The 55,546-nt window shown below is 63.7% G+C and carries 54 protein-coding genes, 1 tRNA gene and 5 pseudogenes (2 of these 60 running past the window's edge); 21 read left to right on the top strand and 39 right to left on the bottom strand.

Annotated features, from left to right (window positions below; genetic code table 11):
- Positions 1-782 carry the 5' portion of an alkyl/aryl-sulfatase gene (locus H681_RS06550; RefSeq protein ID WP_015476057.1) on the bottom strand. 1,192 nt of this gene lie to the left of the window's left edge, so 782 of the gene's 1,974 nt are visible here — the first part of the coding sequence; its start codon is at positions 780-782; its stop codon lies beyond the left edge, outside the window.
- Positions 783-879: 97 nt separating this feature from the next.
- Between H681_RS06550 and H681_RS06545 the strand changes: the two genes are divergently transcribed.
- Positions 880-1,791: a LysR family transcriptional regulator gene (locus tag H681_RS06545; protein ID WP_015476056.1), complete on the top strand. Its 912-nt coding sequence runs from the start codon at positions 880-882 to the stop codon at positions 1,789-1,791.
- 10 nt (positions 1,792-1,801) lie between these two features.
- On the opposite strand, the gene H681_RS26610 is transcribed toward H681_RS06545, so the two are convergent.
- Both H681_RS26610 and H681_RS06540 read right to left on the bottom strand, forming a co-directional pair.
- Positions 1,802-1,978: a hypothetical protein gene (locus tag H681_RS26610; protein ID WP_167650134.1), complete on the bottom strand. Its 177-nt coding sequence runs from the start codon at positions 1,976-1,978 to the stop codon at positions 1,802-1,804.
- A gap of 123 nt (positions 1,979-2,101) precedes the next feature.
- Positions 2,102-2,359 carry a DUF1145 domain-containing protein gene (locus tag H681_RS06540; protein WP_015476055.1) on the bottom strand — a complete coding sequence of 86 codons (258 nt, stop codon included), beginning with the start codon at positions 2,357-2,359 and terminating at the stop codon, positions 2,102-2,104.
- A 290-nt stretch (positions 2,360-2,649) separates the two neighbouring features.
- Here H681_RS06540 and H681_RS06535 point away from each other — a divergent pair, with 290 nt between their 5' ends.
- From H681_RS06535 to H681_RS06510, 6 genes are all read left to right on the top strand, one after another.
- On the top strand, positions 2,650-3,726 hold the full coding sequence (locus H681_RS06535) for a DUF2157 domain-containing protein (protein ID WP_015476054.1): 1,077 nt from the start codon (positions 2,650-2,652) through the stop codon (positions 3,724-3,726).
- On the top strand, positions 3,723-4,556 hold the full coding sequence (locus H681_RS06530; protein WP_015476053.1) for a DUF4824 family protein: 834 nt from the start codon (positions 3,723-3,725) through the stop codon (positions 4,554-4,556). The genes H681_RS06535 and H681_RS06530 overlap by 4 nt, the downstream gene beginning before the upstream one ends.
- Before the next feature lie 98 nt (positions 4,557-4,654).
- Positions 4,655-4,870 carry a cysteine-rich CWC family protein gene (locus H681_RS06525; RefSeq protein ID WP_015476052.1) on the top strand — a complete coding sequence of 72 codons (216 nt, stop codon included), beginning with the start codon at positions 4,655-4,657 and terminating at the stop codon, positions 4,868-4,870.
- Positions 4,870-5,565 (top strand): pseudouridine synthase, encoded by a 696-nt coding sequence (locus H681_RS06520; protein WP_015476051.1) that lies wholly within the window; start codon positions 4,870-4,872, stop codon positions 5,563-5,565. The genes H681_RS06525 and H681_RS06520 overlap by 1 nt, the downstream gene beginning before the upstream one ends.
- Positions 5,566-5,786: 221 nt before the next feature.
- On the top strand, positions 5,787-6,839 hold the full coding sequence (locus H681_RS06515; protein WP_015476050.1) for a L,D-transpeptidase: 1,053 nt from the start codon (positions 5,787-5,789) through the stop codon (positions 6,837-6,839).
- A 381-nt stretch (positions 6,840-7,220) separates the two neighbouring features.
- The gene (locus tag H681_RS06510) at positions 7,221-7,967 is read left to right on the top strand and encodes a murein L,D-transpeptidase catalytic domain family protein (RefSeq protein ID WP_015476049.1); all 747 of its coding nucleotides are present in this window, start codon (positions 7,221-7,223) and stop codon (positions 7,965-7,967) included.
- A gap of 197 nt (positions 7,968-8,164) precedes the next feature.
- On the opposite strand, the gene H681_RS06505 is transcribed toward H681_RS06510, so the two are convergent.
- On the bottom strand, positions 8,165-11,038 hold the full coding sequence (locus H681_RS06505) for an HD domain-containing phosphohydrolase (RefSeq protein WP_041712467.1): 2,874 nt from the start codon (positions 11,036-11,038) through the stop codon (positions 8,165-8,167).
- A gap of 2 nt (positions 11,039-11,040) precedes the next feature.
- Entirely contained in the window at positions 11,041-11,871 is an 831-nt protein-coding gene (locus tag H681_RS06500) for a substrate-binding periplasmic protein (RefSeq protein ID WP_015476047.1), read from the bottom strand.
- Positions 11,872-12,371: 500 nt separating this feature from the next.
- Between H681_RS06500 and H681_RS06495 the strand changes: the two genes are divergently transcribed.
- Both H681_RS06495 and H681_RS06490 read left to right on the top strand, forming a co-directional pair.
- Positions 12,372-13,265, top strand: a complete 894-nt coding sequence (locus H681_RS06495; protein ID WP_015476046.1) for an alpha/beta fold hydrolase — start codon at positions 12,372-12,374, stop codon at positions 13,263-13,265.
- 151 nt (positions 13,266-13,416) lie between these two features.
- Positions 13,417-13,490: transfer RNA gene (locus H681_RS06490), tRNA-Gly, on the top strand.
- Between the two features lie 110 nt (positions 13,491-13,600).
- On the opposite strand, the gene H681_RS06485 is transcribed toward H681_RS06490, so the two are convergent.
- The 8 genes and pseudogenes from H681_RS06485 to H681_RS06460 all read right to left on the bottom strand — a co-directional run bounded on the left by H681_RS06485 (position 13,601) and on the right by H681_RS06460 (position 20,986).
- The gene (locus H681_RS06485; RefSeq protein WP_157883308.1) at positions 13,601-15,430 is read right to left on the bottom strand and encodes an NACHT domain-containing protein; all 1,830 of its coding nucleotides are present in this window, start codon (positions 15,428-15,430) and stop codon (positions 13,601-13,603) included.
- A gap of 35 nt (positions 15,431-15,465) precedes the next feature.
- Positions 15,466-15,816 (bottom strand): annotated as a pseudogene (locus tag H681_RS25690) (tyrosine-type recombinase/integrase); the annotation flags it as partial.
- Positions 15,809-15,982 (bottom strand): hypothetical protein, encoded by a 174-nt coding sequence (locus H681_RS26340; protein ID WP_157883307.1) that lies wholly within the window; start codon positions 15,980-15,982, stop codon positions 15,809-15,811. The pseudogene H681_RS25690 and the gene H681_RS26340, both read right to left, overlap by 8 nt.
- 64 nt (positions 15,983-16,046) lie before the next feature.
- Entirely contained in the window at positions 16,047-18,161 is a 2,115-nt protein-coding gene (locus tag H681_RS06480; RefSeq protein ID WP_015476043.1) for a TonB-dependent receptor family protein, read from the bottom strand.
- Between the two features lie 28 nt (positions 18,162-18,189).
- Positions 18,190-18,633, bottom strand: a complete 444-nt coding sequence (locus H681_RS06475) for a CopD family copper resistance protein (RefSeq protein WP_015476042.1) — start codon at positions 18,631-18,633, stop codon at positions 18,190-18,192.
- On the bottom strand, positions 18,630-19,319 hold the full coding sequence (locus tag H681_RS06470) for an ATP-binding cassette domain-containing protein (protein ID WP_015476041.1): 690 nt from the start codon (positions 19,317-19,319) through the stop codon (positions 18,630-18,632). The genes H681_RS06475 and H681_RS06470 overlap by 4 nt, the downstream gene beginning before the upstream one ends.
- A complete protein-coding gene (locus tag H681_RS06465) occupies positions 19,312-20,064 on the bottom strand; it encodes an ABC transporter permease (RefSeq protein ID WP_015476040.1) in 753 nt (250 codons plus the stop codon). Before H681_RS06465 ends, H681_RS06470 begins: the two co-directional genes overlap by 8 nt.
- Positions 20,065-20,074: 10 nt before the next feature.
- The gene (locus H681_RS06460) at positions 20,075-20,986 is read right to left on the bottom strand and encodes an ABC transporter substrate-binding protein (RefSeq protein WP_080636206.1); all 912 of its coding nucleotides are present in this window, start codon (positions 20,984-20,986) and stop codon (positions 20,075-20,077) included.
- Between the two features lie 226 nt (positions 20,987-21,212).
- Here H681_RS06460 and H681_RS06455 point away from each other — a divergent pair, with 226 nt between their 5' ends.
- From H681_RS06455 to H681_RS06435, 5 genes and pseudogenes are all read left to right on the top strand, one after another.
- The gene (locus tag H681_RS06455; protein ID WP_236620509.1) at positions 21,213-21,836 is read left to right on the top strand and encodes a Crp/Fnr family transcriptional regulator; all 624 of its coding nucleotides are present in this window, start codon (positions 21,213-21,215) and stop codon (positions 21,834-21,836) included.
- Positions 21,837-22,342: 506 nt separating this feature from the next.
- Positions 22,343-22,865: pseudogene (locus tag H681_RS06450) on the top strand (PAAR domain-containing protein).
- Positions 22,862-23,563 carry a VRR-NUC domain-containing protein gene (locus H681_RS06445; RefSeq protein WP_015476037.1) on the top strand — a complete coding sequence of 234 codons (702 nt, stop codon included), beginning with the start codon at positions 22,862-22,864 and terminating at the stop codon, positions 23,561-23,563. The pseudogene H681_RS06450 and the gene H681_RS06445 overlap by 4 nt, the downstream one beginning before the upstream one ends.
- Before the next feature lie 15 nt (positions 23,564-23,578).
- Positions 23,579-24,664, top strand: coding sequence for a DUF3396 domain-containing protein (locus H681_RS06440; protein ID WP_015476036.1), 1,086 nt, complete (start codon positions 23,579-23,581; stop codon positions 24,662-24,664).
- A 36-nt stretch (positions 24,665-24,700) separates the two neighbouring features.
- On the top strand, positions 24,701-25,006 hold the full coding sequence (locus H681_RS06435; protein ID WP_015476035.1) for a hypothetical protein: 306 nt from the start codon (positions 24,701-24,703) through the stop codon (positions 25,004-25,006).
- On the opposite strand, the gene H681_RS06430 is transcribed toward H681_RS06435, so the two are convergent.
- Positions 25,007-25,297 (bottom strand): hypothetical protein, encoded by a 291-nt coding sequence (locus H681_RS06430; protein WP_041711782.1) that lies wholly within the window; start codon positions 25,295-25,297, stop codon positions 25,007-25,009.
- Complete coding sequence (locus H681_RS06425) at positions 25,263-25,730, bottom strand: hypothetical protein (protein WP_157883305.1); 468 nt, start codon at positions 25,728-25,730, stop codon at positions 25,263-25,265. Before H681_RS06425 ends, H681_RS06430 begins: the two co-directional genes overlap by 35 nt.
- 191 nt (positions 25,731-25,921) lie before the next feature.
- Here H681_RS06425 and H681_RS06420 point away from each other — a divergent pair.
- Positions 25,922-26,689 (top strand): annotated as a pseudogene (locus tag H681_RS06420) (IS5 family transposase); the annotation flags it as partial.
- 234 nt (positions 26,690-26,923) lie between these two features.
- Here the strand turns inward: H681_RS06420 and H681_RS06415 are convergent.
- The 17 genes and pseudogenes from H681_RS06415 to H681_RS06340 form a co-directional block, all read right to left on the bottom strand.
- Positions 26,924-27,907 carry a LysR family transcriptional regulator gene (locus tag H681_RS06415; protein WP_015476032.1) on the bottom strand — a complete coding sequence of 328 codons (984 nt, stop codon included), beginning with the start codon at positions 27,905-27,907 and terminating at the stop codon, positions 26,924-26,926.
- A gap of 146 nt (positions 27,908-28,053) precedes the next feature.
- A complete protein-coding gene (locus tag H681_RS06410) occupies positions 28,054-28,350 on the bottom strand; it encodes a putative quinol monooxygenase (RefSeq protein ID WP_015476031.1) in 297 nt (98 codons plus the stop codon).
- Positions 28,351-28,455: 105 nt separating this feature from the next.
- On the bottom strand, positions 28,456-29,097 hold the full coding sequence (locus tag H681_RS06405) for a hydrolase (protein ID WP_015476030.1): 642 nt from the start codon (positions 29,095-29,097) through the stop codon (positions 28,456-28,458).
- A gap of 215 nt (positions 29,098-29,312) precedes the next feature.
- Entirely contained in the window at positions 29,313-30,269 is a 957-nt protein-coding gene (locus H681_RS06400; RefSeq protein ID WP_015476029.1) for a quinone oxidoreductase family protein, read from the bottom strand.
- A 34-nt stretch (positions 30,270-30,303) separates the two neighbouring features.
- On the bottom strand, positions 30,304-31,773 hold the full coding sequence (locus tag H681_RS06395; RefSeq protein ID WP_015476028.1) for an aldehyde dehydrogenase family protein: 1,470 nt from the start codon (positions 31,771-31,773) through the stop codon (positions 30,304-30,306).
- Positions 31,774-31,858: 85 nt separating this feature from the next.
- Positions 31,859-32,947, bottom strand: coding sequence for an MBL fold metallo-hydrolase (locus H681_RS06390; RefSeq protein WP_015476027.1), 1,089 nt, complete (start codon positions 32,945-32,947; stop codon positions 31,859-31,861).
- A gap of 30 nt (positions 32,948-32,977) precedes the next feature.
- Positions 32,978-34,096, bottom strand: a complete 1,119-nt coding sequence (locus tag H681_RS06385) for an NAD(P)-dependent alcohol dehydrogenase (RefSeq protein WP_041711778.1) — start codon at positions 34,094-34,096, stop codon at positions 32,978-32,980.
- A 158-nt stretch (positions 34,097-34,254) separates the two neighbouring features.
- Positions 34,255-34,716 (bottom strand): DoxX family protein, encoded by a 462-nt coding sequence (locus H681_RS06380; protein WP_201765467.1) that lies wholly within the window; start codon positions 34,714-34,716, stop codon positions 34,255-34,257.
- Between the two features lie 8 nt (positions 34,717-34,724).
- A complete protein-coding gene (locus H681_RS06375) occupies positions 34,725-35,291 on the bottom strand; it encodes an NADPH-dependent FMN reductase (RefSeq protein ID WP_015476023.1) in 567 nt (188 codons plus the stop codon).
- Between the two features lie 484 nt (positions 35,292-35,775).
- A complete protein-coding gene (locus H681_RS06370; protein WP_051070425.1) occupies positions 35,776-36,726 on the bottom strand; it encodes an HlyD family efflux transporter periplasmic adaptor subunit in 951 nt (316 codons plus the stop codon).
- Between the two features lies 1 nt (position 36,727).
- On the bottom strand, positions 36,728-36,934 hold the full coding sequence (locus tag H681_RS06365) for a DUF1656 domain-containing protein (protein WP_015476021.1): 207 nt from the start codon (positions 36,932-36,934) through the stop codon (positions 36,728-36,730).
- Positions 36,924-39,080: an FUSC family protein gene (locus H681_RS06360; protein ID WP_041711776.1), complete on the bottom strand. Its 2,157-nt coding sequence runs from the start codon at positions 39,078-39,080 to the stop codon at positions 36,924-36,926. Before H681_RS06360 ends, H681_RS06365 begins: the two co-directional genes overlap by 11 nt.
- A 228-nt stretch (positions 39,081-39,308) precedes the next feature.
- A pseudogene (locus tag H681_RS06355) lies at positions 39,309-39,455 on the bottom strand (pirin family protein); the annotation flags it as partial.
- A 130-nt stretch (positions 39,456-39,585) separates the two neighbouring features.
- Positions 39,586-39,741 carry a hypothetical protein gene (locus H681_RS25685; RefSeq protein WP_015476018.1) on the bottom strand — a complete coding sequence of 52 codons (156 nt, stop codon included), beginning with the start codon at positions 39,739-39,741 and terminating at the stop codon, positions 39,586-39,588.
- Positions 39,738-40,253, bottom strand: a pseudogene (locus H681_RS26855) (tyrosine-type recombinase/integrase); the annotation flags it as partial. The gene H681_RS25685 and the pseudogene H681_RS26855, both read right to left, overlap by 4 nt.
- Positions 40,234-41,265: a fatty acid desaturase family protein gene (locus H681_RS06345; protein ID WP_015476016.1), complete on the bottom strand. Its 1,032-nt coding sequence runs from the start codon at positions 41,263-41,265 to the stop codon at positions 40,234-40,236. The gene H681_RS06345 and the pseudogene H681_RS26855, both read right to left, overlap by 20 nt.
- Before the next feature lie 16 nt (positions 41,266-41,281).
- Positions 41,282-42,109: a PaaX family transcriptional regulator C-terminal domain-containing protein gene (locus tag H681_RS06340; RefSeq protein ID WP_041711774.1), complete on the bottom strand. Its 828-nt coding sequence runs from the start codon at positions 42,107-42,109 to the stop codon at positions 41,282-41,284.
- Between the two features lie 280 nt (positions 42,110-42,389).
- Between H681_RS06340 and H681_RS06335 the strand changes: the two genes are divergently transcribed.
- Positions 42,390-42,821, top strand: a complete 432-nt coding sequence (locus H681_RS06335; RefSeq protein WP_015476014.1) for an anti-virulence regulator CigR family protein — start codon at positions 42,390-42,392, stop codon at positions 42,819-42,821.
- 313 nt (positions 42,822-43,134) lie between these two features.
- On the opposite strand, the gene H681_RS06330 is transcribed toward H681_RS06335, so the two are convergent.
- Together H681_RS06330 and H681_RS06325 are read right to left on the bottom strand one after the other, a co-directional pair.
- On the bottom strand, positions 43,135-43,623 hold the full coding sequence (locus H681_RS06330) for a hypothetical protein (protein ID WP_015476013.1): 489 nt from the start codon (positions 43,621-43,623) through the stop codon (positions 43,135-43,137).
- A 300-nt stretch (positions 43,624-43,923) separates the two neighbouring features.
- Positions 43,924-44,466: a helix-turn-helix transcriptional regulator gene (locus H681_RS06325; protein WP_015476012.1), complete on the bottom strand. Its 543-nt coding sequence runs from the start codon at positions 44,464-44,466 to the stop codon at positions 43,924-43,926.
- A 268-nt stretch (positions 44,467-44,734) separates the two neighbouring features.
- Between H681_RS06325 and H681_RS06320 the strand changes: the two genes are divergently transcribed.
- The 4 genes from H681_RS06320 to H681_RS06305 all read left to right on the top strand — a co-directional run bounded on the left by H681_RS06320 (position 44,735) and on the right by H681_RS06305 (position 48,376).
- The gene (locus H681_RS06320) at positions 44,735-47,236 is read left to right on the top strand and encodes a heavy metal translocating P-type ATPase (protein WP_015476011.1); all 2,502 of its coding nucleotides are present in this window, start codon (positions 44,735-44,737) and stop codon (positions 47,234-47,236) included.
- Between the two features lie 16 nt (positions 47,237-47,252).
- Positions 47,253-47,723: a Cu(I)-responsive transcriptional regulator gene (cueR, locus tag H681_RS06315; RefSeq protein ID WP_015476010.1), complete on the top strand. Its 471-nt coding sequence runs from the start codon at positions 47,253-47,255 to the stop codon at positions 47,721-47,723.
- A gap of 25 nt (positions 47,724-47,748) precedes the next feature.
- Positions 47,749-48,087, top strand: a complete 339-nt coding sequence (fdx, locus tag H681_RS06310) for an ISC system 2Fe-2S type ferredoxin (RefSeq protein WP_015476009.1) — start codon at positions 47,749-47,751, stop codon at positions 48,085-48,087.
- A gap of 94 nt (positions 48,088-48,181) precedes the next feature.
- Positions 48,182-48,376: a heavy-metal-associated domain-containing protein gene (locus H681_RS06305; RefSeq protein ID WP_015476008.1), complete on the top strand. Its 195-nt coding sequence runs from the start codon at positions 48,182-48,184 to the stop codon at positions 48,374-48,376.
- Positions 48,377-48,651: 275 nt separating this feature from the next.
- Here the strand turns inward: H681_RS06305 and H681_RS06300 are convergent, their stop codons facing one another.
- Complete coding sequence (locus tag H681_RS06300; protein ID WP_015476007.1) at positions 48,652-49,521, bottom strand: LysR family transcriptional regulator; 870 nt, start codon at positions 49,519-49,521, stop codon at positions 48,652-48,654.
- 121 nt (positions 49,522-49,642) lie between these two features.
- On the opposite strand from H681_RS06300, the gene H681_RS06295 reads away from it, so the two are divergent.
- Entirely contained in the window at positions 49,643-50,248 is a 606-nt protein-coding gene (locus H681_RS06295; RefSeq protein ID WP_015476006.1) for a LysE family translocator, read from the top strand.
- A 143-nt stretch (positions 50,249-50,391) separates the two neighbouring features.
- Here the strand turns inward: H681_RS06295 and H681_RS06290 are convergent, their stop codons facing one another.
- The 4 genes in view from H681_RS06290 to H681_RS06275 are tightly spaced (each overlapping or abutting the next) and all read right to left on the bottom strand, a layout consistent with a single transcriptional unit that may run on beyond the window.
- Positions 50,392-51,912: a hypothetical protein gene (locus H681_RS06290; RefSeq protein WP_015476005.1), complete on the bottom strand. Its 1,521-nt coding sequence runs from the start codon at positions 51,910-51,912 to the stop codon at positions 50,392-50,394.
- Positions 51,890-53,305 carry a cytochrome c/ABC transporter substrate-binding protein gene (locus H681_RS25495; RefSeq protein WP_015476004.1) on the bottom strand — a complete coding sequence of 472 codons (1,416 nt, stop codon included), beginning with the start codon at positions 53,303-53,305 and terminating at the stop codon, positions 51,890-51,892. Before H681_RS25495 ends, H681_RS06290 begins: the two co-directional genes overlap by 23 nt.
- Positions 53,302-53,868 (bottom strand): SCO family protein, encoded by a 567-nt coding sequence (locus H681_RS06280; protein ID WP_015476003.1) that lies wholly within the window; start codon positions 53,866-53,868, stop codon positions 53,302-53,304. The genes H681_RS25495 and H681_RS06280 overlap by 4 nt, the downstream gene beginning before the upstream one ends.
- Positions 53,865-55,546: the 3' portion of a YncE family protein gene (locus H681_RS06275; RefSeq protein ID WP_157883303.1), read on the bottom strand. 148 nt of this gene lie beyond the right edge of the window; the window shows 1,682 of its 1,830 coding nt (coding positions 149-1,830); the start codon falls outside the window, past its right edge — the gene reads right to left on this strand; it ends in the stop codon at positions 53,865-53,867. The genes H681_RS06280 and H681_RS06275 overlap by 4 nt, the downstream gene beginning before the upstream one ends.

Here is a 55,546-nt window from a genome sequence, read left to right as displayed (position 1 = left end):
TCGCCCTCGATGACCTTGGTCGGTGCGAGGATGCTCAACGGCCCGCGCGCCACGCCCTTGCCGATGGCCATGTCGACCTGGCCCTGCTCGCCCTTGGGCAGCAGGGTGCCGTACTGGTAGGTGGCGCGACGGATCATGGCGTTGCCGGCCAGCACGTTCTCCTTGATGGCCGCCTCCATGAAGCCTTTGGGCGCGATGATCTGCACCTCGCCCTTGTCGACCTGCTCCGGGGTCACCAGCCCCTTCACCCCGCCGAAATGGTCGACGTGGGCGTGGGTATAGATGACCGCGCGGATCGGCTTCTGTCCCAGCTCCTGGCTGACCAGCGCATAGGCCGCCTTGGCGGTGGCCGGGGTGGTCAGGGTGTCGATGACGATCCAGCCGCTCTTGCCCTCGACGAAGGTGATGTTGGCCAGGTCGAAGCCGCGCACCTGGTAGATGCCGTCGGTGACCTTGTACAGGCCGTACTTCAGGTTCAGCACGGCCTGGCGCTGCAGGCTCGGGTTGACGCTGCCGATATCCTTGCCGCTATTGAGGAAGTCATAGCTGCCCAGTTGCCAGGCGACGCTGCCGTCCTCGTTCTTGATCACCAGGTTGTCCGGGCGCTTGAGCAGCCCCTTCTCCACGCGATCGAAATCGGCGCGGTCGGAAAACGGCAGCGTCTCGCGCACCTTCTGCTGGGCGGCGAGGGTGAACTCGGTGGGCGGCTTGGGTAGCTCGGCGGCGGCGAGCAGGCCCGGACAAAGGCTGGCCAGCAGGATGGCGGCGGAAAGGCGGGACATCGATGAACTCCGGTATTTGTTGTTGTGCTCGCACTATGCCGGTCGTTTCTATCATAATTCCAATGCATTCCAACCAAACAATCAATGCAGAAACCGCATGAACGACCTTCGCCAGCTACGCCATTTCGTCGCTCTCGCCGAACACGGCCATTTCGCCCGTGCCGCCGATGCGGTGAACCTCAGCCAACCCGCCCTGTCCCGCAGCATCCAGGCGCTGGAGGGGCGGTTGAACTGCCAGCTGGTGGACCGCAACCCACGCGGCGTCACCCTCACCGCCCACGGCCGGTTGGTGCTGGAGCATGCCCGCCGCCTGCTGGCCGGCGACCGCGCCCTGAAGAACGCCGTGCTGCAACTGGCGGACCTGGAAACCGGCGAACTGCGCCTGGGCGCCGGCCCCTTCCCCGCCGCGCGGCTGATGCCGCAGGTGCTCGCGCGCTACAGCAGCGCGCACCCGCGAGTGTCGATCCTGCTTTCCATCGAGAACTGGATCGAGCTGCACCAGCGTCTGCTGGACGATGAGCTGGAGCTCTTCATCGCCGACTACCGCGAGCTGGAAGGCGACAGCCGCCTCGACATCCTGCCGCTGCGTGTACATCGCAGCGTACTGTTCTGCCGGCCGGGGCATCCCCTGATCGACACGCGGCCCTCGGTCGAACGCCTGCTCGACTACCCGCTGGCCGGCCCGCGCCTGCCGCGCGACGCTCAGGAGCGCCTGGCCCGGAACCTCGGGCGTGAGCAACCGCTGAGCGTGCAATGCGATGACGTACTGATGCTCAAGGAGCTGGTGAAAGGCAGCGACGTACTCTGCCTCGCCACCTGGGACGTGGTGGCCGAAGACGTACAGGCCGGGCGCTTGGCCGTGCTGCCCTGGCCCAACCGCGACGATGCTTCCGCGCGCGGCTCCGCCTATGCCCTGGTGCGTCATGCCAGCCGCAGCCTATCGCCTGCGGCCAACCAGTTCGTCGCGTTGTTGCTGGAGGAGGACGCGGCGTTTCGCGCCGCGCCCTGACCGCCACGGCTCAGCGGCTCCAGCCCTTGTAGCGATCGTGATCGCGGTCGTGGTAGTCCCGGCGGTAATCACGGTGCGGGCGGTCATTCCAGTCGCGGTCATGCCAGCCGCGATCGTGGTCGTGCTCATGGATCACGCAACCGGTCAATGGAAGGATGAGCAGTACAGCAGCGAAGATGCGACGCATGGCGCCTCCTGAAACGAGCCGGCGGCCCTCGCCGGAATGCGGGGCGATACTTCTTCCGGTCTCGCAGGATCAGACACTTCGGTCAGGCGCCGGTGCGGTGCTGCAAGGTAAAGCTTCGGTAAATCAGCCGTTTACAGTTTCCAGGCGGCGCTGGCGGCGGCTCTGCAGGTGCAGCACGCCGAACAGCAAAACCTGCAACTGCTCGCCCAGCGAACGACCGCGCGCCAGCAGCAATACCTCGCCGACATGCGCCAGCAGCATCACGCCGGACACCCACAGCAACGGGCGATGCAACTCGCCGAAGGGGTAGGCGAGATTGAGGACGGCGGCGAGCCAGAACATGGCCAGCGCGCCCTTGGCGAAACTCAGCAATTCGGACATGACGATCTTTCCCTGGATTAAGGTCGGAGCAGTCTGCCGTCCGGCTCGTCCTGAATGCTCCTGTCTTTCGACTGGCGGTGCATTTCGCCGAGGCAGCATGCCCTGTTCGCGAGCAAGCTCGCTCCTACAGGTATGCACGGGTGCGTCCTTCGTAGGAGCGAGCTTGCTCGCGAACCCGGTACCACACCGAACCCGCCGGCTGACCTTACCCACCGAACTGCCCCAACTCATGGAAGCCCGGCCCGGTTGAAGCTAGAGTCCGACCAACACCCCCGCCGCAAGGAGCGGCCATGCCCGAACTCAGCCACCAGCAGGCGCAGCGCCGCGTCGACGACATCCTTGCCTTCGAGCGGGAGCTGCAACGCCTGAACGACGAGGGCGCCCTCGCCCTCGATGCCGCGCAACGCGAACGCCTGCGCGACCACCAGCACCGCCTGCTCGCCGACTACCGCGCACGTTTCGACATCGACCGCGACAGCCAGGACCATCGGCTGTCGCTGGGCATGCGCATCGCGTCCTTCCTCGGCGCGCTGGCCCTGGCGGCCAGCCTGTTCTTCCTCTTCTACCAGTTCTGGGGGCTGTTCGCGGAAACCGCCCAGGTACTCATCCTCATCGCCGCGTCCCTTGGCAGCCTGCTGCTCACCCTCGTCCTGCAGCGCCGCGACGCCTCCGGCTATTTCGCCAGGCTCGGCGCCATGCTGGCCTTCGCCTGCCTGGTGCTGAACGTGGTGATGGTCGGGCAGATCTTCAACATCACGCCCTCGGACAAGGCCCTGCTGCCCTGGGCCGCCTACGCCCTGCTGCTGGCCTACACCTGCAACGCCCGCCTGCTGCTGGCCGCCGCGCTGATCTGCGTGATGGGCTACGTCGCCGCGCGGGTCGGCACCTGGAGCGGCGTGTACTGGCTGGACGTGGGCGAGCGCCCGGAAAACTTCTTCCCCGCCGCCCTGCTGATCTTCCTCGTACCATCATTCATCGGCCAGGGACGCTTCGACGGCTTCGCCGCGATCTACCGGGTGTTCGGCCTGCTCGGGCTGTTCCTGCCGATGCTGGTGCTGGCCAACTGGGGCGGCGGCAGCTACCTGGCGCTGGGTTCCGGCACGGTGGAAAACCTCTACCAGGTGCTCGGCTTCGTCGCCTCGGGGCTGGTCATCTGGCTCGGCGCACGCCGCGAATGGCCGGAGGTGGTGAATACCGGGCTGACCTTCTTCGTGGTGTTCCTCTACACCAAGTTCTTCGACTGGTGGTGGGAGGTGATGCCCAAGTATCTGTTCTTCCTCGTGCTCGGCCTGTGCGCGGTGCTGATCCTGCTGGTACTGCGCCGCCTGCGCAGCGCCCACGGCCTGCTGGGAGGGAACCGTCCATGAACTGGACCCGCACCCATGCGCTGCTCGGCGGCGTCGGGCTGATCCTGCTGGTCAACGCCGTGGCGCTCGGCGGCGTGGCCTGGAACCGCTCGGGCGAGCCGGACAGCCGGCTCCCCCTCACCCAGCGCGAGCTGGATCGCAACAGTTCCTGGCACAACGAGAACAGCGGCCTGAGCCTGCGCCTGCGCTGGCGCACGCCCACCCGGGATGAGGGCACGCGGCACAACCGTGGCTGGCTGCCGGCCATCGACGCGCAGAAGATGGCCAGGCTGGGCTTCGCCATGCCCGCGCAGGTGGACGACGACAGCGCTCCGCGCTTCAGCCGCCAGCAATCGCGCGATGCCCTGCTGGTGCTGGAACTGGACGGCCCGCTGTACCAGCGCGAAGTGCAGCTGACGCGCAAGCGCCTCGACGAGGCTCGCCAAGCCGCCGACGCCGCCCCGCAGAATGCCCGCCTCGCCGATGAGCGAGACTTCATCCGCCGCGAACTGGACAGCGAGGAGAAGACCGACACGCGCCTGTTGCTCAAGGACGTCGGGCTGGACCTCAAGGCCCTGCGCGCCCAGTACCCCGATCGCCAGCGCTACCTGATCGTCCACGGCCGCGTGCGCCCCGTCTCCAACTACTACCAGCACATCTGGACGCTCGGCGGCACCGCCAGCGCCATCGGCACCGACAGCATCAACGTGCCGTACCAATGGCGCGAGCGCCTGGACCGGATCACCACGCAACCCCACCGGGCGGCGGACGGCCGCGCCCAGCCGTTCATTGCCGAAGTCGCCTTCGGCCGGCGCCTGGAACCCTGGATCGAGCGCATCGACATGCCCTGACCGACGCCCGCCGCGCCGATCCGAATCCGCTTGCGCGATACGGGGCGGCGCTGCACCCTGTGCGCCCGCCTCACCGCCATTGCTCGCCCTGACCGGCCATGAACGACGTCACCCCCGATCCCAGCCGCTGCCCACTCTGCGGCCAGTCCAACCGTTGCAGCCAGGCCGACCCGGCACTGGAAGGCCAGGACTGCTGGTGCTTCAGCACGCCCATCGAGCGCACCGCGCTGGAGCGCATCCCGCCCGAATCCGTCGACCGCGCCTGCCTCTGCCCTCGCTGCGCCGCCGGGCTGAAGGGCGACGAGAACGTCTGATGCGCCTGGACCGCTTCATCGCCAACCTGCCCCACCTGAACCGCCAGCAGGCCCGTCAACTGCTCGCCGAAGGCCGCCTGCGCGTGGATGGCCAGGTGGTGCGCGAGGGTCGCCACGAGGTGCGCGAGTTCTCCCGCGTGGAACTGGACGACGACCTGCTACAGGCCGGCAAGCCGGCGCGCTACGTCATGATGCACAAGCCCGCCGGCTGTGTCAGCGCCACCCGCGACGCCGAGCACCGCACCGTGCTCGACCTGCTGGACGAGCCGGACAAGCACGAACTGCACATCGGCGGCCGCCTGGACTACAACACCACCGGCCTGCTGCTGATCACCAACGACGGCCAGTGGTCGCGACGCATGACCCTGCCGGGGCGCAAGCTGCCCAAGGTCTATTACGTCGAGACCCAGGACCCGATCGAAGCGCACTACGCGCAGGCCTTCGAGCAAGGCCTGTACTTCGCCTTCGAAGACCTCACCACCCTGCCCGCTCAGCTGGAAATCCTCGACACCCGCGCCGCGCGCCTGACCCTGCACGAAGGCCGCTACCACCAGGTCAAGCGCATGTTCGGCCACTTCCAGAACAAGGTGACCCGCCTGCACCGCGAGAGCATGGGCAGCCTCGTGCTCGATCCGGCATTGCAACCCGGCCAGTATCGCGCGCTGACGGCGCAGGAGATCACGGAGCTGGGGTGATCGGGTACTTGCAGGAGCGAGCTTGCTCGCGAACCTCCAGGCATTGGAGCTGCCGGCTGATTCTGTTCGCGAGCAAGTTCGCTCCTACATGAAAAGCACTTCGCGCCGAGGCCTGCCCCACACTCTGCCAATTCCCCCCGCGCACCGTTCAGCCCGGCGGTTTGCAGCCGTCGCTGCGGCTTGGCTAAGCTCCAGTCAAATCCGCGTCCCAAGGAAAGGTGATGAAGAAACTGTCGGTCGCCCTGCTGCTCGCCCTGAGCGCCAGTGTCGCCATCGCAACCCCGAGCAAGCCCTCGCCGCTGTCCGACCTGCAGGCAGCGCTGAAGACGCTCAAGCCCGGCCAGTACCTCTGGTACCCGGAGATTTCCCCGGCCGGCCCGGTAACGCTGGTGGTCAGCCTCACCGAGCAACGCGCCTACGTGTACCGCAACGGCATCGCCATCGGCGTGGCCACGGTCAGCACCGGCAAGAAGGGCAAGGAAACCCCCACCGGCGTGTTCTCCATCCTGCAGAAGAAAGTCGAGTACCACTCCGACCTCTACAACAGCGCGCCCATGCCCTACATGCAGCGCCTGACCTGGGACGGCATCGCCCTGCACGCCGGCAATCTCCCCGGCTACCCGGCCTCCCACGGCTGCATCCGCCTGCCGATGGCCTTCGCCAAGAAGCTCTACGAAGTCACCGGCTTCAGCTCCACCACCGTGATCATCTCCGACGCCAAGAGCTCGCCCGTGGAGGTCTATCACCCCGGCCTGCTCGCCCCCATCGTCAGTGAGGGACGCCCCGCCGGCCCGCACGACGACAGTGGCATGGTGGTGCCGTTCTGGAGCGATCCGGGGGTGGAGAAAGGCCCGCTCTCCGTGCTGATCAGCCGCGCCGACCGCCGCGCCTATGTCTACCGCGGCGGCCTGCAGATCGGTACCGCCCCGGTGGCCTTCGAGCATCCCGAGGAAAAAACCGGCGTCGCCGCCTTCTCGCTGATGGAGAAGCCGACCCAGAGCGAAATCGACAGCCAGAGCCCCAACCTGCGCTGGACCACCGTGCAGGTCAGCGACCCGCAGAAAGGCCTGACACCCGCCGAGCAACTGGGCAAGTTCAGCATGGACCGCGAGTTCCTGCGCAGCCTGCTGACGAGCATGGATGTCGGCAGCACCCTGATCATCACCGACCTGCCGTCCACGCGCGCCATGCGCAGCAACCCGGACTTCACGGTGATCACTACCAACGACCGGCAGGCGGAACAGAAGCCGGTCAAGAACCAGCCGGTCAACTGACGTCATGGCGCGGCGCACCACCTGCCCCGCGCCGTTCCGGATTCCCCCCTATCGCCCATCGGCGGCACCCGCGCGCCCACCTGCGCCCTGCGGCAATCGGGCAACCCTGGCCATGTGCCGGCGTCCGGATCAACGGCACTCATCGCCCTGCCGCGCCGGCCGAAAGACTTCGAAACAGCGTGTGCACAGGCGATGACGCCAGGAAAGATTCGCAGCCTGGCGTTCCTGCGCCAGACAAGGTTCCGCAGCGCCAAACCTGCGTATTTACCGACGGGCGGGTTCGAAAATGCTTAAAAAACAACCACACCACTGGTCAAAAATCGCGCACAATGCGGCGTTTCCCAGAAAAAACCATATCGATTCAACGGGAATGTTGTATTCATGCTGACTTTTTCGAAGTTACGGGGGATCTTCCGGATCACTGTCGCCAGCACCGCGCTCTTCGCGTTCGGTAGCTGGCAACCTGCGTCCGCCGCCCGCCTGCCGACGGCCGAGGAACTGCACCGCCTCGCCCCCGCCACCACTACCGAAACGCTGCGCCTGGCGCTCAACGCCCTGCAGTGCGCCAGCACCCAGTTGGGCGGCGACAACCAGTTGCTGACCGTCATCGACTACTCCAAGCCCTCGCGCGACAAGCGCCTGTGGGTCTTCGATCTCAAGCAGCGCAAGCTGCTGTTCGAGGAATGGGTCGCCCACGGCAAGAAAAGTGGCGCTGACTTGGCCACCTCGTTCTCCAACCGTCCCGAGAGCAACCAGTCCTCCATCGGTCTCTACCAGACCGGCCAGACCTACAGCGGCAAGCACGGCCGCTCGCTGCGCCTGCTGGGGCTGGAACCGGGCTTCAACGACAACAGCGAAGAGCGCGCCATCGTCATGCATGCCGCCGCCTACGCCGATCCCAAGGTCGTCCCCGGCCTCGGCCGTCTCGGCCGCAGCCTGGGCTGCCCGGCGGTGCGCCCGCAGGTGGCGCAGAAGCTGATCGACACGGTGAAGAACGGCAGCTACGTGTTCGCCTACTACCCCCAGCAGGAATGGCTGAAGAACTCGCAGTTCCTCGCCGGCCAAAGCTGCACCGTGGCGAAGACCCCGCGCAACACCCGTTACGCGCAGAACCTCGCCAACCGCTGAGGGGCACGTGCGGAACACCGTCGCGCGCGGCGCCGGCTCTTCGTAAGAGCGAGCTGGCTCGCGAACAACCCCCGCTGCGAGGCTGTTCGCTAGATCAAAGGCCACTCACCCCAGCCCTCTCCCGCTTCTCACGCGGGAGAAGGCTGGGGTGATTCCCCCTACAAGAGCAGCAGCCCGGCGGAATACAGGGACCCGCGTTACGCCTTCACTCCCTCCAGCACATCCAGCATCGCCCGCACGTCCACCGCATCCATCTGCTCGGGCCGCAGGAAGCGCTCGCCGTACTCCAGGTACACCCCCTGGATCAGGAACACCCGGAACAGCTCCCCGTCGATATGCTGGTCGCGGGCCATGAAAGCCAGGATCTTCAGCGACTCCGACAGGGTCTTCGGCGCCTTGTAGGGGCGGTCGGCGGCGGTCAGCGCCTCGAAGATATCGGCGATCGCCATGACCCGTTCGGGAATGCTCATCTGCTCCCGCGACAGTTTGCGCGGGTAGCCGGTGCCATCCATCTTCTCATGGTGGTTGGCGGCAATGGTCGGCACCCGGCGCAGGTGACGCGGCAGCGGCAGGGTCGTCAGCATCATCAGCGTCTGGACGATGTGCTCGTTGATCTTGAAGCGCTCTTCCTCGTTGAGCGTGCCGCGCCGTACGCCCAGGTTGTACAGCTCGCCGTGGTTGCTCGCGCAGGGCGGCAGGCGCATGTCGAAGCCCCAGACGTTGCGCGGGTCGTCCTTGTCCACCGGCGGCTTGCGCTCGCCCCAGGGCACGCGGTGCTCGGGTTTGTCCGCGAGCAGGAACTCTTCCACCGGCAAGGTCGGTTCCGGGCGGCCTTCCAGGCGCTCCAGTTCATCGCGGGAAATGCCCAGGCGGTCGTCGAAGTAACGTAGCCAGCGGCGCTCGCCGATGCGTTTCAGGCGCTCGATGTCCTCGTCCTTCATGAACTCGCCGCCGATGTTGGCCTGGGCGACGAAGGCGTAGTCCTCGCGCAAGGCCTCATGCAGCGCGTCCCGCCGCGCCGCCAGCAGGCCGATATCGTTGCCCGCGGCCATGCCGCGCCAGTAATCGAGCTCGATGTCGCGCCAGACCACCTCGAAACGCGTGCGGACCTCGTGCAGGCGGTTGTACAGCGTCTCCAGCTTGGTGGCCTTGTCCACCACGTACTCGGGGCTGGTGATCTTGCCGCAATCGTGCAGCCAGGCGGCGATCTGGAACTCGTAGCGCTCCACATCGCTCATGGTGAAGCTGGCGTACTCGCCGTCGCGGGCGTCGATCACCTTCTGCAGCAGCAGGTCCGCCAGTTGCGGCACGCGTTCGCAGTGGCCGCCGGTGTAGGGGCTCTTGGCGTCGATCGCGTCGGCCAGCAGCTTGATGATGGCGTCCAGCAAACGCTGCTGGGCCTCGATCAACTGACGGGTCTCGATGGCCACCGCGGCGGCGCCGGAAAGCTCCTCGACGAACTGCTTGAACGGTTTGCGCGGTTGGCGGCTGGCGGCGCCCTCCTCGGCCAGTTGCAGGACGAGAATGCCCAGCAGGTCGTCGCTGCGATTGCGCAGCGACACCTCCAGGTACTGCCCGCGGTTGGCCAGCGCCTGATCCACCCGCTCGGCCAGTTGCGCCTCGGTGAAACCCTCGATGAGCATCGACTGCGGGTACTGCTTTCCGTTGACCGCGCAGGCCAGGCGCAGTCGGCAGTCCTGGTCCTCCAGCAGGTACACGGCGCCACCCATGACGCCGGTGGCCTCCACCAGGCGCGAGAGCACGCCGTCGAGCATGCTCTCCAGGCGCGTTTCGCGGCTCAGCGTCAGGGTGATGGCCTGGAAGTTGTGGATGGTGCGCGACATGCTGCCCATCACGCTGCTCAGGTCACGCACTTCGGCGATCTTCGACTCCACCCCCACCGGCCGGGCGAAATCGAACGCCGCCAAGGCGCCCACCTGGTCGGCCAGCGCCGTCAGCGGACGGGCGATGCGCCGCCCCAGGTACCAGCCGATCAGCAGCAGCACCAGCAGCAACGCCCCGCTCCACAGCGCCTGGTTGAACAACAGTTGACGGGCGCCGGCCAGCAGCTCGACGGCCGGGATGGCGATCAGCACACGCACCTCGCTGCTGGTGAAGTTCGACAGCGGCACCCAGATGCCGTACCAACTCTGCCCCCCGACGTCATAGGCCTGGGGCGTGCCTGCCGGTATCGAGGCGACGTTGAGCCGGGTCAGGCTGGGCACGCCCAGCTCATCCAGGGTCGCCAGGCGCAGCTCGTCGCCACGATGGATCATCAGCTTCGAGAGATCCGGATAGGCAATCACCGTGCCCTTGCCATCCACCACCGCCAGCTCCGTGTGGGCCGTCTGGCGCAGGTCACCCATCTCGCCGCCGAGGTCGTTGACCGAGGCGTCCATGCCGATCACCGCCGCGCCATCGACGCTGCGGTGCGCCAGGGTCAGGCCGATCTCGCGGGTGGTGAAGAACACATAGGGCTGGGTCAGCACCGTCTTGCCGGTGTTGAGCGACTCGAGGTACCACGGGCGCTGCCGTGGATCGAACCGGTAGTCCGGCCGCTCCTGCACCCGCAGCAGCCGCAGTTCGCTGTCGTAGAAGCGCCACTCGCCCCGCAGCGTGCTCTGGTCGTCCAGGGTCAGGCTCTGCACCAGGTACTTCGACTGATCCGGCGCCTGCAGGCTGCGGCGTACCTCGGGCACGCGCAGCGCGCGGATCAGCATGAACTCGCCGTTCGGGTATCCGATGTACACCGCGCTCAAGGTGCGGTTGGCGCGCAGGTTCTCGACCAGCATCGGCAAGCGATCCAGGCGCGCCGGCAGGTTGTCGGTCTGCGAAATGGGATCGTGGGTCATCAGCCGCAACGCGCTTTCCGCCGGATCGATCAACCGGCGGATGCGCTCGTTGATGGTCGCCCCCAACTGGCTGGCCGACTCGCCCGCCGCCGCCACCAGCGCCCCTTCCACGCCCCGGTAGCCCTGTATCAGCAACGCCCCCGCCAGCGCCAGCATGCTGAGGATGATGGCCCCGGCCACCAGCAACTGCAGCGGAATGCCTCGTTTGAATGCGTTCATCATCACCAGCCTCTGTCCGTTGAGCCGTAGCGATATCCGCTATCGAGAAGTTCTGTCGCCATGACCGACGACGTGTTGCGTCGAATGATCCTGGCCAGGCTGCCGTCCAGCCACAGCGTCTCGATCAACCGCAGCCATTCGGCGCTCTGCGCCGGGGTGAAGCGCTTGCGCGAGAGCATCAGGTGGTGCGGCGTGGCTGGACCGCTCATGACATCCACCACCCGGAACCGCGCGCGCTCCCGACGATCGGTGACGGCGCCCTCCAGGTTCAGCTCATGGCCGATCACCCCTTCCACATTACCGTTGAGCAGAGCGGTGAAGCGTGTGGCGTCATCGTGGAACTCGACCACCCGTCCCTCGCCCTTGAGGGTGCGCAGCATGGCGTCGATGGAGGGGCCGTGGCGGTAGCCGGCGATCACGCCGATCCGCGCGCCGGGCATGTCGTGGAAATCGTCCAGTGACGACAGCTGGCCCAGCTCGGCCGGCACGATCAGCTTGTTGCGCAGGTAAACGTACGGCAGCAGGTAAGTGAAGGTGCGCCGCTGCGGCGTGGCGACCCCGCTGGTGCCCATCTCCAGGTCGCCACTTTCCAGCATCCGCCAGATATCCTCGCGCGGCCGTACCGTCGCCTCGAACTGGCAGCCGCTGCGCCGCGCCAGCTCGGCGATCAGGTCAAAATCGATGCCACCATCATCGTGGAAGAACACCAGATTGCGGGTATAGGCGACACGGATCGGCGCTTCGCAGCCATAGCGATCGGCGGCCATAGCTACCGCACACAGCCAGGCAGCCGGCAAGACCTGCAGAGTGCGCAGCATGGGGTTGAGTGCCATTGACCCGCTCCGTCCGCGGTGTCGGCCTTAAGAGGAGCACGCCAAATTCGCTCATCTGCGGCAGGAAGAAGTGACTAACACAAAGAGTGTAATCGGCCTTCTCCAAAGCGCCGGTCTATCGCGCGGAGAAATGTCACTTCGTCGGAATACCTCCCGACAGCTCCGAACAATCACCCACAGGCGGTTGCACGCCGCGACCTCGCCTGCTTAACTCTGGCCCAAGCGTGACCAGCGAGTCACGCACTACGTCCAAGAACGCTTCATCGCGGCAGCCGTTCCCCACGCCGCCCCTTCCCTGCCTGGTCAAGAGCCGTCATTCCGCGCTGGAAACAGTGCCGGAACGACACCTTTTGGCGCCGTAATCGATTGAAAATTAAGAAAATATTAACTTTCGCCGTGTGACACGAAGCTGTCACGTCAAGGCGCTTTCCTCTGCCTGGGTACTTTCTTCGCATCCGATCGTGGGTGCGTCCTATGACCTGCGTCTGGAGGAAAACGACATGAGGCCGGAAACCGCCGTCGTCGAGATTCAGCAACACCGGGTACACACGGAGTTCCACGCCAACAGGGAAGCGCGCCAGACCATCATCCTGGTCAACGGCTCGCTGGCGACCACCGCCTCCTTCGCGCAAACGGTGAAATACCTGCAGCCACACTTCAACGTGGTCTGCTACGACCAGCCGTACGCCGGCCAGTCCAAGCCCCACAACGACTGCCGCGAGCCGATCACCAAGGAGTACGAGGCAGCCCTGCTGCTGGAACTGATCGAGCACTACCAGGCCGACGTGGTGATGTCCTTCTCCTGGGGCGGCGTTGCCACGCTGCTGGCCCTGGCCCAGCGCCCGGCACGCATCCAGAAGGCGGTCATCAACTCCTTCTCGCCGCTGCTCAACGCCGCCATGCTCGACTACCTGCACCGCGGGCTGGATTACCTCTCCGCCTGCGACCGTCCCAACGTCGGCAACCTAGTCAACGACACCATCGGCCGCTACCTGCCGCAGTTGTTCAAGCGCTACAACTTCCGCCACGTCAGCAGCCTCGACGAGCACGAATACCAGCAGATGCACTTCCACATCTGCCAAGTGCTCCAGCTCAGCGCGGAAAGCTACATGGAGAACTTCTCGGCCATCGACATCCCGTTGTTGTTCCTCAACGGCGAGCTGGACATCTACACCACCCCGGCCGAAGCGCGTCTGTTCCAGCAACTGATCCGCGATTGCGAGTTTCGCACCATCCGCAACGCCGGCCACTTCATCGACGTGGAACACAAGCAGGCCTGGCAGGAAACCCGGGACCACCTCCTCGCCTTCCTCCAACCCCAGCGCAAGCCCATGCTCACCCCGTCGTACCTGCCCAACAACCAGGGCGTACCGATCGCCGCCATGGTGGGCTGATGCACCCAGCGCAGGACACCGGGGGCCGGACACCACCCACCGTCCCCGGTTTTTCATTGCGCGCGGCACCCCATCCAGTCCGCGCCGCCAGTGCACTTCGCCGACCAAGGCTTCACTAAGCCTCCGCCTTCTGGTAAAAAGGCACCCCCAAGCGGGCGTCGTATAATGGCATTACCTGAGCTTCCCAAGCTCATGACGAGGGTTCGATTCCCTTCGCCCGCTCCAGAATCCCCTGCCAAGCCCCTGAAATGCCTAGCGTTTCGGGGGTTTTGCGTTTTTGGGGGGCGGGAAGGTGTCGAAAAAGTGTCGACGGCCCACCTAACCAGCCAGGGCGATCAGGTTTTAGCCGAGTTCTTTCTGTCAAATATCAAGGGCTTCTTGGCCATCTTCTGTGCAAGCGTCTCAGCTGCACTCAGCCTTCCTTCAAAATCCCGTAGAAGGTTTTTTGCATCCTCTCTAATAACTTCCCCACCCCACAAAGTAATAACAGAAGCTATACCGATCTCCAACTCAAACTCACTAATCTGTGCAATGTGGTGGCCATCCTCCCGCATTTGTTTGATATCTTCAACAGAAAGATCATTCTCCGACGTCTTAAAAATAGAATCGGACAGCACTCCCCCAATCTTAGCGGAGTACATATTATCGGGAAGAGTCCAATTCCCAAAAGACGAAACATAATAGCCCTCATCAGGGCCTACCCGACGATAAAATACACGAAGCGCTCTAAGCCAATCAGGCAAAATCTCGTAACACTCCCTCCCCGATTTAAAGGAAATGAGTTGCTTCAGCAGAGCTATAGGCTCACCCAGATTTTTCAAATCATAAAACTTAGCAAAACGAGCAGAATCAATAACCCTTAAGAAATTTAGGCATTCTTGCCACTGATTCCATTCTTCGGACGCTTCACAATAGAACCGCTCAGCAAACCCATCATCCGACTCTTTGACGAAAGCAGCAGCATAGTACTCAGCGATACTCTTATGCAAAAAAGTAACTTGATCAAAACCTTCTTCAAGCATAAGACATGAGACTTTTACTAAGTCCTTCCTGAAACCATCCTCAGAGCAAGCAGAACCGCTCGTGCATTCCAAAGCATAATTAAACGCTTCACTAAACTCACGAGGCTTAAGAGTCCTGCCATTCCCAAACTGAATACACATGAAGCAAAACGCCTCAAAAAGACTTCTTAGCTTATTCTCGGAAAGCCCTGAATAATGCTGACGAAAGAAAGCCGGCTTCAATTTGTCATGCCGTGTAAAAACAGTATAGAAAAGCTTATCAAAAAACTCCGGAAGCTCCGATGGTATTTGACTCTCCGACTGGTAAACCATAACAACCAGAGTCAACATCAAAGGTGTATTGATTAGCTCGGAAACCTTAGCCGGGCTATCTTTAATGGCCTCTACAATATCAAAAACCCTATCAGACTTAAGGCCCAACTTCCGAAGAAACGGACCATAGTCCGTCTCTCTCAAACTTGAGATATTAACTATCTCAAACGAGCTCAATTTTTGGATCTCATTCCCCGGCCTGGACGAAACGATAATCTGCAACTCCGGAAACCGAACAACAAGCCGATCAATCTCTAACGTGGTCGATTTGATCACATCAGAATCTAGCTCATCAAAGCCATCAAGCAGTAAGACCATCCGACCCGACGAAGCCAAGTAGGAAAAAACCTCCTCATCGACCTTTAAGTCATAGTCAGTCAACGTCTGCGCCAAACCCTGCTCGAGAGATGTTGACTTTGACAACTTTCTCAACTCATAAAACAGCGGAATCCTAGCATTATCTTCCCGTAAAATTTCTTGAACTGCCAAATGCCTCAAAAGAACAGACTTACCTTGACCAATAATCCCCTGAACAACCTTACAACCACCACCAAGATCAGAAATTGAATTTACAGAAACCACACCTCTTGAATCAAACTGCATTTTACTCGCATAGTAAAACTCGCTAAGCGAAATACTCTTCTCCGGACTCCATATAGTTCGCACAGTATCCAGGTCAGACAGGCTCCGCAAAAGCTTGGAGGGGAAACTTTTTGCGTTCCACTTAGAGAGCGACTTCCGAACTCCTTCCTTCGCCCCTCCGTACAAATCCTTAATAATTGGAGCAGCTGCTTTTGTGATTAACGCTGCAGTAGCTATAGTCGCACTCACGATTACCGTCCCTGAGAAGTTAATTTCGGAACACTTTAACCCGAAATTGGATTAAATTTAACAGCTTCACTTAAGTGATCTGCCGAAACATGAGCATAACGCATCGTCATGGAGAGCGAGGCGTGCCCCAGGATATGTTGCAAGGTCACGATGTGCCCGCCGTTCATGATGAAGTGACTGGCAAAGGTATGGCGTAGGACGTGGCTGGCCTGGCCCCTCAGGAGTTTGATCGACGTGGACAACAGCACAATGCGGAACACGCCAAGGCAATTGGTGAACGGCCCATGGATCTGCCAATGCTGACGAATCTCTTTAGCTAACTCTTCCGAGATCGGCACCGAGCGGACACGCTTCGACTTGGTGTTGGCGAAGAGGGTTCTACCCCGTTAGCACGGACACTTTCGCGCGGTCTACGCCGGCGGACTGAGCAAGGGCAGGCAGATCGCCGAAACGGTCGAGTTCGGGAATGGGTACCAGGCCGGTCTGTCCAAGCAATCGCAACACATCACTAGCCTTCTGCAGGACATTGGCACGCTCAATCAGCGAATCCATGTACTGAGGCCTGGTTGCCGCAGTTCATCGCCAGACGCGCCGCGACTTTTTACATTGCAGACGCCTAGAAGGCGTACTCAGCCCCCACGCTCAGGCTGCGCCCATTACCGCTGAGGAAGGTCGGCTGCGAGGAGTCCGCGCGGTTGCGGATCACATAGCTGCTGGCATAGGTCTTGTCCGCCAGGTTGTCACCCTGCACATAGACACTCAGCCCCTCGCGCGTCTTGTAGGCGGCCTTGAGGCCCCACAGCGCATAGGAATCCTGGTAGTTGTCTCGGGTATTGGCATGGTCGGTCGGAGTGTCCTGCGGCAGCCAGCGCAGGTTCGGCCCGATGCTCCACGGCCCGCGTCGGTACAGTAGCTCCGCCGACCACAGCTGGCGCGGCACGCCGGCGATCTGGTTGCCCTGGAATTCACCACCGCGGAAGCGGAAATCACTGAAGGTCCATGCCACCCGATAGGCCAGGTCGCCGCCGATGCTTGCCGCCGTCGGCAGCATACCGTTGATCCCGGCCTCGACGCCGCGGTGGCGGGTACGCGAGCCGTAGTTGTAGGTCCCCACCTTCACCCCGTAGGCGTCGCTGGTGGAGATCAGTTCGTCCTCCACCTCGCTCTGGTACAGGGTGAGGCTCCAGTCGGTGCGGGCGATGCGGCCGGCGCCACCGATCTCGTAGGTGGTAGCACTCTGCACGTCGAGGTCGACCAGCTGCGCCTGGGCCAGTGCCGGCGCGATGGGCGAGACTTCGGCAGAGACGATTTCCCAGAAGGTCGGCGCTTCGTGGCTGCGGCTGATGTTGGCGTACCAGCGCAGGTCCGGGCTCGGCGTCCAGTTCAGGCCGATCTTCGGCGTGGCGAAGTTCCATTCCTGGTCGAGATGGCCGGCGCCATCGCGCGAGTCCGCATCGCGGCTGACATCACTCCACTTCACCTCGGTAACCAGCACCCAGTCCGGCGCCAGGTGCCAGTCCAGCCCCAGCAACAGGTCGAGGTTGGACGCCTCCAGGTCGAAGTTGCCGAAGCGCTGCATGCGGCTGCCGTTCTGCGGGTTGTTGGCGTACAGCTCGCGGGTCATGTCGCTGTAGGCCCAACTGACGCCCAGGCGATAATCGAAGAGGCGCTGCTCGCCTTCGTGCTGCCATTGCGCGCCGAGCGTGTCGCTGTCGGTGAGGGTGTGGCTGAGCGGGTCGGTGAAGTCGTCCCGGGTGTTCTGCCCGTAGACGCCGAAGCTCTGCTGCCAGCCGGCCCCGCTCCACTGGGTGCGGTTGGCTAGCCGCAGCTGCTGGGTGTCGCGGTGCGGGTCGCGCTTGTAGACGTTGAGCAGGCGGTCCTGCGGGGTGTTGCCGTCGCCCAGCACGCTGCGCGGATCGTCCTTCAGGCGCGCCTTGGTGATGACGTTGGGAATCTCGAAGGTCAGGTCGCTGAAGGACAGGTAGCTGCGGTTCTGTACGCCGTTGCCCAGGTCCAGGCCGAAGTTGCTCTGCACCACGGTGCGATGGGAAGCGGAGTGGTGCCGATAGCCGTCGTACTCGTCGTGGCTGACGCTCAGCCGCGCATCGTGGCCGCCTTCATCCAGCCCGGCGGCGGCCTGCAGCCCCTGCCGGCCGAAGCTGCCGGCTTCCAGCCGGACGCGGCCGGCCTCGTCGGCGCCGGTCAGCGAGTTGAACTCCAGCTCGCCGCCCAGACTGGTGGCGCCGGGGCTGCCGGCATTGGCGCCGCGGCGGGCGCTGATCCAGGAAGCATTGCGTGGCTCCAGCAGACCGATAATGAAGGAGCCATCGGCCTCGTTGAGCGGCAGCCCATCCTGCAACAGCAGCACGCCACGGTTGACCGGGTTGCTCTGGATGCCCGAGCCACGGATGTTAAGGCGTGGCTGGTCGGCGCCGCCGAAGAAGTCCTGGATCACCAGGCCCGGCTGGTAGTCCAGGGCATCGCGCAGGGTCGCCAGGCGCGTCTCCTGCTGCGGTTCGGCGAGATTGGTGCCGCCGGGCACGCGGGCCAGGCGTTCGCGTTCGGCCTGCGCCGACACGCTGACCGGCGCGGGGCTTTTCTCGCGGATCTGCATCGGCTCGAGCTCGAGGCGATCTTCCGCCGCCACCGTCAGGGGCAACAGGCCGAGGGCCAGCAGGGGAAATGAGAATTTCGAAGGAAAGCGGCGTTTGGGGTTGAAGCAACGACTCATGACAAGCTCCGTCTGCACGAAATCTGGCTTACCAGCTCAGGTAGAACATGCCCTTGGCCAGCAGCACGATGCCGACCATGTGGCTGAAGACACTCAGGTGAATCCGGCGGAAATACGTCGAGTTCATGCGCCCGCTGTAGAGCAGGAACATGGCGCTGAAGAAGTGCCCGAGTACGCTCAGGGCGAGGAGGATCTTCAGGCTCAGCAAGGTGCCGAAGGAGGACGCCAGCGGGTCCGCCAGCAGCGGCAGGTAGCGCGTCCAGACCATGCCCAGGCCGGCGCTGAACAGCACCAGCAGCACCCAGGGCATCAGCCGCCGCGCACGTTTGCCGATGCCCTGCTCCACCTGGCGCATTACCGCAGCCGGCACGTGCTTGCGCACGCTTTCGAAGATCAGCACCTCGAAGAACACCGTGCCGATGAACATCAGCGCGGCGAACAGGTGCAGGGTCAGCAGGATCGGATAGATCATGGCGCGGGTATCTCCAGGGCCAGCAGGGTCTGATGAAGGACCGCCGCCGCTTGTTCGGCGGTGTGTCCACTGAGGTCGAATGGGCGAAGCGCGCCGTCGTTGACCAGCACGAAGCGCTCGACGAGGCCGACCAGCTCGCCGGGGTGGTGGCTGACGCACAGCAGGGCCGCACCCGAGCTGGCTAACCAGTCGCGGCAGAGATCGAGCAGGGATTCGCGCAGGGCCGGGTCCAGCGCGCTGAATGGCTCGTCGAGCAGCAGCAGGTCCGGCTCGACCGCGAACGCGCGAGCCAGGGCAACACGCTGGGCCATGCCGCCGGACAGCTGATTCGGCCAGGCACCCTCATGCCCGGCGAGGCCGACGCGCTCCAGCCAATGGCTGGCCAGCCGACGCGCCGTTGCACGCTCGTGGCCGATGGCGCGCAGGGGGATTTCCAGGTTCTCCGCAACCCGGCACCAGGGCAGCAGGCGCGGCTCCTGGAAGGCCAGCACGGGATGGCGGAATCCGTTGTCCGCTTGCCCCCGATGGGGCCTCAGCAGGCCGGCCGCCAGGCGCAACAGGCTGCTCTTGCCGGCGCCACTGGGCCCGAGAATGCCAACCCGCTCACCGGGTAGCAGGCGTAGGGAAGCGTCGGCGAGTACGCGCCGTTCGCCCAACAGCAGATCGACTCCGTACCACTCAAGCATGGGCGGCCTCCTGCCAACGGCCCATGCGCCGCTGCAGCGGCTGCAGCAGGAGGAACTCCAGTGCAGCGACCAACAGCAGGATCAGCAGAGTCCAGGCATACAGCCCGGCGCTGTCGAACGTGCTGCGCGCGTTAGCCAGCGCGAAACCGGCTCCACTTTCCGCGCCAAGCACTTCAGCCATCACCACCAGGCGCACGCCGCCGCAGGTGGCGATCAACAGTGCCGCTCCAAGCGGCGCGGTCAGTGAAGGGATGTAGAGCCGCCGCAACTTCTGCCAGGGACTGAAGCGGTAGACCCGCGCCATCTCCAGCAGGCCGCGGTCGACCATCTGCATGCCTTTGACGGTGTTCACGTACATGCCCGGCGCCAGCATGAGAACGCTGATCAGCACCACCATGGCCGAGCCGAGCCCGACCCAGAGCATCGCCAGCACCACGACCACCACCGGCGGCACCGACATCAGCAGCCAGCGCAGCGGCTCCAGCAGGCCACGTACACGAGCGTCCAGCCCGGCCAGCAGGCCCAGGCAGAAGCCCAGCAGGCAACCCAGGCCAACGCCCAGCACGATACGCAGCAGACTGGTTCCGGCTTGAAGACGGAAGTCGGCCTCGAAAGGCAGGCGAGCCATGGCTTGCAGCGTCTGCCAGGGAGTTGCCATGAGCAGCGAGCCCAGGCGCATCGCCAGCAGTTGCCAGCCCACCAGCAACAAGGCGCCACCCAGCACGGCCCAGCGTCGGGAAGTCATTCGGCTCATCTCACGGCCCATAGAAGCTGGCAGGTGGCATGGAGCCACCGATGGCCTGCGGATGGCGTTCGGCGATCAGGCCGAACAGCGCCTCCAGCGGCCCGCGCGCGGCGCTGGCGGCCACACTGTCCAGGCGCGTGACGCGGATGGACTCCTCGACCGCTTCCACCGGCAGGTGCGGCAGGTGCCGATGCACCAGCTCCGCGCAGTCCCGCGGCTGCGTACTGCACCAGCGAGCGGACTTGGCGTAGGCGGCCTCCACGGCGCGTGCCAACTCGCCGTCTTCGGCGCGCTGCGGGCTGCTCATCAGTCCTGCCTGGGGCAGTTCGGGCTGTTGCGGGAAAGCCTGCTTCCAAGCGTTCTCCAGGCTCTGCACGCGGTAGAGCGGCGCCCCGCCCTCGCTGCGGTTGCGCCAGAGCAGCAGGGACACCGCCGGCTCCACCAGCAGGGCGTGATCGGCGCGACCTGCCAGCAGCAGCGCCTGGGCGTCCTGGCCGTCGCGGACCGGGCGCAGCGTCAGGTCCTTGCCCGGCTTCAGGCCATGGCTGAGCAACAGCTCATCGATCAGGATCGCCGGCAGGTCGCGCTGGAAAGGCAGCACCACGTCCTTGCCGGCGAGGTCGGCGAAACCTTTCACCTGTGGGTCGCGGCTCACCAGCCAGATGATTCCCCACACCGAGACGTTGAGCAGCCGCACGGGCTGCCCGCGCCCAGCCATCAGCGCCGGCAGGTTCACCGGAGCGGCGCTGTAGTCGAGTTCGTTCTTGGCCAGCAGCACGCGCAACTGATCGGGGTTCTGCCAGAGGCGGAATTCGACACGCTCGGCGTGATCCGCCAGGGCATTGGTTTCCACCATGTGTAGCAGCGGGAAGCTGACCACCGCGCCGGGGCCACCCAACCGCAACACCTTTTCCCGGGCCATGCCGGCCGGTGACGCCAGACAGGTGCCGGCGACCAGTGCAAGTGAAAGGAAGAGGCGCGGGAGCCTCCGATTGATTGATATGCGAATAAGTCTTATCTTCATTCGCAAATCATTGCAGCCCGCACGCTCATCGCGAATGACAAATGTTAAGTTCGCCCCAGATCCTGGTGAATGCCAGCGATTGCTGGGTGCCCTGCCCCAGTTCGCAGACCTGCCGGAAGCGCTCTTGGCCGGCCTGTGCGAGTCAGCCGCACTGCTCCGCGCCGGGGCCGGCAAGCTGCTGTTCCGCGAGGGCGATCCCGCCGAGCATTTCCTGCTGGTCCGGCATGGTTGCGTGGAAATGCTGCGCTTCACCTGCGATGGCGAGGAGCGCGTCTTCCACCTGTTCCGCGAAGGTCAGTTGATCGCCGAAGCGGCCATGTTCATGCCCCACGGCCGCTACCCGATGAATGCCCGCAGCCAGGGCAGCGGCGAATTCTTCCGACTGGGCCGCAATGCACTGCGCAAGGCCTGCGAGGGCCATCCTCCGCTGGCCATGCGCATGCTGGAGAACCTCAGCCTGCGCCTCTACCGCCAGGTCAACGAGGTCGACTGGCTGACGGCGAGTTCCGCCTCCCAGCGCCTGGCCGCCTATCTGCTCGGCCTGCACCGTCGCCAGGGCGAGTGTCTCAATCTGCCGATCAGCCAGCGCCAGCTCGCCACGCACCTGGGCATTCGTCCTGAATCCCTGAGTCGGCTGCTCTCCGACTGGCAGCACGCGGGGCGCATCCAGGGCCGGCTACGGCAATGGCTGCTTTGCGATCTCACTTACCTGCAGGACCTGGCCAGCCCGGCGGTGCGTTCTTTCTGAGATGGCCGGCCATCGGCCTGCAGCAGGCATCCAGCCTTAACAACAGCGAGTGCTATGCCTGACGTCCGCTTAGGGTGGATTCTGTTGAAAAAGGCGGTTCTGCGGCAGCCAGCCGGCCAGGTGCGCCAGCATTCGAAGTGGCTGCAAGCCACTTCAAGTTGCCTTTCGGCGATTAGCTGAGCGTCCGGGCTCAGGTTTGATGGTTGATTCGAGGGTTTCTGCTCGCCGCAGGCGTACCTACACGGCTATTCCTGATAGCTAAAGTGTAGGCGCTGGTGATTCTGACACTTTGTTCCAGTGATTCTGACCCACCCCGCAACAGCGAGAGGCGGCTACTCCACTCAGCCAGCCATGAATAAAAAAGTTACAAAGTCATGCTGCATCGTATTTATGCGAGCTGCAGGCGAGGCGAGCAAGAAGTTGCACACCCCAGCTCTGTTACTTTCGCGCGTGACATGTCGCTCATAAGCGACTGACCATCATCTCGCTGATGCAAGGATTCGCACATGAGTGGAAAACCCGCCGCCCGCGCCACCGATCCTACAGCCTGCCCAATACCGGGGCATGGCACCAACCCCATAGCCCAAGGTTCTCCTGACGTCGTGTTTGACGGCCTGCCTGCTGCACGACAGGGCGATGCTTCTGCTTGCGGAAGCCCCATAGCGTCAGCTGTTTCAGCGACGGTGTTCATCAACGGCCAGCCCGCTGCCACCCTGGGCAGCATCGGTCGGTGCCCACGGCAACGTGATCATTGGTGGCTCGGGGACCGTCATCATCGGTGATGTATTCACTCCCGCCCCCTTTACGCCAATCACCCCGCTATCCAGCGTCACGGCACCGTATTCCGGGCGCTTCCAGCTCATTGACCAGGAAACCGGTAAGCCCATTGCCGGACGTAGGGTAAAGGTCTGGTCGAGTGGTGGTTGGAGCGCGCTCGATGCCACAGATGCCGAAGGCATGACCTCGTGGATCAACCACGAGGCGTCGGAGTCTATCCAGATCGACCTGATGCAGGGAGGCGAAGCATGAGCGATCAGCCCAGCCTCGCTCAGGGCGGCATGAGCCCCGAAGGCAAGACCAACCCCGTTGGCATCCTGGAGCCCAAGCTCGATCCACAGGACAAGAAGGTGTTGTGCTCGGCGATCTGCTATTGCAGCAGCACACCCAACGTCAGCCAAGATGGCAAGAACCTCAAGCAGGCCTGCGTGGCTCAACGTCTGGGGGAGTTGGACGAAATCCTCCAGGGGCGTAGCCCGTACAAGCCCGAGGTCAGTTACGACATGACCAAGAACCCGCCGCAGCCGATCCTCGACAGCCAGACCGGCAGCAGCCCGCATGGTTGGATTCCGGGCTGGATCAGCAAGTATTGGGATGAAGATCCAGAGCATCCTCCGTTCAAGCCTGGTCGCGGCATGATTCGCCGGCCCGACGTGGTAATCGTCAAGGACCCCAGCAAGCCGCCGACCCAGGACAATATCAAGCAGGTGGTGGAGATGAAGTTTCCACCCGATCAGCGTAATGCGAGGCAGAGTGACGCCTACGGTGCCATCGCCGGCAGTAAAAATAAGGTCGTCGAGATGCAGTCTACCGACTGCGACTGCAGCCAGGAAAATCAGCAGTCCAAGGTACCCGTAGAGGAGCTGGGGTGGGCTACCGCCATCGCTAGTGGCGTGGTGTACTTCCTGACTCGTGGCCGTTCCCCACGCCCCATGATCCCGGCCTATTGATTCGGAGAAACACTCATGGAACCGAAATTCAACCTGGCCGAAGAGCTGGCCAAACACCCCCATCTGCTGGAGATGCCCGGCAACCTGCTGATGAAAGGCGGCCCCGAGGACTATATCGGCGCCGTGCTCTGCCTGCGGGGCACGCTCTATTTCAAGGAAGCCCATACCCCTCTGGTGCGCGAAGCATTATGCCAGTGCTTCGATGAGTTCAAGCGTCAGGCCGAGCCGCACCTCACCTGGCTTTGGCGCGAAGAGCCGCCAGAGGGTAAGCCGCTGACTGCATACAGTGACGCAAAGCCATTGCGTGAAATGTTGTTCAGCATGGATGAGGATTATCCACTGAGCTTCTACTACAGCAGTGGCAAGCAGTCGATTGATGCTCCTGATTGGCACTTTGAAATTTTTGGCCAATCTGCATGGGAAGCGAGGATTGGGCGCGATCTAAGCGTGCTGGAGTTCTCTGTGCCGCTGCTGTACCAGGAGCAGAACCCGCTGAATTTCCTACGCCTATTCCTTGACGTCGCACGTCGACTGGCTCCGGAGCAAGGCTATGCCGGGCACGCTTACAACCTTTCGCCTACCAGCCGAGACAACAACGAGCCCACCGAAACCTTTATGGCCGCACGGATGCCGGGATTGGATGTAGGAACAGCCGGTCTGTTGGCCAATATTCCTGAGTTCAAACCGACCAAGATCAAGACCGTCAGTTGGCTGACCCTACTCGATCACGCACGTCTGGAACTGGCTGGTGGCATGGAGGCACTGCGTGCACAGCTGCCGTCCAGTCATTTCGCCTTCTACGACTACGGCGCCGGTGTGGTGATACAGGCCGGGGCTTACCCGTCAGGGGGGGATGGCGAAGACCCGAAACCGGCTGCTTATGTGTTGCTGAACCACGTGCTCAAAGGCATCCGCTACGAAACCGTAGGTTCGCTGCACGGCGGCTCGCATGACGGCGAATTGCGGCTGGTCGGCTGGTCGGCCGATCAGTGGCTCAAGCGCTTGGATGTGGATGAGAGCGATATCCCTGCCTGGCGTGCCAAACTGCTCAGCAACGAACCGTATCTGGATGCCACGAATACCCTGCCGGGGCGCCTGTAGAACGGCCGTCACAACGCCGTAAACAGGGAGATCAACATGCTGCTGCCGGGTGCCGAAACCCAGAGGATGAACCAGCGCCAATGCCTGGAGCTGCTGGAGGGCGTTGAGGATACACTCCACTTCTTGTTCGCCACGCTGACCTACCTGATTCATGCCGAGAGCCAGCGCCCCCTGCCGGATGCGGAATTGATCGCCTCTTGGGAAGCCTTGCAGCAGGAGGTCTTCGACGTTGAATATGCCCTGCCAGGCGCTGATGTGACGGTCTACCAGCAAGCGTTGCGGACCTACGGCAAGCACAATCGTGAGCTGCGCCCGTTGGTTGACCAGTATATGGCCAAGTAGTTACTCATCCTTTGCCCGTCCTGGAGGCCGCCCGGCCCCAGGACGTTTCCCGCCCCATTTTTCCCGCATTTTCTTTCGGCTCTGCAACCAGCCTTCCGCGCGAATCAGCATCGGCCAGATAAGAATGGGATAGGTGCACAACTGCTGGTTGATCTGTCGATAGAACTGCTGCGCCTTGGGCGATAGGCCTTCCGGGTTATGCAGCAGGCCCAGCAGTGCCTCAACCGCATTCTCATCGTTCAGCATTAGCTGCCCCTCACCGAGCAGCGGCAGCGCGCTGTCCGTCTGCATTCGCCCGCCGCGGAGAGCTGGGAGAATGTTCCACGCATAACTTCCGCCCTGGCAGAGGATGCCTCCAGCACAGCGTGCAGAAGTTGAACGGATCAACTTGTAGCCCGCTGTCCAAACGAACCTGGCTCTGTACCGGCATCCGCAACTGGTTGCACAGGCTGATGAAGTAAGTGACCTCGACGACAGTAGGGAATGTGAATGTCCGCGGCGGCAGGGTGGTGTGCGAGTGAATCACCTCGACGGCGATGCGCAGCTCAGTCAGCAGCGGATCGTTCGACTTCCCCATGAGGAAGCCCAGCTCCGCGCAAATCATCCAGATGCCATTCCAGGTTGCCCTGCGCTCCTTGTGCAGCAGGTGCCAGTGATCTGGATCGAGCAGCGGCATGAGGTATTGCCGGATCAGGCGCAACGCCAGTGCTTGTGTTACGGCCACGTCATGCACGTGCAGCCGAATGGCCCATACCGAGCCGGCTCGTGCAACAACAAGTAGATGTGCGGGCCACCGAGCAAGTAGTGGAGGTCTACCACAACCACCTGCGTGTCAGCAGTCACTCCAGGCAGACTACGCCAGGGATCAGCATCCTGTCCGAGCATCGGCCACCCAATCACCAGCATTACAGTGACAGCGATCCGGCAATGGAGGAAGCACTCTATGAGACGACCATCCTACGCCAGTTCGCCGGCCTGAAGCTGGAACGCATCCGCGACGAAACCACCCTCCTCGACTTCCGCCATTTGCTGGAGAAACACGAGTTGGCGGCGGGGATTCTGGCGGTGATCAATGGCTATCCGGGTGACCGGGGCCTGTCACTGCGCCAGGGCGCTATCGTCGATGCGACGCCGATCCATGCGCCCAGCTCGACCAAGAATCAGGACGGCAAACGCGACCCGGAGATGCACCCAACCCGGAAGGGCAACCAATATTACTTCGGCGCGAAAGCGCACATTGGTGCCGACGATGAATCGGGCCTGGTGCACAGCGTGGTGGTCATGGCGGCGAATGTTGCGGACGTCACTCAGGTCGACAAGTTGCTGCACGGCGAGGAGAACGTGGTGTGTGCCGATGCCGGCTGTATCGGGGTCGAAAAGCGCCCTGAACATGAAGGGCGCCCAGTCATCTGGCAGATCGCGGCTCGGCGCAGCACCTACAAGAAGCATGGCAAGTGCAGTGTCTTGTACAAGACGATCCGTAAAATCGAGAAAGCCAAGACTCAGGTACGGGCGAAGGTCGAGCACCCGTTCCGCGTGATCAAGCGGCAGTTCGGCTACACCAAGGTGCGCTTTCGCGGATTGGCCAAGAATGCCGCACAGATGGTGACGCTGTTCGCCCTGTCGAATCTGTGGATGGCCCGCCGACATTTGCCGGCCAGCGCAGGAGCGGTGCGCCTGTAGTGCGAGAAACGGCCGCCGAGAGTCGCTCGGCGGTCAAGAAACCGGGAGCGCTCGGGCGATTTGCCCTGTTTTGGAACGATCGGCCACCTTCAAAAATTGGCAGACACCGAAGCTAGCCGAAAATACCGGGCTATTTCAGACCCTCCCTGAGGGCCGACGAACTTCCCCTGCTCGAGTGCCGGAGGTGCCTGTCATGGCACTCCGGCGCTCCTTGCCCGACTTGACTTGAGGCGGTCAGTCGCTATCGGGCAGCTGGAGCTGGCGGAACCGATTCGGCACAGCTCCTTGAGCGCCATCCAGAGTCTCGTCCCAGGGCAGAGGGGGAACGAAAAGTTCTACAAGATAGTCGATGAAAGTCCGCACTTTCGTCGACACATGGTGGGTCGGCGGATAGATGGCAGAGATCGTGTACGGCGGTTGCCGATACCCCGTAAGAACTGGAACGAGAAGGCCTTTGCGCAACCCCTCGGCGGCCAGGAAAATGGGTAACGACGCGATCCCGAGCCCGGCGATCGCCATATCTCTCAGCGCACCACCGTTGTTGATGACGATCCGACTACGGGTCGAGACGCTGATTGGCGAGCCTCCCCCGGCTTGAGACTCGAATTGCCAGAGCCTGTTGGCGTGGACATAGGCATAGTCGATGCACTGGTGGTCGGCGAGCTCGGCGACGGTTCGAGGCTGACCGTTGGATTCAATGTACGAAGGGCTGCAAACCACCACCCTCGGGCACTCGCAGAGCGTTCGGGCGCGCAGGCTGGAATCGCGCAGATGACTGATTCGAATGCCGACATCGTAGCCCCCCTGGACGAGATCGACCGAGCGGTCTTCGTAGTCGACGGCGAGCTCCAGGTTGGGATGACGTCGGGCAAACTCGGCAATGACCGGCCCCAGATACATGTCGCCGAACGACATGGGCGTGGTGATGCGCAGTTGTCCCCGCAAGGAGCTCTCGCGTTTGGCCGACAGGCTCTCCGCAGTCAGGTTGATCTCATGGATCAGCGGTACCATGCGCTCGTAGAAAGCATCCCCACTCTCGGTCGGTTTGAGCTGACGCGTGGAGCGCTGGAACAGCTCCACGCCCAATGCCGACTCCAGGTCGCTGATACGTTTGCTGATCACTGACTTGGAGAGATTCATCCGGTCGGCGGCGGCGGTAATGCTGCCGGACTCCATCACCCGGATGAACGTGAGTATGTCTTCAAAACGCCACTTCATTGTTCACCCATGACGAACCTGGCCTCCGATCATGCCGGCCTCCTCATTCAATTCTGGCAGATGCAAACCGCTCTCCAGCCTGAACTGGACAATCCTCACTCCCGCAGCTCCCCGCGCACATCCGCACGGGCCAACCTGCAGGAGGTTCAGGCGATGCGGGTCAACCGATGCAGGAAAGTGATGCTCTCGACGTTGGTCGCCCCATGTGCATTGAAATGCTGGATGTGCGGGCCGTGGTTGTGATGCCTCAGTTGGGCGTCGGCCGACGTCCACTGTTCGACAAAAACGAAATACCCGGGATCCTCGTCATTCACGAACAGTTCATAGCGTAGGTTGCCCTCCTCCTTGCGAGTAGGTTCGACCAGCGCGATGAGGTCCTTTTCCAGTTCCCGCTCCTTGCCCTTCTTGGCCCGCAGGCCAACGACGATGTGCAGATCCGACATGATGGCTCCCAGTATCCAGCCAGGCCGTGGCGACGAAGAAAATGGGCGTGCTCGATCCGGCCGGCGCTTTCGTATTGCCACATGGCGGCGCCGGCCGGACGACGATCACTCGCTACGATCGTAGGAGAACTGCAAGCCGGCGGTACCGCCGGTCTCGATGAACAGGTCGACGAAGGCCGGCACCGTCTCGCTGCGTTTCCAGTCACGCTGAAGCTCGCAGAACAGTTGCGCGACGCTGATCATCTTGCCGCCGGCCTGTTCGATACGGCGCAACGCAGCGTCATGCGCAGCGACGGAGGTACCGCCGACCGCATCGACGGGCACGTAGACCTCGTAGCCCGCGGCCAGCGCATCGAGCGCAGGAAAGGTCAGGCAAGCTTCAGTCCAGAGCGCGGTCATGATCAGTTTCTTACGACCGGTGGCTTCGACGGCCTGGCGGAACTCGACGTCCTCCCAGGAGTTGATGCTGGTGCGATCAACAGTGGGGACGCCCTTCAGCGCTTTCTGAATCTGCGGCACCGGTGGCTTGTTCAGGCCAGTCTGCACATTGACGGTGGAATGCACGATCGGCAGACCATAGGCAACGGCGGCCTTGGCACAACCGACGATATTGTTCAGGAGCAGCTGGCGATCCATGGAGGCGATCGAGTTCACCTGAACGGGCTGGTAGTCGATGATGATGAAAGCGGAATTCTTGGGAGTCAGGAGTTGGTCCTTGACCTGATCGCGGATTGGTTCGCTTGCCATGAGTATGTCCTTCCAATGAGTGGGAACGGCAACCTGTTTCTCACCCCGAACGTCTTCGGAGGTGGTCCAGAAAAAGTAGTGAAACTCTCCGGCTACGATAAGAGCGCTTGCCGCGAACCCCGCGTTCTGCCCAGCAGAACAATGAGCCTGAACTCACCAGCGGAATACAGGGTCGAAGAGCCCGCTCCAGGGAGGTATCGGGGTGGTACCGTTCTCTAGTCGTTGGGCAGCAGCACCTGCTTCGCTCGCCGGCCACCACTGACGACTGCCTCGAAAGCCTCCACGCCCCTGTCCAGCGCCCATGAATCGAAGGCCGGCGGATTGAGCTGGCCCTGTGCAAAACCGTCCCGGAGCTTGTCCAGAATGTTCGCTACTTCCTCGCCGCCCAGCTTCATCGAGTCGATACCGATGAGCCGCTTTAACCCATGGTAGAAGTCGACGAGGTTGAACTCGACGCGTGGGTTGCCGGCGCTCGCGATGGCGACCTGACGCCCGCCACACCCGAGCGACTTGAGGGCGGGCTCGAACATCGGCCCGCCAACAGTATCGAGTACCACATCCACGCCTTTGCTTGCCGTAAGACGCCGGACTTCATCGGTAAGGTCATGGGTTCGGGTATCGATCCGCAGGTCGGTATCGGACACCGTGTCGCTACGCACCGCTCCGATCACCGTCGCGCCCCGCCAGCGGGCAATCTGCGTCGCGGCCTGGCCGACGGCCCCCGCGGCACCGATGATCAGCACGGTTTCGCTCGCCTGCAGCCTTGCCGCGTCAACCAGTGCCATCCACGAGACGATATAGGGAATGCCGACGCAGGCGGCCTCCTCCATCGACAACTGATGGGGCTTCTCGGAGAGCCAGCGGAGCGGGATCGCCAGATACTCGGCATGGCTGCCATCGCGGTTAACCCCGAAGCCGGCGCCGCTGCCCCAAACCGCCTTGCCGTTCCATTGTGCACCGCCGCCCTCGACCACCACGCCGGCGAAGTCGCGGCCGGGCACGCGCGGCAGCGGAGTCTGGAAAGCCCCGGCGATATTCTTCACGTCGCTCGGGTTGATGGCCGACGCCCTGACTTCAACCAGGACTTCGCCGGGGCGCAGTTGCGGACGCGGGACTTGGGCGATGCCCAGCACCGAAGGCGGACCGTATGTCTCGAACCGCAGGGCTTTCATGACCAGAACCTCCCAGGTGGGGAATGGATGTTGCTCAGGTCTCGACGACACCCGGGCGGAGCGCGATGTGCTTGAACTCGACGAAATCGTCGATCACCGCATAGCCGCGCATGCGCCCTTGCCCGCTCTGCTTGAAGCCACCTTCCTCGAACTGGTCGTACAGCACGGCCCAGTCGTTCACCCAGATGGTGCCCGCCTCGATTTCCCGAGCTACCCGCAGCGGCCGGTCGATGTCACGCGACCAGATGCTGGCGGCAAGGCCGTACTCACTGTCGTTGGCGAGCACGACTGCCTGTTGCTCGGTGTCGAACAACTGCAGGGTTAGCACGGGGCCGAACACTTCCTTCTGGACTATGTCGAGCGAGGAGTCCGTCACCTCCAGGAGCGTCGGCCGATAGAACGCGCCCCTGGCGAGGTCGCCCTCGCTCACCGGCCCGCCACGCACGAGCACCTTCGCGCCGGCAGCGATGGCGTCCGTCACCATGCCGTTGACGCGCTCGACATTGGACCTGTCGATGAGCGGCCCCATCTCCACGCCGGGCTCCAGTCCCGGCCCGACCTTGACGGCCTCGAGGCGCCGGGAAAGCTCGTCGCGCACCCTCTCGGCGATGCCGCGCTGTACGAGCAGGCGGCTGCCGGTCATGCAGAACTGTCCGGAGAAGACGGTCAACGCCTCGACGACCTTGGGCAGGGCCGCATTGAGATCGGCGTCGTCGAAGAGAATGACGGGCGTCTTGCCACCGAGTTCAAGGCCGAGCCGTTTGAGATTGGCCGAGGCGGTGGCGGAGATCGCACGGCCCGTCCTGGTGCTGCCGGTGAAGCTGATGCTGGGAACATCCGGGGATTCGACGAGGACGTTGCCGGCCTCGTGTCCGCCGGTGAAGAGATTCACCACGCCACGCGGAAGGCCCTCGGTGCCGGCGATGATCCCGGCCATCAAGGCATTCACCTGAGCGGTCTGGCGCGGCAGGCTGATCACCGCCGTGGCGCCGGCCGCGAGGGCGGGTGCCAGCGAGCGGACCATCAGCGCACCCGGTGAGTTCCAGGGGGCGATAATGCCGGCGACACCCACCGGCTCACGCAGGACCATGGACAACTGGCCCGGCTCGACCTGGGCAGCGTGTCCATGGTCGGTCAGCGCAAGAGCGGCGTTGAAGCGCAAGGTGAGTGGCACGATACCGATCTCGAAACGGGCCTGCTCGAGGGTCTTGCCATTCTCGGTGGTGATGAGTCGCGCCAGTGCCTCGCCGCTGGCTTCGAAACGATCGGCCATGCGGTTGAGGACACGGGCCCGTAGCAGGCGATCCTGCTTCCAGTTCTCCTCGCGGAAGGCACGCCTGGCCGCGGCGATGGCGCGCTGCGCTTCGGCGACGCCGGCCTGGGCGTAGCGGCCGATGATCTCGCCCGTGGCCGGATTGATGCTGTCGCCGTGACGTTCACCATCGCACCACTGACCATCGATCCAGTTCAGCGCAACCTTGGTTTCCTGCTTCTGCTCGGCCATGGGGCCTCCTGTCCAGCGGCGATCGAGGGGCAGTGATCGCACTCGTGGTTGGGGGGAACCGGTCGGGCAACCGGTTCCAGGGTGCTCAGCCGAAGAACTTGGGCGGATGCACGTTGCCACGTTTGACGTAGCCGTTGTGGTTCATCTCCAGCCGAGTCTTCTCGATGCAGAAATAGGCATTGTTCTTGGTCATGACATCCGCGCCGTTCAGGCGCTGCGCCCAGGTCTTGCCATTGGAGGTCTTCTTCGTCAGCACCTGTTTGGTGACGTAGTTGGTGAGCGCGTTGAAGTAGGCCTGCTCCGCCCAGCGGAAGGCCGCGCGATAGGACGTCCCTTCGATGTCCTTCAGGAAGTAGCTGATCGGTATGGTTTCGAGTGCCTCGCGTGCCGAGCCCATCAGATCGTGCATGTACTCGCGGCCCTCGATGACATCCTCGCGCCCACCGGTCTTGGAGACATGTCCGGAGATCAGGTAGTCGAAGTCGTACTCGAGAATCTTGTCGAAGGCATCGGCGTACCCGCAGAGGCTCTCGGAGGAGTCGCAATCCCTGAAGGTGACCCAGCCCGGGCTTGCGACATCGATGGCCGCGAGCACCTTGGGCCCGGGGACGTAGATGAAGATATTGCCCTCGCAATGGTTCTGCCCTTTGTAGGAGAGCTCGACCTTGACACCGTTCACATCGAGCGTCGTCTCGCGGGAGAACGTCTCCATGGGCGGCGGACGGTCTGGATCGGGGAAGCGCTCCAGGAGCTCACGCGTCTTTTCATGCCCGACGCGCTTGACCTTGGGCCCGAAGATCGAGGCCGCGCCGATGTGATCGGCGTGCCAATGGCTGTAGATCACGTGGGTGACCGGTTCGTCGGTGACGCTTTCGATCGCCTCAAGCAGGTTCTCGCCCAGTGCCGGCGGCGCATCGACGACGATCACGCCTGAGCCGGTCCGAATGAACAGGCAGTCGTACCAGCCCGAGGTCACCCAGTAGACTCCATCCTTGAGCTCGGCGACGTGGTAGCCCTTCTCCAGGCGACCGGGCAGGAAGAGCGAGCCATGGGACGATTCGGGAGGTATCAGGAAGTCCTCCTTCTTGTCATAGGGAACACCAAGCGGGCCGAGATCATCGACAAACCACGACGGCAGGGACTTGCCGTGGGAACAGTTCGGATCAGAACACATGGGGTTTTCTCCGGGGTTGGGCCTGGAACGTCAGGAGGCGGCGACGCGCAGTACCGCCTTGATGGCATCGCCTTTGCGAGCTTGTTCGACCGCGTCGTTGATCTGCTCGAAGTCGAAGAACCGGACGAGTCGGTCGATCGGGAACTGGCCGGCGCGGTAAAGCTCGATCAGCCGGGGTATGAAGACCTGGGGCACGGCGTCGCCCTGGATGATGCCGCGGGCCATCCGCCCGTTGAGCAGGACGTTCATGTCGACCGGCGCCTCGGCGCCCGCGGGGGCGCCACCGATCAGCGCCGCCGTGCCCAGGGGGGCGAGGACATCGACGGCGAGCTTGAGCATCTCCGGTCGCGCGGTGATCTCCAGGACGTAGTCCGCGCCAATGCCCGTGATGCCCCTGATCTGCTCGGCGGTGTTGCCGTCGCGGCCGTTGATCGTGTGCGTCGCTCCCAGCTCACGGGCGACCGCGAGCCGCGACGCATTGATGTCGACCGCAATGATCGAGGCGGCCCCGGCGACCTTCGCCGCCATGATGGCGGCAAGGCCGACCGCGCCGGTTCCGAAGACGGCAACATGGGAGCCGGGCCGGACCTCGAGCGAGTTGAGGATCGCCCCGGCGCCGGTCTGGAAGCCGCATCCCAGCGGCGCGAGAAGCTCGAGCGGCAGGTCGTCCGGCACCTTTACCACACTGCTTTGATCGACGACGGCATGGGTGGCGAAGGACGACTGCCCGAAGAAATGTCCGTGCATCGCCGCTTCATGTGCCTCGCCTTCGGGCCATCCGAGGGCGTTGCTACCATCCAGGCGGGAACCGCCGAAGCAGATCTCGAAAGCGTGCTCGCAGTAGGCGTTGTGACCGCTGCGGCAGTATCGGCACTCCTCGCAGGAAGGATAGGAAAGCACCACATGGTCACCGACCTCGATGCCCTTGACCCCCGCGCCGACCTTCTCGACGATCCCCGCCCCCTCGTGACCGAGCACCACTGGCAGGGGAACGGGATAGTCCTGGTTGCGGACATGGATATCGGTCTGGCAGATGCCGACAGCACAGATCCTGACGAGCACTTCGTTCGGACGGGGCTCGTCCAACTCAAGATCGCGAAAAACGAATGGACCGGCTTTCTCTTCGATAACGGCTGCACGCACTCGCATGACAGGTCCTCTATTCAACGAATCGATAGGTCTCGAGGAGGGTTCGCATCGTGAAAATCCTAACGGCACTCTCTGTCCGGCTAGTCCCGGCAATCACGAACACAGGTTTCACCAGGACAGAACATTCATCGTGCCCCCGCGACGAGAATGCGCAGGAATCAGGGACGGCCTTCGCGCTTGGCATGCTCGGCGACGAGCGCGGTCATCACCAGGCCGCCGATCAGGCCCATGTGTTCGAGGAACACGTTCATCGCGACGAAACGCTCCTGCCCCTCCAGGGTCCAGAAACCATGCGCCATGACGGCGGCGATGGCGGTGAAGACGCCCAGGGCGCCTGCACCGAGCCAGACGAAGCGACCTGAAATGACCAACAGGGAACCTATGCCCTGAACGGCAATGGTGAGCCCCGCCCAGAAGGCCCCGGGATGGAGTCCCATTTCCTCCTGTTCGAGCACGGCAGCATGGAAGTCGAGCGACTTGAGAATGGCGCTCACGAGAAAGATCACGACCATCGCCGTCCGTGCCAGCAGCCAGGTCCAGCGCCAGTCGAGAATCCTATCGACCCAAACGGGGTCCTCTCGTCCAAATTCCTGCATGGGATACTTCTCCTGATATTTCATTGGGGGAATCAACGCTGTCCGGGGTGGGAGCGGACGAACTCGACGAAGCCGGACAGATAGGCCTGCAGCCGCTCGCGCAGCTCCGCATCGAGCAGATTGCCGGCGTCATCGAAGAGTTGCCCGGCGTGGGATACCACCAAACGCCCGCCGAACCAGGGCTCGGCGCCGAGCATGCGCAGCACGGAGAGCCAGGCGTCCTGTGCAAGCAGCGTCCCGAAACCGCCCGGCGAGGCCCCTACCACGGCGAACGGCCTGCCGCCGAACACCCGGGGGATATCGGCCACGGGCCGCGACGCCCAGTCGATGGCATTCTTGAATACGCCGGGAATGCCGTTGTTGTATTCCGGCGTCGCCAGGATCACGCCATCGGCGGCCATGAGGGCCTGCTTCAGTTCGGCGACCGCCGACGGAATGCCGGCAGCAGCCTCGTCATCGGCATTGAACAGCGGAATGCCGGCAATACTCCTCACTTCAAGGGTTGCGTCGTCGGGCATCAGCATTGCCGCTGCGCGCAGCAGGCCCAGGTTGTAGGAGGCATGCCGCAAGCTACCGGCCACACCAACGATATGGGTCATCGTTCTTCCTCGCTCGATGGGGGGATGTTGAAGTGATACCGCCCTCGCCATCCGCAGCCTCGCGTGCCCCATGAGGTCCGGCGGCAGCCACGGCCCCAGGGTTCTCACCGATTTCCGAGGCTGGGCACCACGCGGATGCGTGAAGCGGCCGCGCGATTCGCGGGGACGAATGGCCGCACGACCGTTCACACTGCGATGCTAGCCAAGCATGGGCGCGTTGTGCTGCCCGGAATCGCGAACCCGGAGTTCGGACAGACCGAACCATGACAACGCCCCCGAACGGCGGGAGAGGATGGCGACTACCTCCCCCGTCCCGAGACGTCATCCCCAGCCCATACCCGCCAGCACACCCTCGCGCAGGATGGCCAGGCCGTCGGAGACCCGGCGTGGACGCGAGGGAATGGAGGCCACGTCGGCGGCTCAGCGGTCGCTCAGACCAGACATGGGCATTGGCCAGCCACAACATCGAGGGCATCGTCCGGGCTCATTCGAGGATAGTGACGGTGGCGGTGGTGCCCGCGCGCAACGGCGGAGCCTCTGCCGTGCGCGGGTCCAGGCGCAGGCGCACCGGAATCCGCTGTGCCAGCTTCACCCAGGTGTAGTTCGGGTTGACGTTGGCCAGCAGGCGGCTGCCCGGGAGGTTCTCCTGGTCGGTAATGGCATAGGCGATGCTCTCCACCGTGCCCTGCAGCTCCTCCCCGCTCATCAGGGAAATCCGCGCTCGGCTGCCGACGCGAATCTTCGGCAGCTTGGTCTCCTCGAAATAGCCGCTGACGTGGAAGGAGTCGCTGTCCACCAGGGCCAGCAAGGGTGACCCCGCCTGGGCGAAGTCTCCCTGGCGGGTCAGCAGGTTGGTCACGTAGCCACTGACCGGCGCCAGGACCCGGGTACGCTCGAGGTCGAGCCGAGCCTGCTTCAGAGCGGCGTCGGCAAGCTGCACGTTGGTCTGCGCCAGTACCAGATTGGACTGTTCCCTGAGCAGGTTGGCCGCCGCCACCGCCACGTCGGTGCTGGACTGTTCCCACTCTTCGGCGGAAATCGCCGAGCGCGACTTGAGCTGCCGACGGCGCTGTTCCTCGCTGCGTCGTTGCTTCAGCAACGCCTGTTGGGCGACGATGGCCGCCTGCGACAACCCAAGCGTGGCACGCGCGACATCGACCTCGCGCTGCGCGTGCAGCACGGCGAGTTCATAGCTGGCCGGGTCTATACGCAGCAACAGATCGCCCTTGCCGACGAACTGGTTGTCGCGTATCGGCAACTCGACGATGCGCCCACCGACGTCCGCGGACAGCGTCACCACATCGGCCCGCACCCGGGCATCACGGGTCCAGGGCGCCCGGGTGTAATACTCCCAGGCAAAACCGCCCAGCACGATGGCCAGCGCCAGCATCACCAGGGTCAGGGCCCCGGCCAGGAAAGGTTTCAACGAAGACATTTCAGCTAATCGCTCCCATCAACAGCACCAGAACAGCGCAGGTCACGGCATACAGAGCGCCCTGGAACAGCGCTGGATGCCAGGCGAATGCCAGTACCCCCGCGCGTCGCAGCAAGGCATCCAGCACCAGGAACAACGGCAGGGCCAGCAAGAAGGCCTGGGCGATGGGCGGCAGGTAGATGCCGCCCAGTTCGAAATCAGCGGGCATGGGCCTGCTCCTCCACGGCCGGTGACACCGGCACCTCCAGCACAGCGCGATAGCGCTGCAGCAACATGAGCGCGATCGAAAGCGACACCCGCAGGATGAACATCCGTCGCAGCTCCCCGCGACCGAACGCCAGGTACGTGCCGTGCTGCTCATCCAGCGAGCGACCCAGTTGATCCAGGGTCGCCAACAGCCCGTCCAGTTCCACCGGGCGACGGCCACCGACGAAATCGACCATGTCCTGCACCCCTTGGCGCAGGCGGGTCCGGGCCCCTGGCGTGAGAGCCGCGCCGCGAGTGCACTGGGCATTGATCTGGCCCAGGGCAGCGGCCAGTACCACGCAGCTCAAGCTGCACTCGAAGCGCTCCTTCGACACCGGGTCGCCGGTAGCCGCAAGCAAGCCGGCCATCGTGGCCAGCCGATCGAGCATGCGGCTCTCGAACTCGAACTGCTGGGCCAGGCCGTTGCCATCCGACACCTGCCGGTACACATCCTCGCGCACGTGACGGAACAACCAGGCGATGCGCTTCTGAGGGTCGAAGGGGAACACCAGGGCGAACACCAGCATGGAGAGCATCCCACCGGTGAAGTAGCCCCCCGCGAACTCGAACCACTGCACCGCGCTATTGTGGTAAGCCCCGACGTTCTGCGGTCCGATCATCAACAGACTGATCAGGCCGATACCCATGCCGATGCCGGCGGTCGCCGGGTTGGCCAGGCCGACCGCGGCGAGGTAGAGCAAGGGGACCAGGCACAGGGCGAGCATCTCGAAATCGTCGAACACTGGCAGAAGGGCGAACTGGTAGAGGGCCGACAGGCCGATGGCCAGCAGCAGGCCACGGTTATAGTTCTGGCTGGCCAGCAATGGCCGCGGCAAGGTCGCCATCAGCGAGCACATGACACCGACCAGGATCACCCCCGAGCGAGCTCCGTCCCAGGCGCTACTAATCCAGATCGCGCCCGCGACCACCAGGGCGAGGAACGCACGCAAGGCGTTCATACCGGCCAGACGGAAGTCCAGGTGCAAGGCGTTCGCCTGCCCTGCGCTGTTAGGGCTACTGGCCGCCCGGCCGTGGCGGATCGCCTCGTCGAGTTCGAGCAACTCCTCCAACTGCTGGAGGAACCGGGCCTGCTCCCAACGTAGCGCCCAGGCCAGGGAACGCAGCGGCGCGGGCAGCGGCTCGGCGAGGTGCTCGGCGCGATCGGCAGCCTCGTCGAACCCCTGGCGCAAGCTGCCAAGCGCGGCACGGTCGTTCGCCGGCAAGGCGACGCCACGGCGCGCCACCTCATCCAGGCTCTGTAGCTCCCTCTCGCGCAACAACTGGATATCGGCCGGCAGCGGCCCCTCCCATTGCCGTGCGATCAATTCCCGCTGCTGCCGCAGCACCAGCAAGCGCGACACCAGCAGGACCAGTTGGTTGGCGAACAACCGCACCAGGCCATCAGAGTTACGCAGATGCGGTGCGTCGAAATACAGGTGGCGGCGCAGGCCCTCAAGCGCACTGACCTCGGCGACCAACTGCGCCTGGCGCTGGTGGAACGCCTCCGGCGCCTCCTCCGTCCTGATGGTCGCGGCCGCGTGCTGGGCAATCAGCCTGACCAGGCCATCGACCTTGGCGAAGTAGCCCTTGGCAACGGCCTGGGGGCGTGCCGTCAACAGGCTGACGACTGCCACGCAAGCCACCGCCAGGAGGGTTTCGCTCAAACGGGTGATCGCCAGTAGCAAGGTTCCATCCGGCTCGGGGACGGACAGCATCGCCACGACTACGGCGGTGAACCCACTGAGCACGAAGGCATGTGAATCGGTGTAGCGCAGCAGGGTTCCACCTGCGGTACAGAAGGCCAGCCAGGACGCCAGGGCGACGATGAACAGCACCGGCTGCTGCGGGAACAGCGCCATGATCACTACCGCCGCCGAGGCACCGCCCGCGGTCCCCAGTACCTGGGCGAAGCTACGCTTGAGGGTCATGCCAGCCAGGGGAAGACTGATGATGATCACCGTCATCAGCGCCCATTTGGGTTGGTCCAGGTCGAAGACGAAAGCCAGGTACAGACAAAGCAGACCGGCAGCGACTGTGCGCAGAGCAAAAAGCAGGATATCGGGGCCTGGCCGCAGGGCCAGCTTGAAATATGCGATCAAGGGTTTCACATTCAACGCCTCAGGACAGGCTCACCGGATAACCGATTGGGTGGTACCCATCGGTACTGGAGTCGCCGTCGGCGCTCCCGGGGCGGTATGGCCCTCGCCCTCGCGGTGGCTTGCCCAGCGCGCGGGATGACAGCTCGCACTGAACTGCATGGCTACTCATGGCCTGGCTCCCCTGCTGCGCTGTGGACCGGGATTCGGCCGGTCCATCTGGCCGAAGCGGCCACTCTGGAAATCCTGGGGACCGGCAAGGTCGAGCAGCAGGAAAGGACTAATGTGCTTTCCCAGGCTGTCGTAGGAAAACAATGTACGAACCGGGAATCCGTCTCCCATCCAGTGGGGCCGGTGGCTGGTGTAGACGCCAAGCACCTTCTTCATCGCGCACCTCCCGAAACACAACGGGAATAACGGTAGGTCCGCAACGACAAGCCCGGTAGCCCCAGCTGTTGATCCTCAGTGTTCCATCTGATGAACACTGAAGCGTGCTGGAGGCCCGCCGCCCGCACCCTCAGAGCTCGGCCAGGCGGGCCTCGGCCTGCGCGTATTCGCGCTTGAGCCGGGCGATGTACTCGGCCGTCTTCTGTACCCGGGTAATCGGCCCGATGCCCTGCCCGCAACCCCAGATGTCCTTCCAGGCCTTCTTCGCGTCGCCGCCGAAGTTCATCTTGCTCGGGTCCTCACGGCAAGGTTGTCGGGGGCCAGGCCGGCAGCGACGATCGAGGGCAGGCGGCCGGTTCGAGGCATGGCTTCAAGGCTGTCCAGGGAAATGGGGCGGACAGTTTTATTTTGTCTACACCCTCCTGGCAGCACGGCCTCGGCCAGATGATCCCGATGAGACAAATGCGCATACCGCATCGTCATCGAGAGCGAGGCATGCCCCAGGATGTGCTGCAACGTCACGATATGCCTGCCGTTCATGATGAAGTGACTGGCGAAGGTTTGCCGCAGCATGTGGCTGGCCTGCCCTCTCGGTAGCTTGATCGAGGTGGACAGCAGCACGATGCGGAACACCCCAAGGCGGTTGGTGAAGGGGCCGTGAGTCTGCCAGTGCTGGCGAATCTCCTTGGCCAATCCTTGCGAAATCGGCACTGAGCGAACACGCTTCGACTTGGCGTTGGCGACGGTCAGCCCCGGATGCGGCAAGGCGGTTCGAGCATCACGCGCGGTCAGTAACTCCGGCCCCCGAAGACACGATGCGCAGTACTTCCAGATAGCCTGGGGGCTCACCAGTCGCGTTGCGTTCGCGCAGCATCCGGTGCATCAGTGGCAAGCGAAAGTAGGGCACCGACGCCATGACGTGGTGCTCGATGTGATAGTTCACATTGATGGGCGCTACCGTGGCCCTGGCGATCAGGCCGGCGCGAGTAGTTCGGGTATTGAGGAAACTGTCGGCGGAGACTTCCGTGCAGGCGTGTTCGGCCATGGAGCGGATGCGCACGAAGGCGGCAAAGGGGGTCATGTAAGCGAATATCCAGGCGAGGTACAGCCAGGGGTATCCGGTCGCCCAGAGCACTCCGAAGAGCACGGCATTGGTGATGACGGTAGGCGTCACGTTGCGCAGGAACAGTCGGCTGCGGCTGGCGAACGTTTGTCCCTCGGTGGGCAGCCTGGTCAGGTCGTTGGCCACTGTCCACTTCAGGTATCCGGCATCCATGAGAAATCGCCCGGCAAAGAACTTCAGGCCCGTCAGTCCGCTGATATCGCGTACAAGCTTGCGTATCAGCGAAGCTCGTGTCGTCGGGAAGGGAGCTACCAGCGAGAGGTCGGTATCTTCTGCCTGGCCAGTTTTTGCATGATGTACCAGATGGTGTGTGCGGTATTTCTTCAGGTCATTCCAGATGGGCCTGGCGCAGATCCAGTCGACCAGGACTTCATTCAGAAAGCGGGTCTTGAACAGCGTCCCGTGAGATGCGTCATGCATGAGAATGGCCAGCGCCAGTTGGCGGCCGGCCAGCAGCGCCAGCGCAATCAGGAAAACCGGGATTGCGACTGCCAGCGGTTGTGTGCTGGCCCAGGCCATGACGATGAAAGCCAGGGCAATGACACCCCAGGTAAAACCGACGGCGGCGAACCCCATCAGGTCGGAGCGCTCGGTCAGCATGCGTATTTCGTCGCGACTGAAAATTTCGGTGACCTTGCGGCGGATGCCGGGGAGGCTTTCCTGGCTAACGGTTGAGTCCTGATGCATGGCTACCTCGTAGCGGTCAGTGGTTGATAGGACTTTGGGTGGTACCGGTCGACGATTCGACAGGTGGCGACGCTCGTAGACCACGCCAGATGGCATGGCCGACATCGTCATAGCGCAGCAGCACATCGATGAAGGCGTGCCGTTCCTGAGGATTGACCAGCGGCTCGGGAAGCAGTGGGTCGTAGATCAGTTGGCGAATGGCTGCATTACCCATCAGGAAGGACTCCCGGGCAGCGACTTCCACTTCCATCTCATCGACTCGTGTCAGCCATTTGCCGAGTTTCTCGGCAGTCTCGCGGTAGCCGCGGTTGAGCACCTTGCCGTCCCATAGTGCGCGTGCTCGCACCTCGCGCATGGGGTCGAACTCTGCCGCCAGGAAGACCGAGGCGCTCGATTCGAGGCCCAGCTTGAGCAGGCGCTCCCTCACCAGGACAACACCGCCCACCAGATTGTCGGGGCGGATGAAAAGCTCGCGCTCCAGCTCGCGGAAACCCAGCAGTTCCAGAGCTCGCTCGCGGCGACGCAATTGTGCGCGATCAGTACGGCCCAGGCCGGCGCAGTGCGCCACTACCCAGGCACCATGCCAGTGGCCGATACGCATTTCAGCGTTACGCCAGCCACGCACATCTTCCGCCAGATCCGCAGCCTTGGCTCCCAGGCAGTAGTCGCCTCGTCCCGCCGCCTCGATCATGCCGGCGGCTGCCAGCCGGACAAGGGCCACTCTCACGCTGTTCTCGCGAATGCCGAACAGGGCGCAAGCGGAAATCGCATCGCGGGCACTGAGCACACCATCATCTCTGCTCAGAAGAAACTTGAGAATCAGATCCCGGGGGTGTGGCGTCATCTCAATGACTCATTTTTAAGTATTGTGTCTTTCGGCGTAATGTTACCTGTAACGATGTATACCGTTTTTTTCAGTAATCTTTACCAGATCCAACGATGGGGCTTGGCGTGGAGTCGGGAGAGTTCGAGCGCCGGTAAGTAAACCTCCTGGCCACGCCACACCCCCGCAGCTCTTGGGGCTCCGACAAAATGAAGGCACTTTGGCGGTCATTCGCCTGCTACCGGAACGGAGTGACAACGGCTACGCTCAGCAGCACAGGCCAAACGGAGAACAAACGAACATGTCCAGATCCAATACCCTGCTGGCAACGGCCCTCGGCCTCGCCCTGGTTGGCGCCAGCCCGACGCTACTGGCCGGTAATGGGAACGGGAACGGCAATGGCCACGCCAAGAACGCCCAACACGGCAATCAGGGGCAAGGCGGCGGCAACTGGCAAGGCGGCCCGCAGATCGATATCGGTGGCGTTCGCGTCGTCCTCGACAACAACCGCGACTACTGGAGCCCGGGCGCGGCGCTACCGCCTGGCATCCGCAAGAACCTTGCACGCGGCAAACCACTGCCTCCCGGTATCGCCAAGAAGCTCGACGGCCGCCTGATTGGCCGCCTGCCCCGCTACGATGGCTACGAATGGCAGCAGGCCGGCACCGATCTGCTCCTGGTCACTATCGCCACCGGTGTCATCTACGAAGTCCTGAACAACGTCCTGGACTGATCGACCTGCCGGATAGCCGTGGAAAACCTCATCTGGCCCCATCGAACATGCCACGGATGGACACTGGCCGTTCATCCCCTGTCGGTACAATGCTCGATGTCTTGAAGCCCCGCCTCCCCGGCGGGGCTTTCGTTCCAGTGCCATCAGCGAGAACGAATTCAGGCCGCGTGCATTTCTGGTCGTCGCTTTCATAACCGGTCTTTCAGGTCAGGGGGTTCTTCCTGGCCTGATTGATCGGTCGAAGGTGAAACGGACCACTACGATGAGTCTCGATGGCGGAAGCAGGCTTTCGGGGATGGAGCAGATTCGCCTCTTATTTCTCGTACGAAACTTCCTGTCGATTGACGAGGCAGACACTGTCATCCAGTTGCGGAGTGAGGAACACGCTCACTTTGTTGGTATTCTCGATGACTGCAGTGTTCAGGATTGAGCCAATATATTTCCAGTCCTTGAACGTGGTCTCCCTGATCTTCATGCAAGAACCTCGCATCACCATTGTTTCGTTGCTGCTGAGGTCGCACTTGCCGGCTGAATTGGGGGACGCCGTCATGATGATCTGCGAGTAGGCATCCGAGTATTTCTTCACTGAGAATGTCTCGAAAAGCCGCTTGTTCGGCTGTGCTGTGTTCCAGACGCTATTGGTACCGTGATCGGACTTGCCAATTACGAAGTCCGATACGCCGCGCAGTTGCTCAAGGCAAGACTTGATCCCGCTATTTTGTGCCGCCTTGGTCACTTCTGTGGCTGCAAGACAATTCTGCATTACCAAAGCCAATGCAATGGCGGTCGCAACCCTCTTCATGAGTGCTCCTTACTAGAGGCGACTTTGTGCTCCGAATCCTGTTCACGTTGACAGGAGGGACGCATTCTTCCATGCAAAATGGCATTTGGCCACCATCGATTGCTTCCACCCAACAGTGCGCCTATGGCGCCTTATGCGCGTCGTTTCTATTCATGTGGTACCAGGGCTGGCCAAGCCCTGAAGCGCTTGCTGGCACCCGCGTACAGATGCCTGGGATCAACAATGACTTGCCAAGGCCCATCTACGCTCGAGACAACGCCGCAGCACTTGGCTGTTCGGTTGCAGGTTCGTGCAGCCTCGTCAGGCTCTCGCCATCTGGCTCTTGTGTGCCTGCCGCCACTGTTTCGGACTGACATCGAACCAGCGTCGGAAGGCGCGCGAGAAAGCACTGATCTCTGAATAGCCCAGCAGCAGGGCCAGCTCTGAGATTGGCAGAGCGGATTGCTGCAGATAATAGGTGGCCAGTTCCTGACGCACCGTGTCGACCAAGGCAGAGAAACTCAGGCCATGCTCCTGCAAGCGCCGTTGCACGGTCCAGCTGGGTAGGCGCAGTTGCTCGGCGACCTGCTCCAGGCTCGGATAGCCATCGCCAAGCAACGTCCTTACCTGCGACTTGACGTCATCGACGATGCCTGGGCGATTCGGTACGCCTGCCTGTCCGCCGAGCATGCGCATGCTTTCGATGACGATGGCCAGCAAGCGAGGGTCGCGACCGGGCATCGGCCGGTCGAGCACGCTGCGGCGGAACACCAGGGAATTGCGTTGCTGGCTGAACAATACCGGCGCATCGAAGGCTTTAGCAGCAAGCCGATCGATCGTCGAAAGCGCAATCGCGCATGACATGAAACAGACACCTCGCCCAGCCGTGCTTCATCGTGCAGGCAACACCGCAATGGCGCTCGCCGCTATGGGCCCGAGCAACACCGGTGCCCCTGTCCGGGGCGGCCTGGCACAAGCGCTTGGCGGCCATCACCTGCCTGATCCGGCAGACGCCCTTTCGCTGTGCGTCGAGCCTCCCAATCAGGCAGCACGAACCGAATAGGCTTGACCTTCCAACAATGGCAAGCCCCAGGCTCCCTTGCATCGAATGTTCACCAACAGGGAGCACACCATGAGCATGCCGAGTACCAGCAATGCGCGCGCAGCCACAGCCCCGATAAGCCTGCCTATCGAAGGGATGACCTGCGCAAGCTGCGTGGGCCGGGTCGAAGCCGCCCTGGCCAGGATCGAAGGCGTTGGCAGCGTGTCCGTCAATCTCGCCACCGAACGCGCCGACATCCGCCCGACCGGCCCGGTTGATCGCATGGCGCTGATCCAGGCAGTCAGGAAAGTAGGTTACGACGTACCGGCCGACACCACCGAGCTGGCGGTCGAGGGCATGACCTGCGCATCGTGCGTAGGGCGCGTCGAGAAAGCGCTCAAGGCCGTGCCAGGCGTCACGGATGCCACGGTGAACCTGGCGACCGAGCGCGCCACCGTGCACGGCATGGCGGTCGTGCAGGAACTGATAGCCGCCATCGAGAAAGCCGGTTACGAGGCCCGCCTGGTTGATACCGGCGCCCGGGCCGAGAACGAGGCCGCAGAAAAGAAGGATGCCGAGCTGGCCAGGCTCAAACGCGACCTCATCCTCGCGAGCGTGCTGGCATTGCCGGTGTTCGTGCTCGAAATGGGCTCGCACCTCATTCCAGGCATGCACGCATGGGTCATGGATGTCATCGGCATCCAGGAAAGCTGGTATCTGCAATTCGTGCTGACCTTGCTGGTACTGGCAATTCCGGGCTGGCGCTTCTACGAGAAGGGATTTCCTGCCCTGGTGCGCCTGGCCCCTGACATGAACTCACTCGTGGCCGTCGGTACGGCCGCCGCGTTCGGCTATTCGCTGGTAGCCACCTTTGCCCCCGGCCTGCTGCCCGCAGGAACGGTCAACGTCTATTACGAGGCGGCGGCGGTCATCGTGGCGCTGATCCTGCTGGGGCGCTTTCTGGAGGCGCGGGCCAAGGGTCGTACCTCCGAGGCCATCAAGCGTCTGGTCGGCTTGCAGGCCAAGATGGCACACGTTTCACGCGATGGCCGCATCGTGGACATTTCGATCAACGACGTGATCCTGGGCGACCTCGTGGAGGTCCGGCCCGGCGAACGCGTGCCGGTCGATGGCGAAGTGACCGAAGGCCGCAGCTTCGTGGACGAGTCGATGATCACGGGCGAGCCGATCCCGGTCGAGAAGGCGACAGGCAGCGCGGTGGTTGGCGGCACCGTCAACCAGAAAGGTGCGCTGATGCTGCGCGCCACCGCCGTGGGCGGGCAGACCATGCTCGCGCAGATCATCCGCCTGGTAGAACAGGCCCAGGGCTCCAAGCTGCCGATCCAGGCCGTGGTGGACAAGGTAACGCTGTGGTTCGTGCCGGCGGTGATGGCGGTCGCCGGACTGACCTTCCTGCTGTGGCTCGCGCTTGGGCCGTCACCGGCCCTGACCTTTGCCCTGGTCAATGCCGTGGCGGTGCTTATCATCGCGTGCCCCTGTGCAATGGGGCTGGCTACACCGACCTCGATCATGGTCGGCACGGGCCGCGGCGCGGAAATGGGTGTGCTGTTCCGCAAGGGCGAGGCACTGCAATTGCTCAAGGATGCCCAAGTGGTAGCCGTGGACAAGACCGGTACCCTGACCGAGGGCCGCCCGACCCTGACTGACCTGGAAGTCGCCCCTGGCTTTGAGCGCAACGAGGTTCTGGCAAAGGTGGCCGCGGTGGAATCGCGCTCGGAGCATCCGATTGCCCGCGCCATCGTAGAGTCCGCCGTGGAAGGTGGAGTCGAACTGCAAACGATGACGGATTTCGAATCCGTCACGGGCATGGGCGTGCGCGCCACAGTGAACGGCGCGCGCGTGGAAGTGGGCGCTGACCGCTATATGCGTGAGCTGGGTCTGGACGTGGATGAGTTTGCCCTTGCGGCCGAGCGTCTGGGGCATGAAGGAAAATCGCCACTCTATGCCGCCATCGACGGTCGGCTGGCCGCAATCATTGCCGTTGCCGACCCGATCAAGGCCACCACGCCCGCCGCCATCGCGGCGCTGCACCAGCTCGGCCTGAAGGTCGCCATGATCACGGGAGACAACGCACGCACGGCGCAGGCCATCGCCAGGCAACTGGGCATTGATGAAGTGGTGGCCGAGGTTCTGCCCGAAGGCAAGGTGGAAGCGGTACGCAGGCTGAAGGCGGAACATGGCCGGACCGCCTTCGTGGGCGATGGCATCAACGACGCACCGGCGCTGGCCGAGGCCGACGTGGGCCTGGCCATCGGTACCGGCACCGATGTGGCAGTGGAGTCCGCCGATGTGGTGCTGATGTCCGGCAGCCTGCAAGGCGTGCCCAATGCCATCGCGCTCTCCAAGGCCACCATTGGCAACATCCGCCAGAACCTGTTCTGGGCCTTTGCCTACAACACAGCGCTGATTCCCGTGGCCGCCGGGGCCTTGTACCCGACATTGGGCGTGCTGCTGTCCCCCGTCTTCGCCGCAGGTGCCATGGCCATGTCGAGCGTATTCGTGCTGGGCAACGCGCTACGCCTTCGCCACTTCCGGGCACCGCTGGCAACAGCGTCCGAGACAGCTCATTGAGCGAAGGGGGATAGCCATGAACATTGGCGAAGCATCCAGGATATCCAGAGTCTCGGCCAAGATGATCCGCTACTACGAGCAGATCGGCCTGATCCCCGCCGCGAAGCGAACCGACTCGGGCTATCGCGCGTATACCCAGGCCGACGTTCACCCGTTGCATTTCATCCGTCGCGCCCGCGACCTCGGACTCTCGGTGGCCGAGATCGGTGACCTATTGAATCTGTGGAACGACCAGTCGCGCCAGAGCGCCGACGTCAAGCGTCTCGCACAGCAGCATATCTCCGAGCTGGACCGGCGTATCAAGAGCCTGCAGCAGATGGCCGCGACGCTCAAAGCACTGATCCACTGCTGTGCGGGCGACGAGCGGCCCAACTGCCCGATCCTGCTCACCCTCGAGCGCCCCGATGACGGGGAGCAGGAGCCCGAAGCGCGCACCGGCGCCGTGCCGCGCCGCTATCCCGGCAACAGGCTATCAAGACGCACGTGAGCGTACTGACCGTCAGGAACACGACATGCCCAGAATCACCGTTCTTCCCCATCCCGGTCTGGCGCCAGAAGGCGCCGTGCTGGACGCACCTGCCGGCATCTCGATCTGCGAGGCGCTGCTGAAAAATGGCATCGACATGGAGCACGCGTGCGATATGAAACGCGCCTGCACGACCTGCCACTGCATCGTGCGCAACGGCTTCGGCTCTCTCAAGGAAGCCGATGAGTACGAGGACGACCTGCTTGATCGGGCCTGGGGACTGGAGGCGCAGTCGCGCCTGAGCTGCCAGGCCATCCTGGCCGGGGAAGACCTGACCATCGAAATCCCCAGATACACGATCAACCATGCCAAGGAGACCCCCTAAGGCGCGGCGTACCGCATTGGCCAGCCTATCCCTTGACCTTCCAACCGTGGCAAGAACCACACTGCCTGGCACCCCAACACGAAAGGAGTTTTCCATGCAATTCCATCTTGATGACATGACCTGCGGCGGCTGCGCCCGTACCGTGACCAAGGCCATCCAGACCATAGACCCCAGCGCTCACATCGTCACGGACCCGCCAACCCGCCTGGTCCGGGTACAAACGTCGGCACCGGAGGAAAAGATCGTTGCGGCCCTGCGCGAGGCCGGCTTCCCGCCGCGCTCGCAGTAACGTCCGATCGCGGTCGATCCTGATTCAGATCGACCGCGATGCTGGTACGCCATGCAGCGTTGGCCCCCCTTGCGATGAGCCAGCCGCCTGGCAATCGCCGACAGTGATTGTCCGCGATGCAATCACCCAGGCGCTCAGGCGGCAACGCTGCATGGACCTCGGGCCCGCCTTGGATGAAAGGCTTCATGGACTACCCCCGCTATGCTTGCCGACGGAGGGATAGCAAGGGCACTGGCCTCGTTTTTACACAGCCTGGGCCAGAAGCGAAACAAGCGTCATTGCGTTGATGACGAGGCAAGCATTCTGATCAGGAAGCTCCGGAGACTATCTACAGCCTTGGAACCCTGCGACGCCTTGCTGCGATAGACAGCAACGTCCATCGAATCCAGCGGCCCCAGGTTGTGCTCCCTTCCCAAGATCTGGAGATGGGCCGGCACGGTACAGCGTGTCAGCACCGCCACCGCGATTCCGCTCTCGACGGCAGCGACCTGCCCCGCCAGGCTCGAGCTGTTATAGACGACCTTGTAATGACGGCCTTGCCTGGCCAGGGAATCGACGGCGCATCGGCGCGCGAGGCTGGCCGACTCGTAGACCGCAATCGGCAAGGGATCGCGCCGCCACAGGTCAAATTGCGCAGATCCCACCCATGCCATGGGCTCCTGGAACAGGAACGCTCCGCGCCGTGGGCTGTCACGCGAGACCAATGCCAGATCGAGGTCACCGCTCATCACTCGGGGAATGAGCGCGGTCGACTGTTCGCAGGTCAGCTCGATCTCAACACCGCCATGCCTTGGCGCAAAACGTTTCAAGACCGGCGTGAGGTAGTGCGCTGCGTAGTCCTCGGCGACACCCAGGCGGATTCTCCCGGTCAGTTCCTCGCCCCGGAAGGCTGCTTGTGTCTCGGCGTGCAATGCCAGCATCCGTCGCGCATAGCCCAGCAGCGTCTGTCCGTCGTCGGTCAATTCAAGATGCCGTGGCCCCCGGCTCAGCACCTGTCGGCCGAGCGCTGCCTCCAGCTTCTTGAGCTGCATGCTCACGGCGGATTGGGACCGATGCACCTCGGCGGTGGCGTTGGACAGAGAGCCCGTATCGACCACCGCGACAAAGCATTTGAGCCAATCGATCTGTAGATCCCGAGGCGACATCTGCACCACTCCTGCATTCGAAAAACGAATAGCTGATTGCCAGAATATGCGCTTTTCGTCCAGCCAATGTCTTTGCATGATTGATGGGCGCGCCGCCGGCGGCATTCATCCTGGAGATTTCATGCACTTCGACACCTGGCTGCTCTATCTGCTGACCTGCGGCGGTATTTCGGTCGTCCCCGGCCCGAATGCACTGCTCGTCCTCACCCACGGTGCCCTTCACGGCACCCGCAAGACGCTTTTCACGATCTCCGGCGGCGTCATCGGCTTCATCGCCATGATCGCACTGTGCGTGCTCGGCCTGGGCGCTCTGCTGAAGGCCTCGATCCTCTGGCTGACCGTTCTGAAAGTTATCGGCGGGCTCTATCTCATCTGGCTGGGTGTCAATCTCTGGCGTTCGGAACCGGTGACACTTTCCCCGGGCGATCTTTCAAACTCCAGCCAACTGTTGCTGTTTCGCCAGGGTCTGTTGTCCGCCATCTCCAATCCCAAGGCCTTGCTGCTGTTCACCGCATTCATCACACCCTTCATCGACCCGCATCGGAATCTTCTGCTCCAAACGGTTGTCATGGCGCTGACCTATGCGACGGTGGAATTTGCAGTTGAATTCGGCGTGGCCAGCGCCGCCAATCGCGTGCGGCCCTGGCTAGCAAGGGCGGGACAGCGTTTCAATCGAGTGTGTGGTGGACTCTTTGTGGCCTTTGGTGCGCTGCTGCCAACTCGTTGAGTGATGCCAATGTCTTTACACGCTCCGGGCCGATGACGGACATCGGCAGGTAGCGTTTCCTTCCGGACAACAGGTCTGCTCGCTTGCTTTCAGGGAGAGAGGAAATCATTAGAACACCACAATCCCGCAGCGTGCGCTCCCCATCACGGGCACGCGCGCGTGCCGTCGGCCATCGGCTGTGCATCAGCGTGGCCCGACGCAGGGAAAGGATCGAGGCGGCCAATCTTCGGGGCAGGCCCCTCGCGACCAAGGGTGGCCAGGGCGCCGCCGCCGTTCTTCAGGAAACAGAAGCTTTCAAACGGTACGCCAACCGGCAGGCGTGGAATGCCGAAGCGTGTGTTTTCCGGGGCGATATAGCCGGATACCGGCAGGGTGTACTGTCCCGAGTCCAGGTGGCCGTTGACGACCTTGCGTGAACTGTGCCCCTCGATGCGAATGCGCACATCGCGGGCGACCGGCAGGAAGTTGGCCTTGGCCGGCAGGTCGATGCGGATGCGGCCGATCTGCGCGGTGGGCTGTGGCGTCAGGGTAGTCAGTCGCCGCTCCTTCTCCTGGTCGCCCTCCTGATCGATGACGAAAACGTCCACGCGGCGCGCCGGGTCGGTGGTGAAACCGACGATACGGAAGCGGGAAGTCTGCTCCTGGTCGATGCCCGGGAACGGTTCCCCCAACGTCCCCACCAGCGCCACCTCCACCAGCACATAAGCCGGATCGGCACGGGGCGACGTGTAGATACCGGTCAGCGCCTGCAGCGCATGGGCGGCGACGAACGAGGTGCCGGGCGCATCGACGATCGGCATGCCGCTGTAGGTGATGTAGTCGCCGACCACCAGCGGTGCGGGCTTTTCCGGGTCGCAGCCCGAGAGCGGCGCAGCGGTGGGTTCGGCGGCCACGGCGCCGCAGGTGAAACGCCCGGGCTGCCCGGGATCGCCGGCAGCGCGACGGTTCCCGCGCGGGCACAATGCATCCTCCGCCGGCGGGGCGACCCGGGGAATGCACATGGGAAAGCCGGTACTAGCCGTCACCGGCGCGTTACCCGGATCGGAGGTGAAACGATCATCGATCAGCTCGCCACCGCTCTTCTCGCTGTTCTTGCGACCGTAGACACCCAACGCGTCGTTGATCCGTACCCGCGCCGTAGCGGTGCCCGTCAACGTGCCGACCAGCAGCTCACCCTTGTCATAATCGATGGCGCGGATGAAGCCGGCGCCCTCGCCTTCTTCGTTGAACCCCTGCGGCATGAGGTTGACCACGCCAGCGATGTACCGTCCGCCGACCATGTTACCCAGCGCCTGCACCATCACCGGCAGCGTCGGCGGTGGCTGGTCGGCGAACGCCAGACCGCTGGCCGCCTGGGGCGCTGCCAAGGCCTCGCCCCAGCCCGGTTGCTTGCCACGGAACAGATCGCTCAGGGTGAGGTACTGGCCGGGCATGGTGATCAGCAGGTTCCTGGGCAGGATCACCCGCGCGCCATTGACGGTGAGGCTACCGCCCGACAACGGATCGCCGGGGTTATCCACCTTCAGCTCCTGCAGGTATCCGGTCAGCAGGAACGATGGATTGGGGTCTTCGCCGCGCGCATCGCCCAGCCCGCCGAGCAGGAGCAGCGCCAGCACGCATTGCCCCAAGGCCAGCCCGTATTCATTGCCGTTGCGTGTAGGCATGGTCGCCTCCTGTCCACAGGCCGACAGCGAACCCGTGGTGCTGTTGCCGGGTGAAGTTCAGCACCACTCCGGGGCTGGGCTCGAACTGCTGCAGCGTGCCGAGGGCAGTGATGAGATTTTCCGCAGTGAGGCGCTTGCCGCTGCGGGCCAGGGTTTCGATCAGGGTCTGTGCTGCCGTGTCGGCCAGCAGCGTCCACAGGTGCTGGTTCGCCGACAGGCCGTCGCCCGGTGATACGGCCTCGGGCATCGGCAACGCCACCCACTCGCGCAGGGGGCCCGGAGTCCGTTGCGGCGGCGCCCCGGAGATCACCGCGAGGCTTCCCAGGCAAACGCGAGCCGAGCGTTGCGCCAATTGCTGGCGCGCCTCGTCCAGCAACCGTGAATCGAGCAGCGCGATCACGCGGGAAGCCCCGGCGTCGGCCAACTGCGCTTGCAACTGCCGGGTATCGGTGATGGCGAGCGTGCGCACGCCAGGATCGCTGCCGAACCGATCCGCCAACGGGTCGCCGGAGTGATGGAGCAGCAGCGTGGCGCCGTCGGGCTGCGGACACTGACGCGCCAGCTCGGCGGCCAGCCGGCCGACCTGCGCGGCCAGGCTCGGCAACAGGTAGCTGAGCCGCGCCTGGGACGAGTCCTCCCGGGGCACGCCCAGCGTGGCGACCATCGCCACCTGGCGCTGCGCCAACGCCTGGCGCAGCTCGGCATCCGGCTCGGGCAGCAGGCTGCCGACCAATGCGAATACCGGCGGAGCCCCGGAGTCGAGCAAATCGCGTGCGGCCCGCGAGGCGCTGGCCGGCGAGTCCCCGGCATCGACCACCACCAGCTCGATGCGCCGGCCGAACAGACCACCGTCGGCATTGAGGGCGGCGAAGCGCTGCTCCAGCGTGCTGCGCACCAACCGACCGACTGCGGCCTGCGGTCCGCTCAAGGGCAGCACACTGGCGACGGTGATTCGCTCGTCGGTGACGCCGCGGGGCTCATCGCCACGACCGCTTAGCTGCCGCAGGTAGGCAACCAGCGCCTGGCCTTCGTCAGCACTGAGGGCGAAGCGCGGCATTGGCGCCTTCAGCACTCGTTGCGCGCGGCCACGTCCGTCGCGAATGGCCGCCAGCACTGCGTCGGCATCCGCGTAGCCGGGCCCATCCGGGTTGCCCAGCATCAGCAGGTGCCATTGCAACGCCGGAGCCCGGACGCCGCCCTCACGCAGCCCGGCGCCCTCGCTGCCATGACACTGGATACAGGCCATGCCGCTGAGCTCGACGCCATTGAGCCGCGGCGCACGGCTGAACTCGCGCTCGCCACGGTACAGCGCGCGGCCCATCTGCAAGACAGACTCGTCCGCCAGCGCCCCTCCCGCCAGCGCCAGGGCCAGCAGCGCCGCTACGCTCCTCATGCGGCCAACTCCCGCAGGAGCTCGACCACCGTCTGCGGCGGATTGAGCGACGAGGTGCGCGTCCAGCGGCCACGGCGAGTGTCGCCCAGCCACAGCAGCGGCGGATGCTCGCTGAGGTTCGTCGAGCGCACCTCGAAGGCGCGCAGCACCCGGCCGATGTCATCCGCCTCGCCGGTGAGCAACAACCAGTCGGACTCGGGCAGTTGGAAGCGCTCGGCGTAGGCGCGCAACTGTTCCGGGCCATCGCCGTAGGGATCGACGGTGATGGAGACGACCCGCAATCCGTCCAGGCCCGGCTCGCCACGCAGGCGCCGGTAGGTCTCGCGCATCAGCGCGGTCTGCGGCGGGCACAGCGTGGTGCAGGCGGTGAACATGAATCCCACCGCGACCAGGCGCTCGGCGAAAACCTCGGCCAGGCGCCAGGACTGGCCATGCTGGTCGAGCAAGGTGACGTCCGGCAACGCCGGCGAACCCAGCCAGTCCGCCGCCAGCAGAGCACGTGACCAGGAGCCGGACAGGCAAGCCCCGGCAAGCAAGGTGGTGAACAGGCTACGGCGTCTCATCGCGGCGCCTCCAGCGGCCAGCGCAGCGTGCCGAGGCGGCCGCGCTCATAGCCGGTGCCCAGCGCCGGCGCGCGCACCAGCAGTTCGAAGCGCCCGCCACGCAAGCCATGCAGCTCGGCCCGATAACGGCCCTCGCCCAGCGGCACGGCCGTCGTGCGACCTTGCCAGGGGCCTTGCCACTGCACTGCCAGCAGCGTGACGTCGCCCGTGTCCAGTGCCTTGCCGGCGGCATCGTGCAGGGCAAATTCGACCTGCGCGACATCCTCCGTCGCGGCGCGCACCGCCTGCAGCTTCGGCGTGGCCGACGGGTGTTCCTGCGGTGCGGCCGGCATGCCCTGCAGATCGAGCACGAAGCAGCTGGTGATCGACGGTTGCAGGTTGCGGATCACCACGTCATAGCGCCCGCTGCGCTCGACCTGAGTCGCCGCCTCGAAGCGGCCGGGCCTGCGCTCCACCAGGCTGCTGTCGAGGACCAGCAGCCCCCGCATGGGCCGGCGGTAGTTACTGAAGCTGCCCACCGGCACCATCATCCCTTCGACATAGCGGTAGATCATGGCGTCGGCCGGGTTGCCCACCAGCATGCCATTGCCCTCCGGCGCCGGGGCCATCGGGCTGGCAACGTTCAGGCTCCGTGCAAGCTCCGCCGGAGCGCCGCGCCCCATCGGCACATTGACCGTCACCAGCTTGCCGCGCCGCGCCTCGCCGAGGTTGACCAGGCGCATGTCGGCCGACTCCTGGCTGCGCACATAGGCGAAGTCCCGCGAGAACCCCAGGTGGTCGGGACGACCGGGGATTTCCAGCTCGTCGACGCGCCGGGCAGTGGCCAGGTCGATCAGGCTCAGGCGGTTGCTCATGCCGTTGAGCACCAGCGCGTAGCGTCCGTCGTCGAACAGCCCGAGGGCTTCCACGCCCGGCTGCAGGGCGATGCGTTCGACCTCGCCGCTGGCGGGGTCGATCAGACTCAGCGTACCGGCGTTGATCGCCAGCACCGCCAAGCGTTGCGCCGCTGCGCTCCAGGCGCTCGCCACCGGCGTACCGGGCACCTCGACGGTGGTGATACGGCCACCGACGCGCTCGATCAGCGACACGCTGTTGCCATCGGCGTTGGTCGCGGCGAGCCATCGGGCGCCCGCATCGACCATCAGGGTATGCGGGCCCTCGCCCACCGCCAGCCGCTCGAGCACCCGGCCGTCGCTGGCGTCCAGCGCCAGCAGCTCGGCGCCGCCATCGAGGCCGACCCAGACCTTGCGCCCGTCAGGGTCGGCGACCAGGCGCGTAGGCAAGCTGCCCTCCCCGGTATCGACAAGGCCGACCAGGCGCCGCGTCAGGCTGTCGACCAGGGCGACCTTGCCGATCTCGCGCAGGCTGATGAACAGCCGCTGAGCCTGGGCCAGCCATACCCAGTCGTAACCCCGGGACGGCAGTTGGACGATGGATTCGAGCTTACTGTTGCGCAGGCCGACATGGGGGTTGATGAACGCCACGGTGTCGTCCTGGTTGAGCGTCACCAGGCGATACCCATTGAGGTCTACGTCCGCCCGCGAGCCGAGCGAACCGGCCATCAGCGTCTGCGCCTTGAATGTGCACCCCAGTTCGTTGGCGACCTGCTCGGAGTGACGCCTGAGCATCCACGCCGCCGGCCGCGCGCCCTCGATGGGCAGGCCGCTGCGCGCGTCGC

It is taken from the genome of Pseudomonas sp. ATCC 13867, from assembly GCF_000349845.1.
Taxonomy (GTDB): Bacteria; Pseudomonadota; Gammaproteobacteria; order Pseudomonadales; family Pseudomonadaceae; genus Pseudomonas.
The sequence above is the reverse complement of the archived record's forward strand: the minus strand, read 5'-3'. Positions and strand labels throughout refer to the sequence as shown.

Bases quoted from the DNA above. Each gene is read 5' to 3' on its own strand.
- H681_RS06545 (WP_015476056.1), top strand. From the start codon at position 880: ATGAACGACCTTCGCCAGCTACGCCATTTCGTCGCTCTCGCCGAACAC.
- H681_RS26610 (WP_167650134.1), bottom strand. From the start codon at position 1,978: ATGCGTCGCATCTTCGCTGCTGTACTGCTCATCCTTCCATTGACCGGT.
- H681_RS06540 (WP_015476055.1), bottom strand. From the start codon at position 2,359: ATGTCCGAATTGCTGAGTTTCGCCAAGGGCGCGCTGGCCATGTTCTGG.
- H681_RS06535 (WP_015476054.1), top strand. From the start codon at position 2,650: ATGCCCGAACTCAGCCACCAGCAGGCGCAGCGCCGCGTCGACGACATC.
- H681_RS06530 (WP_015476053.1), top strand. From the start codon at position 3,723: ATGAACTGGACCCGCACCCATGCGCTGCTCGGCGGCGTCGGGCTGATC.
- H681_RS06525 (WP_015476052.1), top strand. From the start codon at position 4,655: ATGAACGACGTCACCCCCGATCCCAGCCGCTGCCCACTCTGCGGCCAG.
- H681_RS06520 (WP_015476051.1), top strand. From the start codon at position 4,870: ATGCGCCTGGACCGCTTCATCGCCAACCTGCCCCACCTGAACCGCCAG.
- H681_RS06515 (WP_015476050.1), top strand. From the start codon at position 5,787: ATGAAGAAACTGTCGGTCGCCCTGCTGCTCGCCCTGAGCGCCAGTGTC.
- H681_RS06510 (WP_015476049.1), top strand. From the start codon at position 7,221: ATGCTGACTTTTTCGAAGTTACGGGGGATCTTCCGGATCACTGTCGCC.
- H681_RS06505 (WP_041712467.1), bottom strand. From the start codon at position 11,038: ATGAACGCATTCAAACGAGGCATTCCGCTGCAGTTGCTGGTGGCCGGG.
- H681_RS06500 (WP_015476047.1), bottom strand. From the start codon at position 11,871: ATGGCACTCAACCCCATGCTGCGCACTCTGCAGGTCTTGCCGGCTGCC.
- H681_RS06495 (WP_015476046.1), top strand. From the start codon at position 12,372: ATGAGGCCGGAAACCGCCGTCGTCGAGATTCAGCAACACCGGGTACAC.
- H681_RS26340 (WP_157883307.1), bottom strand. From the start codon at position 15,982: ATGGATTCGCTGATTGAGCGTGCCAATGTCCTGCAGAAGGCTAGTGAT.
- H681_RS06480 (WP_015476043.1), bottom strand. From the start codon at position 18,161: ATGAGTCGTTGCTTCAACCCCAAACGCCGCTTTCCTTCGAAATTCTCA.
- H681_RS06475 (WP_015476042.1), bottom strand. From the start codon at position 18,633: ATGATCTATCCGATCCTGCTGACCCTGCACCTGTTCGCCGCGCTGATG.
- H681_RS06470 (WP_015476041.1), bottom strand. From the start codon at position 19,319: ATGCTTGAGTGGTACGGAGTCGATCTGCTGTTGGGCGAACGGCGCGTA.
- H681_RS06465 (WP_015476040.1), bottom strand. From the start codon at position 20,064: ATGACTTCCCGACGCTGGGCCGTGCTGGGTGGCGCCTTGTTGCTGGTG.
- H681_RS06460 (WP_080636206.1), bottom strand. From the start codon at position 20,986: ATGGCCCGGGAAAAGGTGTTGCGGTTGGGTGGCCCCGGCGCGGTGGTC.
- H681_RS06445 (WP_015476037.1), top strand. From the start codon at position 22,862: ATGAGCGATCAGCCCAGCCTCGCTCAGGGCGGCATGAGCCCCGAAGGC.
- H681_RS06440 (WP_015476036.1), top strand. From the start codon at position 23,579: ATGGAACCGAAATTCAACCTGGCCGAAGAGCTGGCCAAACACCCCCAT.
- H681_RS06435 (WP_015476035.1), top strand. From the start codon at position 24,701: ATGCTGCTGCCGGGTGCCGAAACCCAGAGGATGAACCAGCGCCAATGC.
- H681_RS06430 (WP_041711782.1), bottom strand. From the start codon at position 25,297: ATGCAGACGGACAGCGCGCTGCCGCTGCTCGGTGAGGGGCAGCTAATG.
- H681_RS06415 (WP_015476032.1), bottom strand. From the start codon at position 27,907: ATGAAGTGGCGTTTTGAAGACATACTCACGTTCATCCGGGTGATGGAG.
- H681_RS06410 (WP_015476031.1), bottom strand. From the start codon at position 28,350: ATGTCGGATCTGCACATCGTCGTTGGCCTGCGGGCCAAGAAGGGCAAG.
- H681_RS06405 (WP_015476030.1), bottom strand. From the start codon at position 29,097: ATGGCAAGCGAACCAATCCGCGATCAGGTCAAGGACCAACTCCTGACT.
- H681_RS06400 (WP_015476029.1), bottom strand. From the start codon at position 30,269: ATGAAAGCCCTGCGGTTCGAGACATACGGTCCGCCTTCGGTGCTGGGC.
- H681_RS06395 (WP_015476028.1), bottom strand. From the start codon at position 31,773: ATGGCCGAGCAGAAGCAGGAAACCAAGGTTGCGCTGAACTGGATCGAT.
- H681_RS06390 (WP_015476027.1), bottom strand. From the start codon at position 32,947: ATGTGTTCTGATCCGAACTGTTCCCACGGCAAGTCCCTGCCGTCGTGG.
- H681_RS06385 (WP_041711778.1), bottom strand. From the start codon at position 34,096: ATGCGAGTGCGTGCAGCCGTTATCGAAGAGAAAGCCGGTCCATTCGTT.
- H681_RS06380 (WP_201765467.1), bottom strand. From the start codon at position 34,716: ATGAAATATCAGGAGAAGTATCCCATGCAGGAATTTGGACGAGAGGAC.
- H681_RS06375 (WP_015476023.1), bottom strand. From the start codon at position 35,291: ATGACCCATATCGTTGGTGTGGCCGGTAGCTTGCGGCATGCCTCCTAC.
- H681_RS06370 (WP_051070425.1), bottom strand. From the start codon at position 36,726: ATGTCTTCGTTGAAACCTTTCCTGGCCGGGGCCCTGACCCTGGTGATG.
- H681_RS06365 (WP_015476021.1), bottom strand. From the start codon at position 36,934: ATGCCCGCTGATTTCGAACTGGGCGGCATCTACCTGCCGCCCATCGCC.
- H681_RS25685 (WP_015476018.1), bottom strand. From the start codon at position 39,741: ATGAACTTCGGCGGCGACGCGAAGAAGGCCTGGAAGGACATCTGGGGT.
- H681_RS06345 (WP_015476016.1), bottom strand. From the start codon at position 41,265: ATGCATCAGGACTCAACCGTTAGCCAGGAAAGCCTCCCCGGCATCCGC.
- H681_RS06340 (WP_041711774.1), bottom strand. From the start codon at position 42,109: ATGACGCCACACCCCCGGGATCTGATTCTCAAGTTTCTTCTGAGCAGA.
- H681_RS06335 (WP_015476014.1), top strand. From the start codon at position 42,390: ATGTCCAGATCCAATACCCTGCTGGCAACGGCCCTCGGCCTCGCCCTG.
- H681_RS06330 (WP_015476013.1), bottom strand. From the start codon at position 43,623: ATGAAGAGGGTTGCGACCGCCATTGCATTGGCTTTGGTAATGCAGAAT.
- H681_RS06325 (WP_015476012.1), bottom strand. From the start codon at position 44,466: ATGTCATGCGCGATTGCGCTTTCGACGATCGATCGGCTTGCTGCTAAA.
- H681_RS06320 (WP_015476011.1), top strand. From the start codon at position 44,735: ATGAGCATGCCGAGTACCAGCAATGCGCGCGCAGCCACAGCCCCGATA.
- cueR (WP_015476010.1), top strand. From the start codon at position 47,253: ATGAACATTGGCGAAGCATCCAGGATATCCAGAGTCTCGGCCAAGATG.
- fdx (WP_015476009.1), top strand. From the start codon at position 47,749: ATGCCCAGAATCACCGTTCTTCCCCATCCCGGTCTGGCGCCAGAAGGC.
- H681_RS06305 (WP_015476008.1), top strand. From the start codon at position 48,182: ATGCAATTCCATCTTGATGACATGACCTGCGGCGGCTGCGCCCGTACC.
- H681_RS06300 (WP_015476007.1), bottom strand. From the start codon at position 49,521: ATGTCGCCTCGGGATCTACAGATCGATTGGCTCAAATGCTTTGTCGCG.
- H681_RS06295 (WP_015476006.1), top strand. From the start codon at position 49,643: ATGCACTTCGACACCTGGCTGCTCTATCTGCTGACCTGCGGCGGTATT.
- H681_RS06290 (WP_015476005.1), bottom strand. From the start codon at position 51,912: ATGCCTACACGCAACGGCAATGAATACGGGCTGGCCTTGGGGCAATGC.
- H681_RS25495 (WP_015476004.1), bottom strand. From the start codon at position 53,305: ATGAGGAGCGTAGCGGCGCTGCTGGCCCTGGCGCTGGCGGGAGGGGCG.
- H681_RS06280 (WP_015476003.1), bottom strand. From the start codon at position 53,868: ATGAGACGCCGTAGCCTGTTCACCACCTTGCTTGCCGGGGCTTGCCTG.